Raw genomic sequence first — 57,671 nt, forward strand, 5'->3', positions numbered from 1 at the left:
CTGGTCAGGGTTGCGCAGCCCGGTCGGCGGCGGATGGCTCCAGCTGCAAGATAAACTTTAGCTTTGACATCCCGATCACTCCGCCGCTTTCAGCTGCGCAAGGGCTTGCTGGCGCTTGGCGATGACCACCGGATCCTTGGTAAAATCCGTCTTCCGGCCAGGCTTCGTGCCGCGCTTTTGATAGCCATTGCTCTGGCTGCCGTCGCGAATGCCGAACATATGGTCCGTCTGGCCGGTGCGGCGCGGCCCGCCCTTGCTGCGCTGTTGCTCTCGTCCGGCCTGCATCTCGGCCACCACCGCCAGCATGTCATCAAGGCGCTTGTTCTCAACCACCTCGCAGCGGTGCACCGAGCGCAGCGTGTCGAAGGTTCTGTAGGGCAGGGACGTCCCCTCATGGGTGACCTCGAGGCGACCGTCGGGATAGTCGCAGACAATGACCTTCTTGCCGGCGAGCGCCGTGGCGAGGTCGGTCGGATCGAGGATGAACATCACCTTGTCATAGCGCAGCGTCAGCGACTGCGACAGCTTGCGGATCTCCTTGCGGCACATCGCGCCATCGAGGTTCTCATGCGCGGCAAACGGCCGATGCATGTCCTTCGGATTGCGCGGCGCCTTGCCAAAGCGGCGATTGAAGTCGGCCATGAACTCCGGCGCATAGGCATTCGCCGCCGCGATCGTGTCGATGCCGCGCAGCCGCAGTTCCTTGACGAGGCGATCCTGCAGCGTCTGGTTGGCGCGCTCGACGCGTCCCTTGGCCTGCGGGGTGTTGGCGCAGATGATGTCGATGTTGAGTTCATAAAGGGCTCGCCCGAACTGCGTCAGGCCACTGGTTCTGTCCTTCTTGGAAGCATGGGTGGTGCGGAAGACGCCATGCTTGTCGCTATAGAAGGCGATCGGCTTGCCCCATTGCTGCAGGTAGGCCTTCGTCGCGTGCAGATAGTCGAAGGTGTTCTCCGATCCGGCGAAGCGTAAGTGCAACAGCTTGCCGGTGGCATCGTCGATATAGACGAGCAGGGCGCATTTGGGGCCGCGGCCTTCGAACCACCAATGAAGCGAGCCGTCGATCTGAACGAGTTCGCCGAAACAATCGCGCCGGCCGCGCGGCTGGAAGACCCGCTTCTTGCGCTCGCGTCGCGACACCCAGATGCCGACTTCCATCATCCACTGACGCAGCGTCTCCTTGCTGACGGCAATCCGGTGGCGCTCCAGCAGCTTCTCGGCCGCCAACGTTGGTCCAAAATCCCCGTAATGCTCACGCACCAGATCGAGCACCAGGTTGCGGAAATCCTCGCTATGACGCCGGTTGCTCGGACGGCCGCGCTTCTTCGACACGAGACCGTCGGCGCCGTCCAGGTCATAGGCCTGCAACAGCCGGTGGACCTGACTGCGGCTGAGACGAAGCAACGCGGCCGCCTCGACGACGGTCAGGCTGCCACCGCGAATCCGCTGTATGAGTTCAAGACGATGCAATTCCTTCTGCGACATGGTGATCAAACAAGACATGACGACTCCGAACGCTCATGGTCTCAACCACGCTTCACGTCGCCAGTCTTCCTTCCAAACGTTGACGTTTGACCAGCATCCCGAGAGGCGACGACGTCGCATCTCTAACTGGCTCATATGTCGCGTCTCTAAACTGCCGCTACACTGGCATGTCAGATAATCTATCTTATGGAACACACCGCAGGTTTTGTTTCCGTTGCTTTGCTCAATGACAACAAGATGCTTGGACCTGATTCGCATCTTCACGACGCGATAGCGCGCGCAAGACAAATCTTGACATGCTGAACAGAAGGCTATCCTGGGCCGCTTCTCTCGCTGAACGTACTTCGCTGCCAGCTCGTACCTTTCAGATCCGCACGGCACATTGTACCTTCGGGTCGGTAGCAACGATTCCATAGAACGCCTGTGATTACAGGCGTTTCCAGTCACTCACTCACCCAGTTTCGGAGCCGAAACCGCACTCTTTGGAGCTTTGGTATGGTTAACGGGATCTGCTTGATCCTCGTTCGCCACATCTAGCCATCCGAGAGCTTGAACTCCGAAGTGACCTCCAGCGCGCGGTCCTGGCGCGCTTCGACGCCTTCAGGCTGGCGGTGTGTGAGCAAGGTGCGGTCACGCTCGCGGATCAGTTCGGTTATTTGCGGCTCGTAGGCGGCGAAAATTGCCGTCAGCCAACGGTTCACGAGATAAGACGGCCGCGGCATCTGTACGTCGAAGCGCGGCAAAAGAGCGATCGTGCCTTCCGCCCCGAGCCAGTCATCGCCGACCACCCACTGGTTCACCGTGAAAAGCCGCAAAAGGCGCCCGTGAGCGTCGACCCCCACAGCCGCGAGATGGTGGATCGGCCCTTGCGGTCCTTGCGGTCGCAAGAAGCAGTGGAAATGGCCGTGTTCTTCCGCTCCCTCTTCAGCCGGGTGGCAGTGATAGAACCACTGAGCGCCGCTCGTCGGGTCGAACACATCGCCGGTCGGGTAGTGATCCCAGGCCTTGATTTCAGCCGTGTCGCGAAAGGTCTCGCTGAGCACGTTGAGACCGCCCTTGGCGAGCAAGGTTTCGCAGTAGGCGATCTCGCGGCGCGCGAGTTCTAAGGCTTGCTCAGCCATTTTCCCGGTCCGGTAAGGGAATGGGCGGCGGAGGCGGCGGAAGCTTCTTGCTCTCGGCCGGGAGGGGAACCGGCGGCGGAGGCGGCGCGAGCTTGGGTGCCGCTGCCGTGCAGGGTGCCCCGGCGGCACAAGGCGCGATGGGCACTGGCGCGGGCGGCGGCGGTGGTGCCGCGAGCGGAGCGCCAGCGGCGCACGGGGCACCTGCGGCACAGGGCGCCGCCCCTCCCGCCGAACCGGAGGCCGCTGCCGGCTGGGCGCGCGGAACGGGATGACTGTGGTGATCGACGGCCACAGCGGCGGTCGCTGCCGCCAGCGCTGCACCGAAAAGAAGCGTGTTCCTTGTCGTCATTTCTTCTTGAACCCGTCGAGACCGAAAAGCGGACGCATCCAGACGCCGACGAACGAGCCGACAAAGGCAGTCGCAAACCACAGCCAGCCATGCACGCTGCCCGAAGCGATGCCTGAGAACAACGCGCCTATATTGCAGCCGAAGGAAAGCCGTGCGCCATAGCCCATCAACAGACCGCCGACGACGGCCGCGAGCATGGAGCCAAACGGAATTTTTGCCTTCGGCGCGAATTTTCCGGCAAGACTCGCGGCGGCTGCCGAGCCAAGAACGATACCGAAATTCATCACCGATGTAACGTCGGCGAGCACGCTTGCATTGAGCGCCGCTTGCGGCCCCGGCCAGTTCCAGAACTCCCACGTCGCGACCGGTACGCCGACCGCCTGCGCCGCCTTGGCGCCCCACAGGCCGAAGCCGAACGTGACCGACCAGGGATGGCCGGCAAGCAGCAGCGTGGCGACATTGAGCAAAGCCATGAGCAGCCCTGCCCCCACCAGAGGCCATGGACCGTAAAGCAGCCAGGCCCAACCCGCACGCGACGGTTCCGGCTCCCTTTCGATATTGCCATGCGCGCGCCACTCGATCAGCACCGTCGCCAGGGCAATCAGGCCGAGCCCTGCGAGCGTCGCGAGGATGGCAGTGCCGGTCCCGAGTTGCCGGCCGAGATCGACCGTGCCGAAGGATGGAAGGGTCAGCCACCACGGAAGATGCGCCGAGCCGATGAGCGCGCCGACGATGAAGAAGGCAAGCGTGACGAGCATGCGGGCCGAACCGCCGCCGACCGTGAACAATGTGCCCGAACCGCAGCCGCCGCCAAGCTGCATGCCCAACCCGAACATGGCAGCCCCGACGAGTACCGAGACTCCGACCGGCGCCAGCGCGCCGACGAGCGGCTGGCCACCGAGACTGCCTGCCGAGATCAGCGGGATCATGGCCAATGCCGCCACGCCGATCATCAGCATCTGGGCGCGGATGCCGCGCCCGCGACGTTCGACCACCATCCGGCGCCACCCGCCCGTGAAACCGAAGGAGCCGTGATAAAGGGCGACCCCCAACAGGCCGCCGACGACGAAGAGGGCCGCCTGCCGCAGATCGATCAGCTGCGCGATGACGAGAAAGCCTATCAGCAGTGCGCCGCCGGCTACGAGCGCCGGCCCACGATCGACAATCGCCGGCGGCAAATATCGCGAACGATCAAAGGAAATGTCGGTCATTTCGAATTCCTGCCGCTTGTGCGGCATTGGTCAAATCGCGAATGTCCGCAGCTTGCGGACATTCGCCTGTTCTTCCGCTACCGCGGATCGGTCCCGTTCCGCTGGCGTCAGGTGCCCGACTTGTTCTCGACCGGGCGCGCCGGGTCGGCCGTCCATTCGGCCATCGAGCCGTCATACATAGTGGTGTTCTTGTTGCCTAGCACCTCGGACAGGGCGAACCATGTTACGGATGCCCAGTGCCCCGTGTTGCAGAAGGCGATGTTTTCCTCTTCCGCAGCCAGACCGGCGGCCTCGGTCAGGGCCTTCACAGTTTCGGGTCGGGCGAAAAGCGCGTGGTCCTGACTGTAGAGCTTGGAGTGCTCGATATTGATCGATCCAGGAATAGTGCCGTTGGCGCGCACGACCGGGCTCTTGGACTTGCCCTCGTGCTGCTCGGCCGGCCGGCCATCGATGAGCTTGACGCCGGCCTTAAGCGCGGCAGCGACTTCCTCGGTCGTCGCCAGCAGTTTTTCCTGCGGCTCGGCGTGGAACGTCGCCGGTTCGGGCTTTACTGCCTCGGCGGAACGGGCCCCGCCGGCGGCGTCGTACTGCCGCCACCCGCCGTCGAGGATCGAGACTTCCTCATGGCCGAGATATTTGAACGTCCAATAGACGCGGGTCGCGCCACCAAACTCGGTCGAATCCGTACCCCAGGGCACGATGACGACGTGATCGTCATCGTCGATGCCGAGATCGCCGATCAACTTGGTGATCTGCTCCAGCGGCGGCAGCATGCCGGGGACGCCACCCACCTCGGTACGCCAACCGGCGCTCGCATAGGGGGCGACCACCGCGCCCTGTATATAGGGCTTGTCGCCAAGTTCTGTCTCGGCGACCTTGTCGCGGATGTCGAGGATGACGACGTCCTTATCGCCGGCATGCGCCTTGACCCATTCGGCATCTACGAGTGGACTGATGTCGGCAGCCAGCGCTGAAGAGGCGAGGAAGGACAGCGTGAAGGCTAATGATGCGATGCGCATTTTGTGAGGCTCCCGAATTCATATGTGAACCTCATCTACCCCGCGATGTACATCGAGTCAGGACATGGTTTGGCTGGAGATCCGCCGAACCTTGGAAAATCTTTCTGTACGTTACCAGCGATGCGGTAAGCCGCGTCGAGGACGCCCCGCCCGGGAGCGTCCGCTGCTCCTGCGCAGCTGCATTGTCTCCGGTCGTTTCCTCAGAACTTGTGGCTCAAGCGCAGCGAACCGGCATGACTGTTGTAGGTGTCCGAGAATGAGCCGTTATATTCCACGCGGAGACCAAAGCCGCTATCCGTTGCAAGATCGATGCCCGCGGTTACCCGCCCGACCACGTCTGCCAGCGGCACCTCGCTGTCGAACATGCCGATCCCGGCCGGAGCACCGGCCAGCCGGGCCGAGGTATCCCAGCTGTCGACCGTGCTGAAGCTCACTCCTGCGCCTGCAAACGCCCGCATCACCGTCGTTTCGTTCACCTCGACCCGCGTGCCGACCTCGATAGCCGGGGTTGCGTGGAAGCTCCATTGGCCGGAGTCGTCAACCAGGAGATCGAGCGCGCCGGTTCCCGACTCGAGATAACCGCTGGCATGCGAGTAGATCAGATCGAGATCGACCAGAGGCCGCACATAATAGGGCTCCTGCGCGAAGGTATAGGCGGCGCGTACCCGGGTGCTGAGGTTGTAGATCTCCGGATCGCCCTCGGCCTGGCCGGCGAAGCCCGGAATGCGGATCGTGCGCGTGTTGTCGTACCAACCATAGCTGCCGGCGACGGCGCCCGACAGCAGCCATGGGCCGATCTCATGCTTCAGCGAGGCGCCGGCATAGATGATGTCCCCGTCGGCGTTGACCCGGCCGTCGTCGCCGCGAATGGAACTGCGGTCATAGCCGCCGGCGAAGCCGACGAACCAGTCCGGCGATACCTCCACCTGGGCCCCCGCCCGAAGAGCGTAGGTCGTCGTATCGAAGCCCGACACGCCGCCGCCGGCCTTCTGGTCCAGTGTTTGTGCGCCGGCCTGGCTCCACATGCAACTCGTCTCGACCAGAGCCGAGGTGCCATCGGCAAACATCGGGCAGCTCAATAGCAGGTCGAGACGCTGCTGCGTCATGGCGATGCTGCCGGCCGCGGCCGCGCCCGAAATGCCGGGCGACATGTCGGAGAGAGCAGCCGCGTAGTCGCCGGAATCGTGGTCGGCCAGAGATCCGAGCGTGCCGAAAAGCGTGCCGAAGGAACCGCCGCCGGCGTCCCAAACCTCCTGCAGATGACCGGCGACATTGTTCTGGTCTTCGTTCAGCACGGCACCGGGATCGGTGAAGTGAGCCGAGTCCGCTGAAACCGACAGCTCATTTCCCGCACGGCTGATGGAATAATCGAAGATCGACGACTCGGCGCTCAACGAATGGTCCAGGGCGCCTTCGACAGTGAGGAACGGCAGGCTGATGTCTGGCAGGACGCTGATGGCGTTCACCGTCAACTTGCCGGCGAGCGTGGCGTCGCCGTCGATGATCAGCCGGTCCATACGGAAGCCGGCGAAGTCGGCGGTGATCCCCAGCAGCCCACCTGCGTCCTGCGTGAGGTCGCCTGTGATCCGGGTGCCGTCGATACCGCCGGAACGACCGATCGTGAGGCTGCCATGATTCATTACGTCAGCCTCGTAGATCTCCGCATCCGCCAGCAGGCCGCCTGCCTTGTTGACGACGGAGACCGCCGTGTCGCCGCCCAAGCGGGCCACCCTCGACATTTTGGCCGCGACGGGCAAGGCTCCTTTCACGCTGCCGCTGATGGTACCGGCGTTGTTCACCATCAGGGTGCTGTCTCCGGGCGAGTTTACGCCGGCGGTATATTGAACGGCGACGCCCGAAGCGGCCGAGACGCTGCCTCCGGAGTTGACGGTCAACACGTTGTTTTTACCGGCCGAAACCCAGATGCCGGCACCGGTGTCGCCGGAACCGCCGGTGACAGTACCACTGACGGTCACATCGACCGTGCCGTTGTTGTCCGTTCCTGCATCGCTCTGCGCGAATATGCCGATCGAGTCCTTGCCGGACGCCTGAATAGTCCTGCCGGCAGCGAGGCTGACCGTAACATTGCCGCTCTTGCCGTTCGACGAGAGATTTCCGTTGGAACCGATAAAGGCACTCGTCGCATTGCCGCCGAAGCCGCCGCCGCCCCCGATCGACTGCGCCAGCACGCCGAAGGCGTAGTCGCCGCGCGTGAAGATGCTGCCGTCGGCCGTGACGGCGACGTTGCCACCGTCACCGTAGCTGCCGGGGCTTTTGCCGGTGAAAGAGAGCGGTGCACCAGAGGCGGCGCCGCCAACACCGCCGCCGCCGCCGATCGACTGGGCGACGAGGCCATGGGCGGCTATGCCCCGCGTCGTGATCGAGCTCTGGCTCGTCAGGTCGACCGTGACTGCGCCGCCGTCTATTGTTCCACCGCCCGAGCCGCCCACCACCAGCGAGGCAATGCTGTCGGCCTCGCCAGCGCCCCCGATGCCGCCGCCGCCGCCGATCGACTGGGCGACGAGGCCGAATGCCCGTGCTCCCGAAGTGTTGAGGGTCGTGCCGACGCTGAGATCGACTTCGCCGCCGCTGCCGCCGACACCGCCGCTGCCGCCGACAACGAGATCGATCGTGTGGCTGTGCTCTTTTTCGGCGGCGGTGCTGCTTCCGGCGCCGCCGACGCCGCCGCCGCCGCCGATCGACTGCGCTACGATGCCGTGCGCGTCATCGCCGCTCGTCGAAAGGTTGATCCACCCCTTCGCAGTGACCGTACCGCCGCTGCCGCCGGCACCGCCGCTGCCGCCGAAGCCGCCGCCGACCGTAATCCTGCCTGCCGCCTGGTCGGAACCATCGCCGCCCTGCCCGCCGCCGCCGCCGATCGACTGCAGCAGCACGCCATAGGCGCTGTATCCCGCGGTGCTGATGCTGTTGCCATGATTGTCGTCGAAGGTGACGTCGACCGCACCGCCATTGCCGCCCGCACCGCCACTGCCGCCGACACCGACGGTGATGTTGGCCGTTGCCTGGCTTCCGGACGCGGTGGAGGTGCCGCCCGCACCGCCGCCCCCGCCGATCGACTGGGCGACGATGCCGTCGGCCCAGTCGCCCAGCGTGGCGATGCGACCGGCATGCGTCAGCGTGACCGCGTTGCCGTTTGCGGCCGTACCGCCAGTGCCGCCGTCGTCGATGGTCGCGCCGACACTGACGCCGAAGCAGTAGCCGGATTCACCATCGCCGTCGACGCTGGGGCAATCGCTCTCTCCCTCGTCGTCGAGCGGCTCGGAACCGTCGGAAGTGGCCTGCCCCACCGAGCCGCCCAGCCCGCCGCCACCGCCGATCGACTGCGCCAATACCCCGTCGGCATCGGCGCCAAAAGTAGTGATCTTACCTGCGGTGGTGACGTCGACCGTGCCGGCGGAGCCGCCGCTGCCGCCGGTGCGACCCAGCGAAACGTCGACAGATGCGGAGAAAGCGCCGCTGCCCTCTTCCGATTCTTCGGCTTCCTCGCCGCCGGGCAGACTGGCGCTGGCCGACAGCCCGACGCTGGCGCCCTGCGAAGTCCCGCCGCCACCGCCGATCGACTGGACGAGCACGCCGCGCGAACCGGACCCGCTGGTCTGCAGGCTGGTGCCGCTGTCGAGGGTCACAGTCGCGTTCCCGGCGCCGGCGCCGCCGCTGCCTGATCCGCCGATCCCGACTTTTGCCGTCAGGTTGAAGCCGCTGCCGATCTCCTTGCTGTTGACACTGCCGACGCCGCCATTGCCGCCGCCGCCGCCGATCGACTGCGCCACGATCGCATTGGCATAGTCGCCGACCGTCGCCACCGAGGCGCTGTCATCGAGATCGACCGTGACGGTACCGCCATTGCCGCCGCCGCTGCCCGAGCCTCCGACCGAGACGCCGATGTCGGCGCTGACCGTGTCCACCGTGCCGGCCGTCGCGGCCATTGACGACGCGCTGCCGCCATTGCCGCCGCCGCCGCCGATCGACTGCGCCACGAGGCCATGCGAAGAGGCGCCTTTCGTGGAGACCGCGGTGCTGCCGTCGAGCGTCAGTGACACCGCGGCGGCGTCATGGGACGACCCACCGCTGCCTCCAACCGCCGTGGAGACGCTCATCGCCAGGGAGACATCCTCACCGGTCGGCACCGCCACGGTGAGTGCGTCGGCAATCGAAGAGCCGCCACTGCCGCCGCCGCCGCTGATCGACTGCGCGAGCACGCCGATGGCATCGGTCACGTCGCCGTCGTCCTGTCCGGTCCAGATGGAACTGTCGGTCAGATGCACTGTAACCTTGTCGCTGTACCCGCCGTTGCCACCGGTACCGCCGACGGCGACCGACGCGGTGAAGCCGAGACCTGCGGAATAGGAGCTCGCGGTGCCGCCGGTGCCGCCGCCGCCGCCGATCGATTGCGCCACGATGCCCGCGGCGTGCGAGCCGCCGGTCATCAGGCTGAGGCCCTGGAAGCCGACATCCACGGTATTTGCATAGCCGCCACCGCCACCGCCGCCGCCGATCTGGAAGCTGCCGAACCCGGCATCGCCGCCCGTGGCGTTGCCGCCATTGCCGCCGCCGCCGCCGATCGACTGCGCGAGAATGCCGACCGCTCCGGAACCCCCGGTCGCGATCGTGACGGGCTGCGGCGCTCCGGAACCCGCGGAGCAATCGCTGCTGGGATTCGCATTGGTGACGCAGACCCATCCGCCGCTACCGCCACCCGAGGCACTGCCGCCGACGCCCAGCCCCGGAACCGCAACCGACATATCGATCACATCGCCACCATTGCCGCCGCCGCCGCCGATCGACTGCGCCATGATCGCATGCGCCATTTCTCCCTGCGTGTTGACCGAACCGCCGGACAGCAATATGTTGGCATGAGTACCGTAGCCGCCGGCGCCGCCCGAGCCTCCGACGCCCGCGATGCCTTCAGCACCGCCACCTGAACCGCCGCCGCCGCCGATGGATTGCGCCATGATACCGATCGCCGCGTCGCCGGCGGTGCTGATGGCACCCGAGCTCCGGACCTCGGCAGTACCGCCGTAGTTGGCGGCGCCGCCGGTACCTCCGATAGACAGCACCCCGCCCGCCGTGCCGGCAGCGCCGCCGCCGCCGCTGATCGACTGCGCGATGATGCCGTGCGCGGAATAGCCGGTCGTGGTGATGATTCCGGTATGCTGGACGCTGGCCGTCTCGGCCTTCCCGCCGTCGCCGCCATCGCCACCCAGCTCGAGCGTCAGCCCGTCGGCGATGCCGCCTGTGCCGCCGCTGCCGCCGATCGACTGTACCAGGATGCCATAGGAATGGTCGCCCGAGGTGTCGATCGTCCCGCCAGCATTGTTGATGGTGGCCGTATTGCCATCGCCGCCATTGCCGCCATTGCCGGCACCGCCGCCGAGCACGTCGGTGAAATCGCCGCCCGTGCCGCCGCCGCCGCCGATCGAATGCAGGGTGACCGCAGCCGAAAAGTCCCCTGTCGTCGTGATCTTGGAGCCAGCAGTGACATACGCACCGACACCGCCGGCATTGCCACCGTAGCCGCCGCCGCCGCTCGTTCCGACAAGGGCCGTGTCGTCGCCGCCATTGCCTCCCTGACCGCCGATGCTTCCCCCCAGCAGGCCGTAGGCCTCGAGGCCGTCGGTCTCGATGGAACCGCCATAGACGTTGATCTGAATCTCGCCGACGTCGCCGCCTTTACCGCCGGAGCTGTCCTTCTCGCCGCTGGCGCCGTCGCCGCCTCTACCGCCCTGGGCCAGCCCGACGACGCCGGCGACATAATCGCCTTTTGTCGAAACCGTGACACCCGATTGGACGCTCAGGGTCGAGTTGAACGCAGAGCCGTTCCCGCCACGACCTCCGGTCGTTGACTTGGTGCCGGCGCCGCCATCACCACCCTGGCTGATGGCAACGATGCCGCCGGACAGTTCGTTCGGACCGGAGCCGGTGGCGACCACGGTGATGTCGGAATAGGTGTCGATGCTGAACTGGTCGCCGTCCGCGCCGGCGCCGCCATTGTCGGATGAATCCTGAGAGGCCGTGCCATAGGAGCCTTGGCTGAACGCATAGATGCCACGCACGCTGTCGGCACTGTTCGAGTAGATGTTGATCGCACCGACCGAGGCATTTCCGCCGGTTGATCCGTTGCTGATGCGGATGGCGTCACCTGCCCCACCCGCGCCATTGTCGTGCCCCCCCGCCTGGCCGATGGATTGGGCGGCGAGACCCCAGACATAGTCCAGCCCGTTCAGCGGGTTGGTCGCGCTGCCGAGATTCACCTGCCCGGTGTTGGTGATGCTGATGCTTCCGCCGCTGCCGCCGACTCCCCCGAACTGGTCGCCTGCCGCGCCGCTGTTCTGGTTGCCGCCGGTGCCACCCTTGCTCACGGCATGGAGGCCGGCCATGCCCCTGGCCGTATTGGAGCTGAGCGACTCTACGCTCAGCGCGCCGTAGTTGGTGATCGTCAGCGCGCCTCCGGACCCGCCTGCCCCACCATTGGACTTGTAATTGTCGTTATCCCCGTCCCCCGAGCCGCCGAAGCTCGTCGCGGAAATCAGGCTGCCGATCGAGCCTGGATCCGTCGAGGTGGTCAGAGTTATGGGCCCGTAATTGGTGATCGTCACGGTGCCCCCTGCGCCGGCGCTTCCCTCGTCGACGCCAGCGCCACCCATTGTGTATGTCATGATGACACCGCCGACCGAATCCCAGGGCATGGTGTAAGGGAGACTGGCGCCGGCCGTGTACGAGGCCTGGGTGTCGATCGTTATGTTCGCTCCGGGATCACCGTTCTTCTCATCCTTGTCATCCACACCACTGTCGCCCCAACAGGCCGACCATGTGTATCCATAGTCGACCTGGCCGATCGTCTGGGTTGCACTTCCATTGCAACCCGCATACGCCTCGCCGGCCAGGGCCGCCCCGCCGAGACCGACGGCCAGCACGAACAAAAAGTGCGAGGTGTTCCGCTCGGACGGAAGCGCAGCTTGGAGGCCGGACCCGAATGCTGCGAGCGAAGATTTCGGCCGGGCTTTCCTGCTTCTGGTGGCGTGCTTCATCCGATGTATCCCCCCGAAAAACGGCGCCCGTACAGCGAGACACGGCGGCAAGCCTTGCACCGCCATGTTCAACGTGCGAGTGTGCGACGCACTGAATATGCGACTCTTTATAAGTATTAATGATGCGCCCTCAGCGCATGGACACGCCCTATTCGATGAACCGGTCGATCTACTCGGTGAAGAAACCAATCCTGCCCCGGGGATGACGGCAATTAGGGAATTACAGCTTCGATGGTTGTCATTGCCGAGCCCGATCCTCGTCGCGAGCTGAGTGGAGGCCACATCGCGGATCCGAGCTCCGGGCGGAGCCGGACGACGCGAAAAACCGACAGGTCGGGCACCGTTCTGGTGGGTGCGCTCGGTTCGTTCTGGCGGGCGCAGACGGCCGGCTGGCTCTTCGGCGCGCTGTTTGCCGTCGTCAGCCGTATTCTCGCATTCGAGGACGTGGCGTTCGCGTTTGCATTGACCGCCGTTCTCGAGCCCCTCGGCTTCGCGCTCACCACCCTTGCTTACCGGGTATTTCGCCACCGGATCGGCGGCGTCACGCTGACGGTCGTCGCGGTCGCCCTGGCGCTCTCGATTGCCGGTGGCCTGCTGCAGATGCTGATCGCCAACGGAATAAAGGACATCCTGCAGCCGAACATCGATCCGGACTACGGCGCCAACGGCTCGGTGATCCCGGCGATCTACTATACCCTGATCTTTCTGGGATGGTCTCTTGCCTATCTCTGGATCAAGGCGGATGCCGACGCGAGAAAGCAACGGATCCGGCGCCACCGGGCCCGCGAGGAGGCGCTGCGGGCCGAGCTTCACCAGTTGCGCCTGCAACTCGATTCGCACTTCCTGTTCAACGTGCTGAACACCGTGGCGATGGAGATTCCCGAGGAGCCGGACACGGCGCTCGAGATGATCCACCGGATCACGGCCTATCTGCGCTATTTGCTCGAGAACCAGACGCGTCGCATCTGTCCGCTCTCGGACGAGATCGAAGCAATGCTCGCCTACATCCGTATCCAGGAGCTGCGGTTCGAAGGCCGCCTCGATTTGATGGTCGAGGTGGACCCCGCGGCCCGGTCGATCGCCGTGCCGCATCTCATTCTGCAGCCGCTGGTGGAGAATGCCGTGAAGCACGGACTGCGCTCGTCGGCCAGCCGTTTCGCGGTCGGCATCACCGTGGAGCGTCGAGACGCCGACCTCGTCATCGAGATCAGCAATCCCGGCAGGCTGGAAGCGGGCGAACGTGACCGCCCGGCCATCGGTCTCGCCAACATTCGCCGCCGGCTGGAACTGCACTATCCGCTCGGTCACGCATTGACACTGATCCAGGCCGGCGACAACGTGATCGCGCGACTGATGCTGAGGGGGAATGCATGCTTCGCGTGATGGTTGTCGACGACGAGCCGCCGGCCCGGCGAGGGCTGAAACGTCTGATCCAAGCGCATCCGGATGTCGAAGTCATCGGCGAAGCCGGTTCGCTGGACCAGGCGCAGCAACTGACGCATTCCCTGCGGCCAGATGCGATCTTCCTCGACATCGATCTTGGCGACGACAACGGATTCGGCCTGATCAAGCGGCTCGATCAGGTGCCGGCGATCGTCTTCGTGACCGGACACGGCACCTACGCGCCGCAGGCGTTCGACGTCGCAGCGCTGGATTTCCTGCTGAAGCCCGTGGAGCGGCAACGCCTTGCATTGACCCTGGACCGGCTGCGGCGCTATCGGCGCGCGCACGACCTTGACGGTAAGATCGAGGACACGGCAACAGCGCCGGTAGCCATGCCCGACAGGGCCACGCCCGACAGGAGACGCCTGCACATCAGGATGGCGGGCCAAACGGTCGTCCTGCCGACCGACGGGATCGCCATGCTCGCCGCCGAAGCGGACTTCACGCGCATCGTGATGGCGGATGGGCGGGACTATCTGGTGTGCCGGCTGCTCGGCCAATGCGCCGCAGACCTTCCGACGCCGCCATTCTTCCGCGTCAGCCGCTCCCTGATGATAAATCTGGATCGGGTGGTACGCGTGAGAACGCACGACAAAGGGCGCTCGCTCCTGTCGCTCGGGCGGTCCCTTGCGCCCATCATGCTCGGTCGAGTCGCCACCACGCGCTTGCGGCGTGCGCTCGACGGAGTTCAGCGAGTGAAAACTGTATCTGACGGGAATGACGCTCCCGCTTGACCGATCAGACCGGCGCCGTCGGAGACTGCTGCCGGCCTTCAATAAATCACTGCATTGAGTGTGACGTATACAGGCGAGCCCGCCTCCAGCCGTGTGCTGCCGCGCGCAATCAGCCAGCCGTCCGCACGCTCCAGACGCGCCACGATCCGCCGCGTCGGAGAAGCGGTCGCGCTTGCAGGCGACGGCAAGGAAAATGCTATCGACTTCGATTTTCCGTCGCTTTTGATGCGCGTTTGGGTGGCGCGACGCCGCGTCTCGTCCTGAATGGCAGGGTCGTCGAGATAAATCTCGAGATGACCTTCCGGGATGACCGCGCTACCCTCGAAGGTGACTGCACCGCGGATATCCGTCGATTGCGCGGCGACCGGCCCGGCGACGGCGGCGACGGCGGCAGCTCCGACGGTCAAGAGTACCGTGCGGCGGTCGGTAGGGCGCTTCATCACACACTCTCCCTGGAGCCCCGCGAAACGCGGCGCTGCGGATGGGGCGCCTGAGGCGCCCCGTCCGTGCGTCAGATGATAATGAAGTCGGAGGCCGAAAGCCTCAGATTTGTGCTCAGCTGCGCAAACTGAATGGCTGCAACGTCTCCGCCGCCATCGGCGTCATAGGACAAGGCGCCGCTGTCCGTGTCGTATATGATGCGGTCGTCTGCGTCATGGGCGACACCTCCCGCGCTTCCGTAAAATGCGCCCAGGGCGAGAGTGCCTTCGCCACCCACGCTTTCGAAAACGAGGTTGTCCAGCAGGATCGTGTCGTCGATGACATCGAAGTCCTTGATCCAGTCGACATTGCCGTTCCCAAGCGCCGTCGAGAAGCGGAATGTATCCTCACCCGCGCCGCCGGTGAGCATGTCTGCCGCCAGTCCCCCATCCAGCAGATCGCTGCCTGCGCCGCCGATCAGGGTGTCCGATCCCGCGACGCCCGGCTGGGCCGGAGCCGGAGGGAACTCGACCGACACATTGAGCTCGTATGACGAGCCTGCCGGCACGGCTTCTGCCCAGCCGTCGCCCGGCGCCGTGGGCGACCAGCTGCCTTCCAGTATGTAATAGGTTCCGGTCTCCTGAGCCACGAATACCAGGCTCGAATCCCGGTTGCTGGCAGAGCCCGGATCGCCGCCGCCGTCATCGTTCTGAGCGACGATGTTGCCGGCGCTGTCGAGCAGCCTGACCCAACTGTCATGGACGTTCGGATCGGCGATTCCGTCGATGTCGATCGTAATCACCGTACCGGCCGCCAGATCGATCTTGTAGTATCCGCCCTGGCCGTTGCCGGTGGCGTTGACGGTCGTATGAAGGACGGTGGTCGAGTCGAAGATATCGGGGTCGCTGGTCAGGGAGAAGTTGTCGGAGATGTCGAACGCGGCCGCGATCGAATTGTTCGTCGCGTCCGGTCCGAGTGTCGCGTAGCCGGTTCCCATGCCCGGGCGTGGCGGCGCGTCGCCCTGATAGGCAAAATCGCCGAGCAGGGTGTCGTCGCCGCGGCCGCCGTCGATCGTGTCGTTGCCGCCCTGGCCGGTCAACACGTTGGCCGCACTATTGCCGGTCAGCCGGTCATTGAATCCCGACCCTGCGAGATTCTCGATGGAAACATATGTGTCTCCGCCGGACCTGCCTCCAGTGAGACTGAGCCTGACGCCGCTCGCCGCATCGGCGTAGTCTGCCGTGTCGCTGCCGGCGCCGCCGTCCAATCTGTCGGCGCCGCCGCCGCCGGTCAGCGTGTCGTCGCCAGCACCGCCGGCGAGATCGTTGGCCTGCGCATTGCCGATGAGATGATCGTCAAAGGACGAGCCGACGGCATTTTCGAACCCGACCAGCATATCGTGCCGGATAACCGCGCCTCGCCCAACGATCTGCACCGGCCCATCACCGTCGCCGCCGCTGGCAGTGCCATTGGCAAGATCGATGGTGACGCCGTCAGGGCTACCCGCATAGACGACCGTGTCGATACCGGAACCACCATCCAGATAGTCCTGACCGGCGCCGCCGATGATCGTATCATTGCCGGCCTCGCCATACAGGATGTCGCCATCGTTGCCGCCATCCAGGGTGTCGTTGCCGCCGCCGCCATTGAAGTAATCTCCGCCGCCCTGGCCCCAGAAGTGATTTGCGGCGGATGTGCCGATGAAGCGGTCGATGCGGTCATCGGAACCGATCAGGTTTTCGATGCTGTAGAAAGTGTCGCCCGAGGCGGTGCCGCCGCTGGCGACGTTCGTGGCAAGATTGACGAGCAGCTGAAACGGACTTTCCCTGCTGAAATCGACGGTATCGATCCCCGCGCCGCCCCTGAATATATCGACTCCGTCCTGGCCGCTTAGCGTATCGTCGCCGGCGCCGCCGTCGAGAATGTCATTGCCCTGGCCGCCGAGGATCGTGTCGCTGCCGGCCCCGCCGTAGAGCGTATCGTTGCCGTCATCGCTCTCGGTCTGGTCTTCGAGGTCTTCGACGTCGATCGTATTGTTGATGTCGCGGCTGGCAAGCGAGTCGCGGCCCCCGATAATCAGGTCGTCACCACCCTGACCAAAGATCGTGTCGTCGCCGGCGCCTCCGTCGAGGGTATCGTTTCCGCTGCCGCCGAAAATGATGCTGGTCATCGTGTTGTCGCCGACGCTGGGCGGGGACGCGCCGCCCCCGCCAGGCTGCGTCGTCGACTCGTCGGCATAGATGATGTTTTCGACGTTGGCGATTTTCCTGATTTTCAGGTTCCTGGACAGGAGGATGACGGTGTCGTTGCCGCCGTTGACCTCCTCACGAACGATGTCGTCAAGCGAATCGACGAAGTAAGTATCGTCGCCGCCATTGCCGGCCATGCGGTCGCCACCGCCACGGCCATCGAGCGTGTTGGCGCCGTCATTGCCGATCAGAATGTCGTCGAAACTGCTGCCGATGCCGTTCTCGATGTAATAATCGGTCCCATCCGCGTTGTGGCCGGCGAAGATCGACACGTTGTTGCTGTGACCGTTGACGCTGGAGAACTGACCGGCGCGCAAGTCGAGGATCGTACCCGCGGTCGAGCCGGAGAAGTCGATCGTGTCGGTTCCGCCCGTGTCGTGGATCGCAAAGCCGATGTCATGCTGCATGCCCGAGGAGGTCAACTGATAGCCGTATTGCGTGCTCCCGAAGCCGTAGACGTTGTCCCCCGTGTTGAGCTCGATGTGCTGATAAGTGCGCACTCCGTTCTCGTCCACGGTCGAGAAAAAGCGGCGGATGACCGCCTCGATGTCGGCCATGAGGGGCGTCGAGGCAGACCAGCGGCTGGTTTCCCCGACATCGATCCCGTCGAAATAGGACATCACGCTGTATTGCTGGCGATCATAAGTCCAGGTCGCATTGTTCAGATAGTTGATCTGCACGCCGCCGGGACCGCTGTAATTGTAAAGTCCGGGATGGTTCAGTCCGAATTCATGGCCGAACTCATGGATGAAGGAATCGAAGACATAGCCGCCGATGTCCGTCTTATTCGGTTCCGTGTCGTGGAAACGCTGCCCGATGCTGACATAGCGGTTGCTCGAATAGGCGCTGCCATCGTCCTCCTCGCCGAGCTCGGGGCTGACGACCTCCATCCAGTCCGTCGTGCTGTCGAACGGTGCGTCGTCGACGATCTCGAATTTTAAAGGGGTGACGGACGCCCACATCTGCAACGCGCCGATCGCGGCGGCTTTGTATTCGGGGTGATCGTTGAGCTCGTAAACGTTGATCCTCAGCGTTCCCGCAGCCAGTTCCGGCGTCAGACTGCGGGGCAATGCCCCGAGGTAGTCGAGAAAGGACTCATAGTCCTCGCTCTTGCCATAAGGGTTATCCGGCGTCTGATCGTTGATCCACCAATTGTCGCTGGTCTGGCTAGGGTTCGGCATCTTAAGCTTCCCTCTCTGACGATTGTGCGCATTTACGGCTTTGCCGTTCTGCAGCTGCCAATTTTCCACCCCGCACGCTTGGCGTGCGCCTGCCCGTCAGCCCCACCTGAAATAATGAGATTGGAAACGTCGACTTGTCACCCCCACAAAGCCGGGGGTGACGTCACCTTAGCCGGCGCGGCGGTCAGTGCGGAGCGGTGGCCGCTGCACTCTGCGATACACGCCGCCAGTCCTGTGTGCGGGCAAGAAGAAGCCGCGATACAAACGCATGAAGAAGTTTTGCCGCCACATTGGTGTAGAAGATCATCATGCCCATCGCGGCCGCGGGCGCTATGTCGCCCGCGTCATCCATGTTCAGGATGGCAACAGAGGCGAGCTTGGTGTCCGTGGCATAGAGGAACACGACTGCCGAGACCGTCGTCATGGCGTTGACGAAGAGATAGATCGCGATCTCCAGCACGGCAGGAAGGCAAACGGGCAGTGTGACCCGGAAGAAGAGCTTGTAGAAAGGTATCTTCAGAGAACCCGCCACTGCCTCGAACTCCGGATCCAACTGCTTCAGCGCAGTGAGCGCCGTCAGATGGGCGACGGTGTAAAAATGCGTGACCGTGCACAGCACCAGAATGGTCATCGTGCCGTAGATGCCGTGAAGCGGGTTTGCGGCATTGTTGAAGAAGAAGATATAGGCAAGACCCAGCACCATGCCCGGCACGGCCATCGGGAGCATTGCGAGCATATGAAAGGTCGCCCGGCCGAGCCCGAAGCCCTTGGTCTTTTCGACCATGTAGGCGCCGGTGAACACGATCAGCGAGCCGATCACAGCCGTCATGAGAGCGAGCCGGATCGAATTGTAATAGGCATCCCAGCCGCCGCCATCCATAAGGTCGAAGGCATAGTTGCGCAGCGACGGGCTGAGGTCGTATGGCCAGAATTTCACGACCGCCGCAACCTGGCACATGCCGATCATCCCGAGGACGAAGACCGCGACCAGGGAGCAGAATGCGAAACAAGCCGCATCGAAACCGCGCCGCGGCTTCGGCTCGTAGGGGACGGCGCGCGCGGAAAGCAAAGCCACCTGCCGGCGCTGCGTCATGCGATCGACGACGAAGGCCAGAAAGGCCGGAACGAGCAGGATGACCGACACGACGGCGCCCATTTCGAAATTCTGCTGACCGATCACCTGCTTGTAGATGTCGACGGCCAGCATGCCATATTGCCCGCCGATCACCTTGGGCAGGCCGAAATCGGTTATGACCAGCGTGAAGACCACGAAAGCCGCGGAGATCAGGCCGTATCGGGCACCGGGCACGGTCACCGTCCAGAAGATCCGCCACTTGCTTGCGCGAAGCGACGTCGCCGCCTCGTAGTGACGGGCATCGGCGACCGAGAGAGCCGTCGATATGATCAGAAAGGCGTGCGGCAACGTGAAAAATACCGAGCCCACGACGATTCCGAGCGGGCCATAGATCGAATGGCCGAACAACAGATCCTTAAAGACGCCCTGATTTCCGAACAGGTACACGAGCGCGATGCCCGGCAAGAGAGACGGAACCAGGATCGGGATCGTGACGATGAGCTTGAACAGCCCCTTCCCCGCCATCCGGCTCCTGTTCAGGGCATAGGCGAGCCCGAAGGCGACGGCGAGCGTGACTGCGGTGCTGATCAGCGCCATCGTCACCGAATTCCTGATCGAACGGACGAGCGAAGGTGTTGAAAAATACTCGGCGAAATTGGAAACTCCGATCGAGCGCGAGGGCCGCAGCATTACCCTGCGGAAATTGTTGCTGTCATATTCCTGCCACTCGGTACCGCGCACCAGCTTCGAACCGGCAAGAAAGTGCGCCTCGTCGCTCGTGCCGCGGATGCGATATCTGACCGGGCTGCGGAAGCTGAAATCCGGGAAGAGCTTCGCAGCCTGCAGCCGACCATCGGCGCTGGCCTTGAGCTCGCTTTCCGGGAAGGCGGCGACGGCGGCATTGAGCGCCGCAGCGGTAACGGCATCGCTCCACCCCTGCCCGCTTTGGTCGCTCACTTGGAACTCGAACTGGCGGAGATCGAACGTGTAGGTGGAGAACGATTTCGACAGAATCACGAAGAGCGGTAGTGCAAGAGCGACGACCAGATAGATGCCGACGACGAGCATGACTGCGCGTTTGAGTCTGTCATCGCCGGAAATCTGCTGGCGAACGGCTCGGCCGGGCGGAAGGAAATCGACAGCAAGCGTCATTCGCGTCAGGCCTTTGCAAAAAGGAGCAGGCGTTCCTGCGGGATTTCGACCTGGATGGCGCTGCCGATCTCGATGCTCAGGCGGCGAACCGCGTTTGTCGAGAAATCCGCGACGAGCGCCTTCTCTTTCAGGCGCGGGGCTGAGAGCCGTGTGCGCCAGAACATGCCGAGAAACTCCATATCCTCCACATGGGCGTCGATGAGATTGTCCGCATTGCCGACGGCATCGAGCCCGGTCGCCCGATGGGCGGCGGCTCCGTGCGGGATGATATCGGCTGGACGGACAGCGGCTACGACCGCCGAACCCGGCGGTAACCGATGCTCGGCACAGGCAAATCGCGTGTGACCGATTTCGACTTGCGCGCCCTTTCCGACCGTTGCGGGGAACTGGTTGGTCTCACCGATGAAGTCGGCGACGAAGAGTGTCCTCGGGTGGCGATAGATCTCGGTCGGCGTACCGACCTGTTCGATGCCGCCATGATTCATGACGACGATCCGGTCTGCCATGGAGAGCGCCTCTTCCTGATCGTGCGTAACCATAATCGTGGTGACGCCGAGCTTGCGCTGCAGCTCCTTGATCTCGTGTCTCAGATGCACGCGCACCTTGGCGTCGAGCGCCGACAGGGGCTCGTCGAGAAGCAGCAACCCCGGCGAGATCGCCATGGCGCGGGCAAGTGCCACGCGCTGCTGCTGTCCGCCGGATAGCTGGGCCGGATACTTCCGGCCCTGGCTGCCCAAGCCGACGAGTTCCAGAAGCTCAGCGACGCGTGAGGCGATTTCGTGCCGCGGGCGGCCGATATTTTCGAGCCCGAAGGCGATGTTCTTCTCGATGGTCAGATTCGGGAAGAGCGCATAGGACTGGAAGACGATGCCATAGTCCCGCTGCGCCGGCGGCAGCCTGGAAATATCCTGCCCGCCTTGCCGAATGGTGCCCCGCGACTGGATGTCGAGGCCGGCGATGGCCCTCAGAAGCGTGGTCTTTCCGCAGCCGGAAGGTCCGAGAAAACAGATGAATTCGCCCTCCTTCACCTGAAGGTCGATGTCGCGCAGCGCGACGAAATCGCCATAGGCCTTCCAGAGGCCGCCGATTTCGAGGAATGGCCGTCTTTCGATCTGACGGGTAGCGGAGGCGGGCATGGCCGGCTCCGCGGGGGCTGTTGCATGTTTCATCCGCAAGCTCCTGGGCAATAGGCATTCGATAAGGCTTGACGGGAACGCCCGCGGCTAAGCGCCGAACGTTCCCGTGAGATGCATGCGGATCAGGACTTGGGCTCGGATTTCGCGTCGTAGCGCTTCTGCCATTCCTTCAGAATGCGAGCGCGATTGTTTGCGGCCCACTCGAAGTCGTTCTCGATCATCTTGTCGGCGACGTTGGCGGGAAGATTTTCGATCGGCTTGGCGACGCCGGGATAAGCCACGACGGCATAGCCGACATTGTACATCTCGTTGGCTTCCTTGCTGACCGACCAGTCGACCAGCGTTTTCGCCGCCTCGAGGTTGGCCGTCCCGGCGATGATCGCCGTGGCCTCGGCTTCCCAGCCCGAACCTTCAGAAGGAAAGATGATGTCGATGGGCGCGCCCGACGTCTTGGCCTTGGCACCCGGGAATTCGAAGGAAACGCCGATGACGGTTTCGCCTGATGCCGCCATCTTGCAAGGCTTGGAGCCCGAATGGGTATAGGCGGCGATGTTCTCGTGCAGGGCGTCCATGAAAGACCAGGCTCCCTCTTCGCCGAACGTCTGAAGCCAGGCGGAGACGTCGAGGAAGCCTGTGCCGGAGGAATTGGGATTGGGCATCACGATATGGCCCTTGTATTCCGGCTTCGTGAGATCCTTCCAGCTGGTTGGCGGCGTCAGGCCGAGCTTCTCCGCCTCCACCGTATTGTAACAAAGAGCCGCCACATAGGCGTCCATACCCACCCAGCTCGGCGGCTTGTCACCATCCACGAAACGGGGGTCGAGCGCCTCTACGTTCTTCGGAGAATAGGGTTCGAGCATGCCCTCGGACTTCAGCAGCAGCAGCGATGTCGCAGCCACACCCCAGACCACGTCGGCCTGCGGATTGTCTTTCTCCGCCAGAAGCTTGGCCGTCATCACGCCGGTGGAGTCGCGGACCCAGTTGATCTTGATGTCGGGGTGGGCCTTTTCGAATGTCTCCTTGTAACGGTCGAGGTCGACCGCTTCGATGGACGTGTAGACGGTGAGCTCCGTCTCGGCATAGGCGGAAGATGTGAGGATGAGGGCAGTCGCTGCGCCCAGGAATATCTTTGAAAACGGCATGCTAATTCCCCTTTTTGTTGGCATTCGAATCGGCAAGCTCTTGTGGCGGTATCGGCGACTTGCGCGCCTGGAAATCCGCCCTGCCTGGGAAATCTGCGGGGGATAGATCGATAAGTAAAATCTATTTATTTTATATAAGTATTGTCTCAGCTTATACAGCTTCGCGTGTGCTCTCGAAATGGAAGGAGCGGCCATCGGGCCGCTCCTTCCTCTGCTACCGGGGGGCAGATTTCCTTACGGCCAGGGCAGCGAGAAGGTCTTGACGTTGGTGAAGCTTTTCATCGCCTCGATCACGCCTTCCTTGTAGCCGTTTCCGGAGTCCTTGATGCCGCCGAAGGGCGACATTTCAATCCGATAGCCGGGCACTTCCCAGATGTTGACCGTTCCGACCTTCAGACCGGCTATGTATTTCTGCATCCTGCGGTAATCATTGGTGCAGACGCCGGAGGAGAGGCCGAAGGCCGTGGAATTCGACAGGGCGATCGTCGCCTCGTCGTCGTCGGGAACCCGCACGATCGGTATGATCGGACCGAAGGTCTCCTCCAGCACGAGGTCCGACTGGTGCGGCACCCGATCGACGACGATCGGCGGCAGGAGCGCGCCGCTTCTCCCGGGATGGTAGAGAATGTCGGCTCCCCCCTCCGCCGCACGCATCACCCTCTCTTCGAAAAGTGCCGCCGCCTTTTCGTGAATGACGGTCCCGAGATCGGTAGAGCGGTCCATCGGATCCCCGAAACGCAAGCGCTTCGCCCGTTCGAGAACCATCGGCACGAAACGGTCCGCGACGCTCTCCTGGCAGAGAATGCGTTTGACCGCCGTGCAGCGCTGGCCGGAATTCTTCGTGGCTCCGGCGACCGCAAGCTCGGCCGCCCTGGCGAGGTCGTCGTCGGACAGGTCGTTGAGGATGATCAACGGGTCGTTGCCGCCGAGTTCGAGTACCTGGCGCTTGTAGTGCGCGTTGGCGGCGATCAATTTCCCGACAGGAACGCTGCCCGTGAAGGTGACGAGATCGACATGCGGATTGGTGATCATTTCCATGCCGATATCGGCGGGCCAGCCGGTGACGACGGAAAGCATTTCCGGCGGCAGACCGGCCTCGTAAAGAATGTCGGCGAGCAGCAGCGCCGTCATCGGCGTGAGCTCGGTCGGCTTCACCACCACGCAGTTATTGGTCGCAATCGCCGGCGCGACCTTGTGCGCCACCATGTTCAACGGGTGATTGAACGGGGTGATCGCCGAAATTGCGGTCAGGGGTTCGCGCATCGTAAAAATCTTGCGCGCCTTCCCGTGGGGCGTGAGGTCGCAGGAGAAGATCTCGCCGTCGTCGCGGATGCACATCTGGCCGGCAAGCGTAAAGACGTCGAAGGCGCGCCCGACTTCATAGAGCGAGTCAGCCTTCGAGATGCCGAGTTCCAGCGTGATGACGTCGGAAATCTCCTCCTTGCGGGCGGCCAGCGCCTCGGCGGTCGCCAGCAGGATTTTCTGCCGCTCGTAGCGCGTGAGCTTTGGCTGATAGGCGGCCGCGATCGCAAAGGCTTCTCTTGCGTGTTCGGCGCGGCCGGCGGGTACGGTGCCGACGACGGTGTCGTTCCAGGGATAGCGGACTTCTATGCGGTCGTCCGTGTCGATAAGGCGCCCGGCTATGCGCATCGGTTCGTGGCGCACTGCGATTGTGGCCTCCGCCTTCGTCATAGCGCGCCCTCCGCACCGGCCTCGGCCGCCGCCGTGACCGCGTAGAAAAACGCATCGAAGTTGCGAAGACGCGGCGCGTTCGGGAGTTCGGACAACCCGCGGTTGACGATGAAGGGAACCTCCTGCTCGGTCAGCCCTCCATGGGAGCGCAACGGTTCGTCGAGGGCGGCCAGATCGTGCCGGTGCTCGCTGGTGCCGAGCGTCTTGTTTTCGGATGAAACGAGGACGATGTCGCCGATGCGGTCTTCCGGCAGCTCGAAGCGCCGGCACGCCTCCGAGCGGTCAAGCACGACGTCGATGCCTTGGATCCCTTTCAGCCTTGCCATGATCTCGCCGCGGTCGCATCCGTCCGGAAGATAGGCGGTGGCAAAGGACCCGAGCGCGCCGTGATGCACGACATAGGGGTCGGTGATCGGCAGGATGACGCGGGCCGCATCCTTGCCGAGCCATTCGTCGAGCAGGTCCTGAACATAGATGACGTCGGGTGAGCCGTCCGCCTTGTGCTTCGGCTTCATGCCGTGATCGGCAGTGACGACGATGGCTGCTCCGAGCCCGTCCAGTTCGGCGAGATACCGGTCGAACATTTCGTAGAAGGAATTGGCTTCGGGAACGCCGGGGGCATATTTATGCTGAACATAGTCGGTCGTCGTCAGATACATGATGTCGGGGCGAAACTCCCTGAGCAGCTTGACGCCCGCAGCGAAGACGAATTCCGAAAGTGCTGCCGAATAGACCTCGGGAACGGGCCGGCCCAGCCAGGCGGAAGCATTGTCGATTCCGTGCTCCGCGCGGGTCGCCTTGTCCGATTTTTCGGACGAGAAGCAGACGGCGCGCTCTTCGTCGAAACGGAGCCCTTTTCCGAGCAGCGCCCGCAGCTTGTCCTTCGCCGTGACGACCGCGACCCGGGCACCTGCATCATAGAAGGCCTGGAAAATGGTGGGCGCGCGCAGGAACTTCGGATCGTTCATCATCACCTCTTCGCCCGTCGACGGCTCATAGAGGTAGTTCCCGCAAATCCCGTGGACCGCCGGCGGGCTGCCGGTTGCGATCGAGAGATTGTTGGGATTGGTAAAACTCGGGATGACGCTGTGCGCCAACCGCACGGCTCCCCGTTCCTTGATGCGCTTCAGCGCGGGCATCAGCCCGGCTTCGATCGCTGCATCGAGATAGGCGGGCTCGCATCCGTCGAGGCAGATCGCAATTGCGGGCACGCGGGGCCATGGGTAGCGGCGGCCATTCACCGTCACCGAAATCTTGGACATCTGGTTCATCTGTTGTGCTCCTGGAGGGGGATCGGTCAGGCGGCGAGGCGGGCGCGCTCGGCGAGCGCAAGCGCCGGTGGGGTGGCGGTGTCGACGCCCATTTGCGCAAGGCTCTCGGCGGCGGCGGCAACCACCTTTTCCATCACCTGCGCGTCCATCTGGCCGATGCAGCCGATCCGGAAGCTGTCGACGACGGTGAGCTTGCCGGGATAGATGATGAAGCCCCTCGCCTTCATCAATTCGTAGAAGCGCTCGAAATTGAAGTTCGGATGGGCGGGGCTGAAGAAGGTCACGATAATCGGCGAGAGCCACTCGTCGCCTAGCAGTGTCTCGAAGCCGAGCTGGCGCATGCCGGCGACCATGACGTCGCGGTTGTTCGCGTAGCGCGCGCCGCGTCCGGCAACGCCGCCTTCCTTGCGATGCAGCCGCAGCGCCTCGAGAAAGGCGGCGACCACATGGGTCGGCGGAGTAAAGCGCCATTGTCCCGTCTTGTTCATGTAGGCCCATTGCGCATGGACGTCGAGACTCAAGGAATGGCTGCGATCCTTCGCAGCCTCCAGTTCCGACTTGCGCGCGATGACGAACCCGAAACCCGGAACGCCTTCGATGCATTTGTTGGCGGAGGAAACGATCGCCTCGTAGCGGAAGTCATCGACACCGGCGGGCACAGCGCCGAAGGCGCTCATGCTGTCGACCAGCAGCTTGCGGCCGCGACTGTAGACTGCCTCGGAAATTTCCTTGAGGGGATTGAGAATGCCCGAGCTCGTCTCGCAATGGACGGCCACGACATGGGTGATTGCCGGATCTGCGTCGAGAGCGGCCGCCACCTCGCTGCCGCGCGGGGGCATATAGTCGCCCTTGTCGATCGAGACGTGCGTGCGGCCGAGATATTTGAGCGTCTGGCCGATGCGCTGACCGTAGGCCCCGTTCATCAGCACCAGAACCTTGCCCTCGCGGGGAATGAAGCTGCCGAGCATGGCTTCCACCGAGAAGGAGCCGCTCCCCTGCATGGGGACGCAGTCGTATTCGCCGCTTTCGTCTCCCGCAATAGCAAGCAGTTCGCGACGCAACTCGGCCGTCATGCCCCGGAAGTCGCCGTCCCAGGACCCCCAGTCGCGCAGCATGGCCTCCTTTACGGAAAAGGCGGTGGTCAACGGCCCAGGCGTCAGCAGGTACGGCTCGCCCAATCTCGGCGCTTCGAGAACTTCATTCGTCTTTGCATCTGCGGGCATCTGGTTTCTCTCCTTTGAGAACTGCCGGGACATGGGCGAGGATGGCGATCCCATATGTATCTGTAAAATCGATATTTCATATCCATTCATAGATTTGGCTTATCATCCTTTCACAAGCGCAAGACGGCTCTCGAGCAGATCCCCTCGCTGTTTCAGGATTGGATAGGCGAGTGTGGCGAGAAGGGAGTTCACCTCCTTGAGCGCCCGTGCGACTTCGAGGTGCATGTTGCTGGACTCGACGCTTTCCGGGCGCCCTGCCCGCAATCGCGCCAGATGCCGTTCGTGACTTTCCCGTACGAGCGCGCGTACCCGCTCCTTCTCCCGGACGAGCTTTCGCGCCATCGCCGGGTCATCCGACACCAGCAGGTTGAAAGCGAGACGCATGTTGTCGCGCACGCTGGCGTGAAGCACCTTGAGCTCGGTCCAGCCCTCGTCGGAGAACTTGTTGCCGTTTTCCAGCTTGTCGCGGGCGATTTCGACCAGGGTCTTGGACACGATGTCGCCGGCATGTTCGAGATTGATGGCGATGTCGATGAGTTCGACACCCCGCCGCGACTGACGCTCATCGAGCACGCCGCGATGGATTGCTGCGAGATAGAGCTTGATGTCGCGGTGGGCGCGATTGACATATCCGTCGAGCCGGCGGATTTCCTCGATCTTCGCCGGGCTCGGATGCTCCAGGAGCTCCATCACCGGACAGAGCATCCGCTCGACCACCTCGCCCATGAACAGCACCTCGCGCGTCGCGGCGGCGAGGGCCGTGTCGGGGCTGTCGAGCAGAGTCCGGTCCAGCGCGCTGATTCTTCGCGCAAGCGTGTCGCCGTCTTCGGAGCTCTTGAGATCCGATTTGATGAGAGAAGTAACGGCGCCGGCGGCAAGCTGCGAAAGCGGCAGGCAAAGGATCGCGAGGCAGGCGTTGAAGGCCAGATGAAAATGGACGAGCTGCTCCGCCGGGGTTGCGCCAAGATGTCGAAGTTCTGCCGACAAGGGGCCGATCGCCGGCAAGGCGATCAAGGCGCCGGAGGCCCGGAAAAGGAGATTGCCGGCCGCGACGCGCCGCGCCTCGGCTGAAAACCCGCGCGTCAGCCACATGGCGATCAACCCGCTGCCGAGATTGGCGCCGAGAATCAGCGGCAGGCCTGCCTCGACGGGCAGAAGCCCCTGCGCGGCGAAACCCAGGATGAGGATCAGGACCGCGACGCTCGAATGCACGATCCAGGTGAAGAGCATCGCCGCCGCGAAGGCCGTCACATGGTCCTCCGCGAGATAGCCGACGATGGCGGGCAACACGTCGCTCTGTTTCAACGGCAAGGTCGCCTCGCCGATCAGCTTCAGCGACGTGAGGACGAAGCCGATGCCGAGCAGCATGCGGCCGAGCTCGCGGGGCTTGTCGCTTCTGCCCTTCAGGTAAAGCAGTCCGCCGGCCGCAAGCAGGAGCGGCGACAGCCAGCCCAGGTCGAAGGAAAGAACGCGAACCACCAGCGCCGAGCCGAAATCCGCTCCCAACAGAACGGCAAGGCTGGTGTTCAGCGTAAGATAGCCGCTTGCCGAAAGACCGGAGGCGAGCATCGCCACCGCGGTGGAGCTCTGCAGCAGGACCGCAAGGACCGTGCCGCTCGCGGCGGCGTAGATGCGGCGCTTCCCTCCCCTCGCCAGCACACGCTTCAACGACGTGCCATAGGCGTTCTCGACGCCGCTGCGGACGAGATGCACCGCGTAGAGCAGCAGCACGGTCGCGCCGGCCAGATGCAGCGAGAGAGTAACGAGAGCCATCTTCAATCTCTCCGGAATATCGATCCGACGACCGTCACTTTTCCCTTTACATAAATCAATCGTTCGTTTCTATCGTTTGATTAGGTCAGCTTATGATTGGGAGAGGCCATGCGGTACGTCCAGCTTCGCGCGTTCCACAATGTTGCAGTTTGTGGAGGCTTCTCCCGTGCAGCAGAGGCGCTGTTCCTCACGCAGCCGGCCGTGTCGGATCAGGTCCGCAAGCTGGAAGAGGAATATGACGTGCTCCTCTTCAACCGGAACAAGAAGCAGGTGACGCTGACCCAGGCCGGTCACCAGCTGTTGGAGATCACCCGACGCATGTTCGACACCGAGCAGCAGGCGCTCGATCTGCTATCGGAATCGCGCGCATTGCGGGCCGGCACGCTTCGCATCGTCGCCGATGCCGCCCACCATCTTCTTCACATCCTTGCTGCCTTTCGTCAGAAATATCCGTCGGTTCAGATCTCGCTGAGGGCCGGCAACACGGAAACGGTCATCACCAGCCTCTATTCCTACGAGGCCGACATCGGCGTGCTCGGCGAGGTTCCCGAGAGCCGGGAGTTCGACATCGTCAAGCTGAACTCGACGCCGATCATCGCTTTCGCGTCGAGCGAACATCCTATCGCCCGGCGAAGCACAGTCAGTCTCGAGGAACTCTCGGGCCAGCCGCTGGTGATGCGGGAACGCGGTTCGAAGACGCGGCAGAAGCTCGAGGATTTCGCGGCCGCCGCAGGCGTCACCCTGAAGCCGGCCATCGAAGCGGAGGGCCGGGAGGCCGTGCGGGAGATCGTCGCGGCCGGTGCCGGGGTGGGCTTCGTCTCAGCCGCGGAATTCGGCCGGGACGGACGTCTCGCGCCGATCGAGATCGTCGGCGCCGAAATGCTGATGGACGAGGCATTGATCTGCCTGAAGGAGCGCAGCGGCGGAAAGCTCGTGCGCGCCTTCTTCGAAATTGCCCGCTCGCTGGCGGAGAGGTGAATGGAGCTGCCCGCTTCAGGCGGCGGCTCGCGGCTCCCCGGCATCCGCCCGCACGCGTTCTGACTTCGGATCGTAGGGGCACTTCAGGTGAGCGGTCGCCGGGTGACGCTCACCGGCAAGGTCGATCTGGAAACTCCCGCTTGCGATGAACTCGCGGTCGACCCCTTCTCCATGCTCTATGAGGCCGAGCGCAACCGAACGCCCGAGCGTGTGGCCATAGGCGGCTGAGCGGACTTCGCCGACAGGTTTGCCGTCACGCAGGATGAGTTCCCCGCCCCAAAGCATCGGCTCGGGATCATCCAAGGTGAATTGCACGATGCGTCTGACGGGGGCGCCGACCTGCTTTGCCCGGATCAAAGCCTCGCGGCCGATGAATCCGCCCGGCTTGCCGAACGATACGGCGAAGGCGAGCCCCGCTTCGTGAGGATTGATGTCAGGCGTCAATTCGCGGCTCCAGGCGCGAAAGCCTTTCTCGATGCGGAGCGCCTCGAGAGCGTAATAGCCGCAATCGACGAGCCCGAGATCGCGCCCCGCCTGGTGCAATGCCTCGTAAACGCCCACGGCAAATTCACTGGGCACGATCAGTTCCCAGCCGAGTTCGCCGACATAGGTCATTCGGTTGGCGTAGGCCGTCGCATAGCCGATGTCGATCTCGCGGATGGTCGCAAAGGGAAAGCCTGCATTCGAGAGATCGGCGGACGTGATCCGCCCGAGTATGTCGCGTGCGTTCGGTCCCATCAGGGCCAGCACCGCGTAACCCGAGGTCACGTCGGTGAGGGTGACGTGGGCGTCCGGTGAGGTGTTCCTGCGGATCCAGTCGGCGTCGTGCACCGCCTGCGCGGATCCGGTGACGATGAGGAACCGGTCAACGGCGAGCCGCATCACCGTCAGGTCGCTTTCGTAGCCGCCCCGTTCGTTGAGCATGCCCGTATAGACCGACCGGCCGACCTCGACATCGACGTCCGCGGCGCAGATGCGGTTGAGCGCCTTCGCTGCGTCGGGCCCCTGCACGAGAAATTTGGCAAATGAAGTTTGATCAAATATCCCAGCAGCTTGTCGCGCCGCGTTCATCTCTCGCTTTACCGCCTCATGCCAGTTCTGCCGACCGAAGGCATAGTCCGTTTCCGGTATTTGGCCTGCTTCGGCAAACCAGTTCGCGCGCTCCCAGCCCATCTTCGAGCCGAAGCATGCACCCTTGGAGGCAAGCCGGTCGTAGAGCGGCGAGCGCCGGAAGGGTCGCGCTGTGAGCAGCTCGCGGTTCGGCCATGGCATGGCATAGTGCAGTCCGAGCGTTTCCTTCACCCGGTCGTGCAGCCAGCGCGGATTGTTGTTGAAGCTCGCGAAGCGGCGAATGTCGACCGGCGAGAGATCCATTGTCGGCGCACCGTTGACGATCCACTCGGCAAGAGCCCGCCCGGCGCCGCCGGCGCTGGCGATGCCCATGGAATTGAACCCGGCGCCTACATAGAAATTCCGCAGTTCCGGTGCCTCTCCGAGAATGAAATTATTGTCCGGCGTGAAGCTCTCCGGCCCATTGTAGAATTTTCTGACCTCGGCCGTTTCGAGCTGCGGCACGCGCACCAGCGCGTTCTGCATCAGGATCTCGAACTGGTCCCAGTCATCTGCAAGCAAGGCGAATTCGAAATCATCCGGAATGCCGTTCATGCCCCAGGGCTTGGCTTCCGGTTCGAAGCCGCCCATGACGAGACCGCCGACTTCCTCCTTGAAATAGATGTAGCCGTCCGGGTCGCGCAGCACCGGCAGGTCGGGATGCACCCCTTCGATCTTTCCTGTGACGATATACATGTGCTCGGCCGAGTGCAGAGGGACCGTCACGCCGCACATCAGCCCGACCTTGCGCGCCCACTGGCCGGCGCAATTGACGACGATTTCGGCGGCGATATTCCCCCCGTCGGTCTCGACGCCACGGACCGTCCCGTCCTTATCCGTGATGCCAGTCACGCGCACGCGCTCGATAATGCGGGCGCCGCGGTTGCGCGCCCCTTTCGCCAGCGACTGGGTGAGGTCCGTCGGATTGGCCTTGCCGTCTCCGGGAAGCCAGACGGCTCCTACGAGATCGTCCATCGCCATCACCGGCCAGAGATCGGCGGCTTCCCGCGGTGAGATCACCTCGACGGCAACCCCTTGCGCCCGCGCCGATGCTGCGGTCCGCTTCAGCACGGTCATGCGATCGGTCGTGCGCGCCACGGCGAGCGAGCCGCAATTCTTCCAGCCCGTCGCAAGGCCCGTCTCCGCCTCCAGCTCGCTGTAGAGCTGCGTCGAATATCGGATGAGGCCGGTCATGTTGGCATGGCTGCGCAACTGCCCGACAAGGCCGGCCGCGTGCCAGGTGGTTCCTCCGCTGAGCTGCCCCTGCTCCAGCAGGACCACGTCGGTCCAGCCGAGCTTTGTGAGATGATAGGCGACCGAGCAGCCTATGATGCCGCCGCCGATGATGACGACCCGCGCCTGTGTTGGAAATTCCTGCGCCATGAACCGACCTCCCAATGGACTGGAGTCAGCATAGGCAGGGATTCACAAAAAGCAACAATAGATGCAACAAAATGCAACATCATGCGGTGGCGACGATGACGCGCGGGCCTTTTCGCTCGAGTGCTTCGGAGATCGTAGGGGGCGGCGGCCTATCCACGATCACACCGGTCGCCTGATGAAACCCGGGTATTCGAAGGGGTGTCAGCCGCCCGAATTTCGAACTGTCGAGGACGAAGTAGGCCTTGCCCGCCATGGCGATCATCCGCGAGCGCTGCTCGGCGCCGTTGCGGGTGAAGTCGGTAACCTCGCCGTCAGGAGAAAGCCCTCCCCCGCCGAGAAAGGCGATGTCCACTCGGAAGCGTCCTATTGCCTCCAGCGCGTCGAGGCCCACTGCCGCCTCCTCGGCAGGATCGATCTCGCCACCCAGCATATGCACCCGGACTTGCGGCTGGCGGCACATGTGCAGCGCGATGGCGAGGCCGGTGGTGCAGATGGTCAGATCACGCGGACCGCTCAATGCGTGCGCGACGGCCAGCGTCGTCGTGCCGGAGTCGAGAAAGACGACCATGCCGTCCTTCACCAGTTCGGCCGCCCTCCGGCCAATCGCTGCCTTCGCGGCGGCGTTTTCCCCGCTTCGCAGGACCAGCGCCGGCTCGGTCGCTTCGAACAGCGTGGCGCCCCCATGCACGACATCGAGTTGGCCGCGATCGGCGAGCAACTTCATGTCCCGGCGGATCGTTTCGCGCGAGACGTCGAAATAGGCGGCAAGCTCGGCAATGCTCACCGAACCTTCGGAAACGACGCGCCTCAATATTTCTTCGTGGCGGCGCGGCGCGAGCGCTCGGGTGTTCGGCAACTTGGACATGTGAACAATGTTGCAATATTTGCGGCCCCCCGCAAGAGACGTCACGAACGCGAAGCGTCGGGTGCAACTACAATGCAGGTGTCGGCTGAGGGAGAAGTGACACCGTAAGCCAATTGCGATGTCCCACTTGAACCCTCGAACATGGTTGGCGATGACCAAAATGGGGCCGACTGCGGACTCTCCGGTCCTGGAAAATGCCCAGCCGATAGCTGCCGTTCGGCAAGCGACCTTCATTGTCGCCGTTCGAAGTGCCGCCACCCGGCCCGATGGCGGACAGTCCGCTCCCGAGTAGCCAGCGAAAGCCGCCCTTTCCAATTACGATCCGGCGCGCTGACTTCGGCCCTGATGCTTTATCCCTTTACGTATCCTCGTCCTTCAACGATCTTTCCGTCCCGAACGCGCATGATGTTTACCCCTCGAACCCGGTCCGCCGGGCTATCGGCCCAACGAAGCCGCCATCGGATGATCCCCCGATCCTCGCTGGCCCAAATCTCCTCGGCTTCGAAGACGAGGTTCGCAGAGGATGCAATCCCCTTCCAGAAGTCGAGGCAAGCTTCACGCCCTACGTAGCGTGCGCCATCCGGTGCGGGCGCCGTGTTCTCAAGGACGCAGCCCTCACCAATCAGATCATCGAGGTCTTCCGGGCGGTGCTTCTCAAACGCGTTATGGAAGCGTTTCACGATTTCGCGGGTAGTTTCGCTATCGGTGGTCATCTTTTTACCTCTTGAGATCAGGGCCTAGAAAGGCTTTTCGGACTTGTTGGTGCGATAAAGGCTTACGGCTACCTCCCGGGGTTTTCCGCGCGGACCTCCCCTCGCGACCTTGCGCCAGGCGTCTAGCGTGGCCTGATCGCGCCAGCACTCGAAGAGATTGACGCGCTCCGGATCGACCGCGTCCGCGCTTATCGAGAAGTCGACACAGCCGTCATAGGCTCTCGCGCGTTCGACCATACTCTTGAAGGCTTCCACGGAGCCGTCCCGCTTCTCAGCGTCGGTCCAGGTATAGCCGGCTATGATAATCATGAGCTTTGCTCCCTGAAACGTGGATGGGTTGCTGCTGTCACTCAGGAAGCGGCGCCGACTGGCCGGGAATTTTTGAAAAACCCAGCGCCTCGACGATCAAGCCGTCCCGGACGTGCATCAGGTTGATGCCCCGGAGCGAACCCCCGGAGCCGAAGTTAAAACGCCAGCGGATGATCGCCCGGTCGCCCATTGCGATCGTGTCTTCGACGTCGAAGTGAGCAGTCCTGTCGGCGGCCAGAACCTCCCAAAACGCGAGGCAGGCGTCATAGCCTTCGTATCGCGTTCCATTGGGTGCGGGCTGAATGGACTCCATCACGCAGTCCGGGGCGATCAGGTCTTTGAGGATAGCGGGCTTGTGATCGCGGAACGCCTGGTTGAACCTGCGCATGATGTCGGCTGTCTCGATCGTTTGCATAATCTCCTCCTAGTCAGACAGGTCTGTCTAGTTGCAGTATACAGACCTGTCTGTTAGAGTCAACCGCATGAAGAAAGCCATGTCGCCGACCGATTCCAAGGCAAGCGCCGCACGCCGCCGCTTGCTCGATACCGCCACTGGTCTTTTCTATACCGAGGGCATTCGTGCAGTCGGCATCGACCGCATCATCGCGGAGGCGGGCGTGGCCAAGGCGACGTTCTACAATTACTTCCCATCGAAGGATGACCTCGTCCTCGCCTATATCGAGGAGCAGGACCGGCTTGGGCGGGCGGCAGTCGCAGCGCTGCCGAAGCAGCCTCCCCGGGACAGGATCGCCGCTATCATGGGGCGCATCAGCGAGGCCGTGGTCGCGGGAGGTTGGCGTGGATGCCCGTTTCTCAACGCGGCGGCCGAATATCCAGCCCCTAAAAGTCCCGTGCGGCAAGCCATTGAAGCGCGGCGCGCCTGGTATTACGGTGTCCTACGGGACCTCCTTCAGGCCGACGGCGATCCGACCCCTTCCGTTACTGCCTCGTTGCTTGTCGCCGTATCAGACGGCTTGCTCGAAGCCGCATACCTTGACGATCCGGCGGCCGTTCCCGCCCTTGTAGGCGAAGCGCTGGATAGGTTGCTGGTCCGACTTTGAGGAAGTCGGATGGGCTCAAATCTGCCGAAATTCGTGAACTGTGCGCCGGGGACTTTTGCCGCCAATCAGGGGCAGCTCTCCGACTCGCCTGCCCAATAGCGGCCAGTCCGATCCAGTAACCGCAATGGGTCCTCTTGGTGTCGCAGATGCTCCCGGCACTGCGACACCCGATCCTGTGAACTATAAGAGGCGGACCGACATGCCCCCGTCAACGATCATGGGACTACCAGTCATGAACTGGGACCGATCCGAGAGAAGAAAGAGTGCGGCTTGAGCGATCTCCAAAGCCGAAGCCATTCTCTTTATGGGGTGCAGGTCAGAGACGAACTTTAAAGCTTCAGGATTACCTTCGCCACCTGCCGGGGTGACTGTCCCTCCGGGCAGCAGCGCGTTGACACGGATGCCCTCTCTGGCATGCTCAGCGGCAAGCGATTGGACAAGCCCATTCAACCCTGCCTTGGACGCGGCATAGGCTGCCATACCTGGTAGGCCGCCGTTGCTGAACCCGACGAAAGAGGACGTAAAGACAATAGAGCCGCCGCCTTGCTCCTTCAGAACCGGAACCTGCGCCTTGGCCGCCCAGAAGGCGCTGGTTAGGTTTGTCGAGATTACTCTGTTCCAGTTGTCAATGGACATGTCAGGTACCGCCACCATGTCACCCACCACGCCTGCGTTGTTGAAGGCCCCATGCAGGCTGCCGAAACGCTCCAGGGCCAACTCGGTCAGCACACCTGCATAGGCTTCATCCAGTACATCACCTGCACGGTACACGACGCTGCCGCCGCCTCTGGTGATGTCCTCAGCAACCGATTGAAGTTCATCAGATCGTCGCGCGGCGAGAACGACATTTGCCCCCTCGGATGCAAACAATCTGGCGGCGGCTGCTCCGATACCACTGCTGGCTCCGGTCACGATCAAAGTCTTGTTAGCCAGTTCCATTTTCATCTCCTGTTTATGATGCAGGAGATGGCTATTGCGCCCTCAGGCCGGTCGCCACCCGTTTCCTGTCTCAGCAGAAGTCCGCTTCGGGCCGAACACGGACGCATTTGCCCGGCAACTGGCCTTGATGGGCACAAGATTGTCCCCGTCCGCGGTGCCCGTCATTGCTGTTAAGCGGATGACCTCCCCTTGGTGTCACGGCGGCCGCAATCTCGAGCCCGCTTTTGGTGCATCAGACGGCCCTGCATTTCGCCCTCTACATGAACCGACACCATGCACGCGATCAATTTGCGATTTGTGATTTTTTGTGGATCCCTGAGATGGACGAGCGCGGCGAAACTGGCGTCAGGCGGCCTGAACCACCGTCACGGCAATCATATGGAAGACGTCGGCCGCACTGCAGCCGCGCGAAAGGTCGTTGGCGGGCCGTGAAAGCCCTTGTAGGATCGGGCCTATTGCCGTCGCGCCGCCGATCCGCTGGGCGATCTTGTAGCCGATATTGGCAGCGTCGAGGTTCGGAAACACGAAGACGTTGGCCTCCCCGCGCAGCGCCGAATGCGGCGCCTTGGTCAGACAGACGGCCTCGACGAAGGCGCTGTCGAACTGCAATTCGCCGTCAATGATAAGATCGGGATCGGCGCGCCGCGCCATGCCGGTCGCCTCGACGACCTTCGAAACGCGCTCGTGAGCGGCGCTGCCGCCTGTCGAGAAGGAGAGCATCGCGACTTTTGCCCGTTCTCCGGCAAGCCTCTCAAAGGACTTGGCCGACATGCGCGCGATGTCGGCGAGACCGGCTGCGTCCGGGTCCACGACCAGTCCGCAATCGGCAAAGACGAAGGCCCCCTTCCTGGCGTGATGGGGCTCGCAAAGCATCATGAGGAAGAAACTGGAGACGAGCCCGACGCCGGGCGCCCTGCCGATCACCTGCAATGCGGCACGAACGGTGTCTGCGGTGGTTGCGACCGCGCCGCCGACAGTCCCATCGGCCATTCCTTCGCGCACCATCATCGCGGCGAAGGTCAGCGGTGACAGAACGGCGGCCCGAGCCGCGGTCTCGTCGACGCCTTTGCTCCTTCTGTGCTCCAGATAGGCGGTCGCGAAATCATCGGTAAGCGGAGAGCACGCCGGGTCCTCGATCCGGAATTCCTGCGGGATTGCGTCCAGGGCTGCGAGCCTCTGCGCAACCACCTCGCGGTTTCCGACCAGCGTAATCTCCGCCACGCCTTCCCGCCTCGCCTGCACGGCGCCGGCGACGATCCGCGGGTCCTCGCCTTCCGGAAGGACGATGTGCCGCGGCGCTTTCCTGGCGGCGTCGATGATGCGATCGAGAGGTTTCATCAGCTGTGTCCCAGATAGTACATGCCGCCGAGTATGAAGACGGCGATGAACAGCGTTTCGGCCACGACGAGGGCAACGGCATCTCCGCCGACTTCGAGGACGCGGCGCAGCGACGTCTTCATGCCGACGGCCACGATGCCCGCCAGCAGCGCCCATCTGGATATGGCCATCCCGACCTCGCTTGCGAGCACCGGCACCAGCCCGGCGGAATTGAACCCCGCGAGAACGAGGAACGCCAGGACGAAGCCCGGCACGAGCGGCGCGCGCTTTCCGATGGACGCGCCCTCCTGCGGAACGCCGCGCAGGGCGAGGGAAAAGATCAGGACCACCGGCGCCAGCATCGTCACCCGGATGAGCTTGACGAGCGTCGCGGTCTCGCCCGCCTCCGGAGAGACCGAAAAGCCGGCTCCCACCACCTGGGCGACATCATGGATCGTGCCGCCGAAAAAGATGCCGGTGGCTTGGCCGTCAAGCCCGAGATACTCGGCGACGATCGGATAGCCGATCATCGCAAGCGTGCTGAGCACGGTCACCGACAGCACGGTGAAGATCAGATTGCGCTCGGAGAATTCGTTGCGGGGCAGCACGGCGGCGATGGCCATGGCGGCCGAAGCGCCGCAAATGGCAACCGCGCCACTGGTGAGAAGGGCGAGACGCCAGCCCCGGCCAAGCAGGCGGGCGGCCAGGAGGCCGAACAGGATGGTTGCCACGATCGCCGAGACGAGCAGCAGAATGGTGCCGGCGCCGAGGCCGATCAGAAGATCGACGCTGATGCGCATGCCGAGCAGCGCCACACCGATCCTCAAGATCAGCTTTGCCGAAAGCTCGATGCCCGCGACGCAACGTCCTTCTTCCGCCAGGAAGTGGAAGGCGATCCCCAGCAGCAGCGCCATCAGCATCGCCGGCGCCCCGTAATGCTCCGACAGGAACTGGGCAGCCATGGCGACGGCGGCCGTCACCAGGAGACCCGGTCCATAGGTCGACAGGACGGCTGACAGGGATTGCTTCCGTCGCTCGGTTTTGGGGATCGCGTCCATCTTTTCTTTCCGTTGAGTGAGCTCGGCGGCGACCACCGCCGAGCGAGTCGCGAGAGCTTCTTACATAGGTCGCTGGGTGCGCATGTCGGCGCGATCGATGCCGGCCACCGCTACCGGCTTCTTCATCGCATCGCGGCGGAAGGGCTCACCGAGTTCCTGGTTGAGGATAACCTCGACGAAGGTGGTGATCCCCCTGGCCTGGTCCTCGATCGCCTTCGCAAGGGCCTCGGTGAGTGCGGCCGGCGTGTCGACCGTCACGCCCTTCAGGCCGCAGCCATCTGCAACCTTGGCGTAGCTCAGGTTCGGATTGAGCTCGGTGCCGACGAAGTTGTTGTCGTACCAGAGCGTGGTATTCCGCTTTTCCGCTCCCCACTGGTAGTTGCGGAAGATCACCATGGTGATGGCCGGCCAGCCCTCGCGACCGATCGACGTCATCTCGTTCATCGAGATGCCGAAGGCGCCGTCCCCGGCAAAGCCGACCACCGGCACGTGCGGGCAGCCGATCTTGGCGCCGACGATCGACGGGAAACCGTAGCCGCAGGGGCCGAACATGCCCGGTGCCAGATATTTCCTGCCCTGTTCGAAGCTCGGATAAGCGTTGCCGATCGCGCAGTTGTTGCCGATGTCGGTGGAGATGATCGCCTCCTTCGGAAGCACGGCCTGGATCGCCCGCCAGACCTGGCGAGGCGACATGCGATCGGGCTCGCGCTGGCGTGCGCCGACGTTCCACTCCGTGCCCGGATCGTCATCCTCATGGTCCATCGACGAGAGCTGCTGCAGCCAGGCCGAGCGCGTCTGGTGGATCAGCGCCTTCCGTTCTTCGCGGCTTGCGTCGCCGGCGGCCGGCGCAAGCTGCTGAAGAATCTGCCGCGCTACCTGCTTCGCGTCGCCGCAGATGCCGACCGTCACCTTCTTGGTCAGGCCGATCCGGTCGGCATTGATGTCCACCTGGATGATCGCCGCATCCTTCGGCCAGTAGTCGATGCCATAGCCAGGCAGCGTCGAGAAGGGATTGAGCCGCGTACCCAATGCGAGCACGACGTCGGCCTTGCTGATCAATTCCATCGCCGCCTTCGAGCCGTTATAGCCCAAGGGTCCGACCGACAGACGGTGGCTGCCGGGAAAGGCGTCGTTGTGCTGATAGCCGCAGCACACCGGCGCATCCAGCTTCTCCGCAAGTGCCATGGATTCCTGGATGGCGTTGCCGATGACGACGCCGGCGCCGTTGAGAATGACCGGGAACTTCGCTTCCGAAAGCAGCCGCGCGGCCTGGGCGATGGCCGCGGGGCCGCCCGCCGGCCGCTCGAAGCGGACGATGCGCGGCAGATCCACGTCGATAACCTGCGTCCAGAAGTCCCGCGGGATGTTGATCTGCGCCGGTGCACAACCGCGCCATGCCTTTTCGATGACCCGGTTAAGGACCTCGGGAATGCGGCTCGGATCGCGCACTTCCTCCTGATAGCAGACCATCTCCTCGAACATAGCCATCTGGTCGACTTCCTGGAAGCCGCCCTGGCCGATGGTCTTGTTGGCGGCCTGCGGCGTGACCATGAGCAGTGGCGTATGGTTCCAGTAGGCCGTCTTCATGGCCGTGATGAAACCGGTCACGCCGGGGCCGTTCTGGCCGATCGCCATCGACATCGTGCCGGTCGCACGGCTGAAGCCGTCGGCCATCATGCCGGCATTGGTCTCGTGGGCACAGTCCCAGAACCGGATGCCCGCCTTCGGAAACAGGTCCGATACGGGCATCATCGCCGAGCCGATGATCCCGAACGCATGCTCGATGCCATGCATCTGCAGGACTTTTACAAACGCCTCTTCGGTCGTCATTTTCATGTCATGTTCCTTTCGCGTTGAGGGTAAGGCCGACCGGGCGGCTAAAGAATTTCATCCTTGAGGTAGTACCAGCGATACATGCCCCACTGGCCGAGGCGTCTGAACGGCGTGAGCAGGCCATGACTCGGCAGCGGCGACGTGAAGATCGGCAGATCGAGGGCGCCGCCCTTGCCCGCCACCATCTGGGCCATGCGGCGGCCGGCCTGTGCGGAATACATGACCCCGTTGCCGCCATAGCCCATGGCGTAGAACAGCGGCTGCTTCGGGTCGGGGCGGAAGATGCGCGGCATCATGTCGTGGCTGACATCGACCCAGCCCCACCAGGAGTAGTCGGTCGTGATCCCCTTCAGGATCGGGAACTTTCGGTAGAGCCCTTCGAGCAGCCGATCGAGATGTTTGGGGTTGACCGCGTCGCGGCCGGTGATGGCGCTGCGGCTGCCGATCTGCACGCGACCGTCCGGCAACATCCGGTAGTAGTGGCGCAGCGTGCGCGTATCGGTGAGCGGGATCCGGGTCTTGAAGTTCAGTTCGGCGTGTTCTTCCTCGGTCAGCGGGCGTGTGACGATCGAGTTCGAGAGGATCGGCATCAGCCTGTGCCGCGTCAGCGTATGCAGGTCCGGCGAGGTATAGCCTGCCGTCGCAATGCAGACGGCGCGCGCACGAACGGTGCCGCCCGGCGTCGTCAGATGATAGGCTCCGTTTTTCCAGTCGCAGCCGAGAACGGGGCTTGCCGTGTGGACCCGCGCACCGAGCTTGCGCGCCAGACTGAGGTAGCCGAAGGCGAGCTTGGCCGCGTGGATGCCAATGCCGTCCGGTTCGTACATCGCCCCCCTCGCCTCCTCGTCGCGTACGAAGTCGCGGTGGACCTCATCGCGGCCGACCATGCGCGAGCGGTAGCCGAAAACCTCGTTGAGAAGCCGCGACTCGGCTTCGAGCGCCGGCAACACCTTGTCGCGGTGGGCGATATAAAGATGGCCGCCGTCCTGAGGGTCGCAGTCGATCTCGGGCGAGCGGATCAGGTCCCGGAAGAGATCGAAAGCTTCGCTGATTTCGCCATGCAGCCTTTTGGCGACATCGACGCCCCAGCGCTCGATCCATTGCGAACGCTTGAGCCGGCCGGCGGAGATCTGCGCCTGACCGCCGTTGCGGGTGCTGCAGCCCCAGGCGACGCCATTGGCTTCCAGCACCGTCGCCTTGATGCCATGCTCCTGGGCCAGATGGATCGCGCAGGAGAGCCCGGTGTATCCGGAGCCGACGACAGCGACGTCGACGTCCATATCGCGTGTGACGGGTCCGTCGTCGGCAGGCGGAGTGCCGGCCGTGCCGATCCAATAGGTCGGCGCATAGTCCTTGCCGTCGCCCGGATTAGGCGCGCGGATCGGATCATAGGTCGGATCGAAGGGCTTCCGCGATGCGATCGGTCTGGCCAGTTGATGTTCCATGTCGTGATCCTGCCCTGAGGCTCTCAGTATCTCGGCTGCGGTTCGATGAGCGGCCGGCTCTTTCGGAATGCCTGCTTGCGGACGATCTTTCCGTCGCGAAGCGTGAAGAGATCGCAGCCTTCCGCGACGATGCGCGAGCCGTCCTCATTGGTGCCTGAGAACGTCCACTCGGAGACGGCGCGATCAGCGTGGACGAAGTGGCTGTGATGATCCCAATGGGCATCCCGCATTGCCGTCCATACACCTGAGAAGGCATCGGCAATCGCCGCAGCGCCGACGATGCGCTTGCCGCAGGCCTCCGGCCCGGCAACGGCGTTGAAGACGCAATCGGCGGCGAAAAAGGCCATGACGTCGTCGATGTCGTGCCTGTTGAAGGCGTCGAAAAGCTTTGCGAGATCTTCGGCAGTCATGTCGAAATTCCTTTGTTCATGCCTGGGCATAGCTTCGCCGGGCGGGCGGCCCTAAGCCCGTTGAAATGGGTTGGAAAAGGTTGTCCGGGGCGCCGCCGACTACGTCCGATCGGCTGCCGTCACACTTTGCCCTTCCAGGGAATGAGCGCCTTTTCGAGGTAGCGGATCATCAGATCGAAGGCGAAAGCGAAGACGCCGATGACGACGATGCCCATGATGACCGTATCGCTGGCGAGATATTCGGCGGCATTCAGCACCATGAAGCCGAGGCCACGATGGGCGGCCACCATTTCGGCGGCGACGAGCGTAGTCCAGCCGACGCCGATTCCGATACGCATGCCGGTGAATATCTCCGGCAGGGCAGCCTTCAGGATCACATGCCTGATCACCTGGGCTCGCGTCGCGCCCATCGCATAGGCCGCATGGATCTGTTCAGTCGAGACCGAGCGGACACCGGCTCTGGCGGCGATCGCCATCGGCGCAAAGATCGCCAGATAGATCAGGAACACTTTCGGGAATTCGCCGATGCCGAGCCAGATGATGATCAGCGGCAGATAGGCGAGCGGCGGCAGCGGCCGGTAGAATTCGATGATCGGGTCGAAGAGACCGCGCACCACCCGGTTGACGCCCATGAGGATGCCGACGGGAACGGCCGTGACGAGTGCCAGCAGGAAAGCTCCGAGCACGCGGCCGAGACTTGACAGCGTATGCTGCGCCAAAGTGGAGTTCGAGACGCCTTCCGTAAGCGCAATCACGAACTTGTCCCAGACGGCGAGCGGCGACGGCAGGAACAGCGGCTTGATCCAGCCCATTTCGGTCACGAGCAGCCAGAGCGCGATGAAGGCAAGGGCCGTGAGCAGGCTGATGTGGCCGCTCATGCCGTCGCCCGGCGCACCGTAGATCCTGCCCGGACGAACCGGCTTGCTCTTTGCGACACCCTCAAGCATGGAGGATCTCCGGGTTCCCGGACTGGCGCTCGTCGCCATAGATGATGCCGAGGATTTCTTCACGCATGTCGATGAAGTCGCGGCTGGATTTGATTGCGCGTGCATTGCCGTTCTCCAGGAAGCGTTTGTTGAAATCGAGCTCGTAGGTATGGGTGATGCGGCCCGGACGGGGCGACATCACGATCAGCCTGGAGCCGAGGAACAGCGCCTCCTCGACGCTGTGGGTGATGAAGAAGAACATCTTGTTGGTGAGTTGCCACACTTCGAGCAGCAATTCCTGAATGGTCTCGCGCGTCAGCGCGTCGAGGGCAGCCATCGGCTCGTCCATGAGCAGCATCGCCGGATCGCAGGTGAGCGCGCGGGCGATGCCGACACGCTGCTGCATGCCGCCGGAGAGGTGATAAATCATGTGCCGGTGGAAATCTTGCAGCCCGACAAGCGCGAGATTTCTGGTCGCCAGGTCCCGCCGGGTCGCCTTGTCGACACCCCTGAGCTTCAATCCGAACTCGGTATTGTCGATGACGTTAAGCCAGGGGAGCAGCGCGTGCTTCTGGAAGACGACGCCACGGTCGGCACCGGGGCCGGTGATGCGGCGGTCGCCCAGCATGATTTCCCCGGCGCTCGGCGCCATGAACCCCGCCATCAGGTTGAGAAGCGTGGTCTTGCCACATCCGGACGCACCGAGGGCGACGACGAAATCGCCGCTTTTGATTTCGAGATCCACGCCCTTGAGCGCGATGACCGCCTGGTCCGAATAGAGACCGGGATAGGTCAGACTGACATTGCTGACGTTAAGCGTTTCCATGTCGCAGGCCTTCCTGGAAAGTGCTGTGTCGAGGGTATCAGCGGCGCTCCTGACCGCGCACGGCGCGCGGGCGGGAGCGCGCGTCGTCTGCTACTTGGAGGCTTCTTTCGCATATGAGCTGTTGACGAAGGGCGCGTAGTCGTCGAGCGCGGTGTCGATCTGTTTCTGATCGACCAGAAACTTGGCGCTCGCCTCCAGCGCCCGGACAGCGCCGCCGCCAAGCCACTGATCGGAGACCTGTTCGTCGACGGTCGGGAAGGACAGGAGGTTCAAAGCCTGGACGATACCCTCGGCGTCGCCGCCGATCAGCTTGACCATACCCTGGACCTGCGGTGAGTCGGCCTTCCAGCCGCTGCCGTTCGCCTTGTAATCGGCATAGGCGTCCGCGAGCACCTTGGTGAAGGCGGCCATGAATTTGGGGTTTTGCTCGGCCCATTCCTTGTCGGCTACGAGGCCGTCGAAGGTCGGCACGCTCGCCGCGCCGATCGCCTCGGAATCGGAGATGACCTTGCCGCTCTTCAGGAGTTCCGACAGCGCCGGTGGCCATACATAGGCGGCATCGATATCGCCGCGCTGCCAGGCTGCGACGATCTGCGGCGGCTTCATGTTGAGGATGTTCACTTCCCGCGGATCGGTTTTCCAGACCTGCTCGAGGCCGACCAGCAGATGGAAGTGCGAAGTCGAGACGAAGGGAACGCCGACATTTTTCCCCTTCAGGTCTTCCGGCTTTTCGATGCCGGAACCTTCTCGGGCGACGAGCGCTTCCGACTTGCCGATATTGTCCAGGATCCAGAAAAGTTCGAGCCCGACGCCGCGGGTCGCCGCGGCTGTCGTGCCGGTCGAACCGATGACGCCGATCGGCACGTTTCCGGAAGCGAGGGCGGTCGAAATGTCACCGCCGGAACTGAACTGGCGCCAATCGATCGTATAGCCGGCTTCCTTCGCTGCGGCATCGAAACGACCGTCGGCGATCGCCGAGATGAACGGGCCGACGATCTGCTGGTAGCCCACGACGACGCTGGTTTCCGCCTGGGCGGCGAAGGAGGTGAGGACACCGGCGGCGATGGCCACGGCTCCGGATAAGTGCTTGAAACTTCTAAGGTGGATCATGTCGTTACCCTCTTGGTTATGTCGCCCCGCTTTTTGCGGGGTCGCGCCGTACATTGAATGACGGTCTTTGCTTGCCGAATAGAAATATGCCCACGTCCCGGATTGCCTTATATCCAGATAGGAAGTTAGATGAGTCCAGTTGGATGAGGTGAACAATGGCGGGCTCGACGGTCTCGGAAACGATCTTCTTCCTCGACCGGGCAAGCCAAACGGGCCTGCAGGCGCAGATCCGTGAAACGATCGTTTCGGCCGTATTGTCGGGCCGCCTGGCGCCGGGCGCCCAATTGCCCTCCAGCCGCAAGCTTGCGGCCTATCTGAATATTTCGCGGATCACCGTAACGCTCGCCTATCAGGAGCTCGCTTCCCAAGGCTATGTGGAGGCGGCGAACCGGAGCGGCTACCGTGTCGCCGGCAAACCCCCGACGACAGCAATCGCGATGCAGGCCGCCCATGCTGCGGCCGATGCGATCGACTGGTCGGACAAGTTGCGCTCGACCTTCATCGTGGCCAAGCAGATGCGTAAGCCCCTCGACTGGCGAGCCTATCCCTACCCGTTCCTTTACGGTCAGATGGACCCGTCACTGTTCGATCTCACGGCCTGGCGCGACTGCGCGCGACGGGCGCTGGCGCGCGAGGATTTCGAGCTGATGGCGGGCGACTTCGCGGCGGCGGACGACATCCAGCTCGTCAACTATATCTGTTCGCGCACCTTGCCGGGCCGCGGCATCCGTGCGAACCCCGACGAGATCCTGGTGACGGTGGGCGCGCAGAACGCCCTCTGGATCGTCATCCAGCTCCTGTTGCGTCAGGGCGCCCATGCGGTCTGCGAGAACCCCTGCCATCCCGACATGAGTGCATCGCTTCGCTTGAGCGGCGCCGGGATCACCTTCGTCGATGTGGACAGGGACGGCCTGCCGCCCGCCGCGCTTCCGCAAGAGGTCGATGCCGTGTTCGTCACGCCCAGCCATCATTCGCCGACCGGCGCGACGATGCCGATCGAGCGGCGGGCGGCCTTGCTCGAGGCGGCCGCCTCCAAGGACTTCATAATCGTCGAGGACGATTACGAGTTCGAGATGAGCTTTCTGGCGCCCCCTTCCCCTGCCCTCAAGGCCTTCGACCGCAGCGGGCGGGTCTTCTACATCGGCAGTTTCTCCAAATCGCTGTTTCCCGGCCTGCGTCTCGGCTATCTGGTGGCACCGGCTGCCGTGATCAGGGAGGCGCGGGCACTACGGGCGCTGATGTTGCGGCATCCGCCGGGACACCTCCAGAGAACCGCCGCCTATTTCCTGGCGCTCGGCCACTATGATGCCGTGCTGCACCGGATGCGCGAGGAGTATCATCGCCGCCACATCATCATGGACGCCGCCCTCCGGGATGCCGGATTGAAGATTGCAGGATCTGCGGCTTTCGGCGGCACGTCCTTCTGGATCGAGGGGCCGGAAGGTCTCGATGCGGACCTGCTGATGAACGCTTTGCGCAAGGACGGCGTGCTGATCGAATCCGGATCCCCCTTCTTCCCGCAGGACGACGCACCGTGCCGCTTCTTCCGCATGGGCTACTCGTCGATTGCACGCAACCGCATAGCCGACGGCGTGGCCCTGACCGCGGCGCGGATCGCGGAGCGGGGGTAGGATGAATCTTGCAGCTTCCGGTGGCAGTGGGGGCAGTCGCGATCTGCGGATGGACATTGACCGTGTCAACGTTGGCAGACGTGGGCAGTTGCCATTGGTTGAGGGTGAAAAGGGGCCGGAGGCGGACCTTCTGCTTCTAGGGCGGTTATGAGAGAAGCAGACATCCGAGGCGCGGTGTCGAGGTCTGAGACTCGCCCGAAGCCGTTGTTAAAGCTTCATGAGGCCGACGCGACACCGACGTTACACGCCTGCTGTCACGCCGGCATCCCACCGATATAGCGCATCGGGCATCTTCTCCTGACAGTCGGTTCCGTCCGTCTCACGAATCCTGACGAACCCGTTTCGCTCGTAGAAGGCGATCGCATCAACATTCGCCTGGAAAACCCAGAGCTGAAGATGGTCGAAATGGTCCTGCGCCTTCGCAATCAGCTTCCGGCCGATCCCACGGCCCGTATAGCCATGCAGGAGGTAAAGGTGTTCCACCCAACCTTGCTTGAAGGCGCAGAAGCCGACGACCAACCGCTGTTCGTCAGCCACCCACACCTCGCAGTCTCGGAACACGATGTTGCGGAAGTAGGCCTTGTCTTCCTCAAAGGTGTGCAGATCTGGCAAGTAGGGGAGAAAGGCTTGGCGCGACCTCCGGAATACAGATGCCACAGCCTCTGGTTCAGTAGATATAGCCCGACAAATCTTGATGCTGCACGGATCTGAACTCATCGCTTATGAATTTGCCTTCGGTCTGGATGGGCGATCGACCCTGTGGGAATCGCGCTATTGATGTTCAAGTCAGTGTCGACGATTTAGGAGCATTCATCGACTGCCTTGACCCCTACTCTCAGCATGGACAAACAAGGCATCGACATGATCTCCGGTCGCGCCCATGAACCCATGGGCGGTGTCATCTGCGTCAACCGCAACTGTGAAACCTGCGGTTGGCAGGTACGACTTCTCGACGAGCGCGCCGATCTCGTCGAAGTCTTCCGCCGAGAGAAACTGGTGCGTCGCCCGAACCGACGTGCACCAGATCTCGAAGTTGCGCGCAAAGTCTTCGCATTTCGCCGCTCTCAAGGTGAACATGCGGTCTCCTTGAAGAGGTGCAGCGCCGCATATTGCAGGAGCATAATGGTCTTGCCGTCGCGGATCCGGCCGTCGGCGACCATCCTCAGCGCCTCTTCGATTGTCGGCTCCAGACGTTCGATGTCTTCGCCTTCGTCCGGGTCGCCACCGCCCTCCGACACTTGATCAGCGGCCGAATAGGCTCCGACAAAGAAGTGAAGCCGTTCCGTCACCGATCCAGGGCTCATGAACGCTTCGAACACCTGACTGACATCGGTGACGCGGTATCCGGTCTCCTCCTCCACCTCCGCCTTGATCCGCTCTTCCGGTGTTGCCTTGTCCAGAAGGCCAGCGGGTGTCTCGATCAGAAGATCGTCATACCCGTTGACGAAGGCAGGGTAGCGGAACTGCCGGGTGAGCAAGACCTTTCGGCGCTGCAAATCGTAAAGCAGGATCGTCACGCCATTGCCGCGATCGTAGGTCTCCCTGCTCTGTCTCTGCCACTCTCCGTCCGTCCGACGGAAGCTGAAGGTCGTCTTCTTCAGGACATACCAGTCGTCCGACAGGGTGGTCACCTGCTCGATCCGAATCCGATCTGCAACCGACATACACGTTCTCCATCACGTTATGCACGATATTGCATGATATTTGTGTTCGTGCAATATGCGGCGCATAGGCGACGGACGCATCATGGCGGCGCGTTAGGCGAGCTTCCACGTTCGGGAAATTCCTGCAGTCACTCCCGAGCCTGCATTGCAGAGCCGCCACGGGCTGGAGCTAGGGATTCAATTGCAGCGGTTATTGCCAGGTTTGCATTATCTTAAAAGGAAGCTCCTTCATGCTGACCACTGAGCGCAAGGCGCTGCTCCTCGACGCCCTCGGCAAGGAAGGCCGGATCGTCGCGAAAGAGTTCAGCCGGAAGCTGGGCCTATCCGAGGACACGATCCGGCGAGACCTTCGGGAGCTTGCTGGCGAAGGACTACTTCAACGCGTGCATGGCGGCGCTCTCCCCGCCTCCAAGGCACTCAAAGACCTTCCCACGCGCCGAAATGTGTCAGTCAACGACAAGGCCGAGATCGCCAAGGTCGCCGCCGGCATGGTCAAGGAAGGACAGATCGTCTTCCTGGATGGAGGCACGACGACAATCAGGCTCGCGCGCGTCCTCCCAAAGGCCTTGAAGGCGACGGTCGTGACCCATAGCCCCGACGTCGCAACCGCTCTTCTTGATCATCCGGGGGTGGATGTGGAGCTTATCGGCGGTCACATCTACAAGCATTCGAACGTCTCCGTAGGCGCCGTCGCCATCGAAGCTATCTCGCAGATCCGCGTGGATCTCTACTTCATGGGCGTGACCGGTATCCATGTAGAGCACGGCCTGACGACGGGAGACCGCGAGGAGGCGGCGGTGAAGCGGGCGATCTGCCGGCAGGCTGCTGAGACGGTCGTGCTTGGCTCGAGGGAAAAGCTCGGTGCCGTCTCCGCGTACGGCGTCGTTGGCTTCGACGACGTCGACGGGCTTATTGTGAGCAGGAAGTGTCCCGAGGATCTGCTCACCCCTCTTCGCGATCTCGGCATGCAGATCATATCGTCGTAAATGGCGGACAGTGGCGGAAATGAAGGCTCATTCCTGTCGCAAGATTCGTCGCTTCATGGCCAAAACACCAGCTTCCAAGCTAAGCCGGGAACCCGTCACGCCACCTCAAGATGCGAGGATTCCATTCCCTGCGTGACAAGCGGCGCGGGAGACTTCGCATGCGGGTGGGAAGCGTTAAGTCGCCGAGCCACGATATCGTGGTTGAGCCACAGGACGGGACCGGAGGGTTCGGAAGATTCGCCGAAAATCAGCTGCCCGATTGCCTTCACGACGAGACCGCTCAGGAGATCGCTGATCATCAACTTGCTATCCCGATGCATCCGGGTGATCTCGTTGGACGTGCCGATGGTCAAATCGGCCTGTGCCTGGCTGTTTGCCATGGGCCATGCCGAAAACTCATAGAACGGGCGCATGACCTCGCTGGCCTGCATGTCGGTGATCTTCCCGAACACATCCTTCATGGTTAAGCCGTCTGCCAGAAGCTGCTCGCAGGCCTGCCACTGTTCGTCTGCCCATTGGCCACCGTTTTCTTTCTTCAACGCAAGCAGCAGCGGTATCAGGGGCAGTTCGATACCCGTGAACACATCGGACGAATTGGTCCGGATTTCGGGACAGTTATAGACAGTTGCCTTGATCCCTTTCGCCCAGGCTTCCTCTGCAATGCCTTCGAGCCGCATCTTGGCATAACCCTGGGTGTAGTTGGTGTAGGTCTGCCAACGATAGCTTCCGTCAATGAGGATCGCCGATCCGTGGTAACCATAGGCCGTATATCGTATTTGACCGCCCGAAGCTTCCACGCGCTCGCGGATCGCCGCGCTGAAATCAATGAGATGGCGAAAGGTGTTTGCGGAGACGTCGTCAAAATTCTGCAGGATGAGTTTTCCCATATCACTGTCGAGCAGGGTCTGCGACGACATGTGGCGGGTTCCGGTTCCCTTGTAGATTCGATTGGCGACGACCAAGAGTACCTTCGCCTTCGGGATGCCTCCGGCCATTGTGTGGGCGAAGAAAACATTGCGCCCAGCGGCGATCATTCCGTCGAGAACGGTCATGACCTTTGCAAGCGACTCCGTAAAACGCGCAGTGGCGATGTCGCGGCATTGCCTCACATAGTCCCAGTCGAGCTTGTCGTGTTCCCAGCTCTCAAGCGTCATCTTTGCCAGGAGATCGGTGGGAGTTGGGCCGTCTGCGGGCGCATCGAGATCGAAACCCGCCATAAGAGGTATGTTGATGATCCTGCCGCCCAGCCGGGCCTCCGCTGAAGACAGTTCCTCGGCGTCAAGCGGCCGTAGCGCGTTGTTCTCGTCGCGCCGCCCGACGGTAATCCCCACAATCTCCATGCCGGCCCGCCGGGCTTCCTCGAGCAAACCGGTGGCGTATCCGCGGCCGAACAGTTCGCCGAAGAGTACGAAAACATCGCCTTTACGGAAGACCGTGTTCTCGGAAAGACGATTCAGTGCAACCGGATTTTCCATGCTGTCAGCTCTTTGATTCGTGTGTCGTCGAGCAATGGCTCATACGAGCGTCGCAAAGACATGACCGCACTGGCACCGAATGGGAACTCATTTTCGGTGACGGTTCATTTCAAAACGTGAAGTCGGTCTCTGCTGTTCCTGCAATGCGGCGAAATGCCGAGGCCGTTGGAGATCGGCGCGCCGATACCGAAACAAGTGCGGCTTTCGGCGGCACGTCCGTCTGGATCGAGGGGCCGGAAGGTCTCGATGGAGCTTCGGGTGGCATCGGTGCGGCAGCGGCACTAGCAAGCGGAGTGCCGTTGACAGCGCTGTTTGCTGGCGGTTCGAAGTTTGTGAGTACCTTCTTTCCGTAAGGCAATGCCCTAGCTGAGCACACCCCAGGTAGACTGTCTTCACACCGGATTGAAGGCAGTGATAAAAAAACCCATGGGCATCAAGAACTATCTAATCGAAGGCGGCTCGGGTACTGGAAAGACGTCTGTCGCTACCGAACTGGAGCGGCGGGGCTACCATGTCGTCCATGGTGACCGCGTTTTGGCCTATGTCGGCGACCCCGAGACAGGCCAGGCGCTCGCAGGACCACCCGAAGGCGCAGACCGCATCGCTTGGGGATACGCGCACTGGATCTGGTCTGTCGAGAAGGTCCGCGCTATTGCTGCCGACACCACCCATCCTGCCACGTTCTTTTGTGGCGGCTCGCGCAATTTCCACAAATTCCTGGACCTGTTCGATAAGGTTTTCGTGCTCGACATCGACGTTGAGACGTTGAACCGACGACTGGATGGGCGGCCGAATGAGCCGGGCTTCGAGCCGGCCGAGCGGGCCCTGGTACTCCGCTATCATCGTACCCGGGAGTATCTTCCTGCCGGCATCAATATCGACACGGCGAATACCGTCCCAAGTGTCGTCGACGCTATCCTCGCCAAACTCACCTGAAGCCCGGCAGGCTTGTGATAGGGAGGGAAGCAACTGATCGTTGCGAGAAAGCCGCTAGCTGCCGTACGGCTCACTGGCGGCGGTGCCGGCTTCACCGGCCTTTCTGGCCGGAGCCGGCGTCAACCAGACGCCGTTCGCATTCCGCGGTAAGGGCTGAGGATTGACAGGTTTAATCAGGCGCGACCTCAAGGCGCTGTTTCAGAAGCCAGTCCCAGAGCTCGGGATCGTTCAAGGCGGCCCGCTCGACGCTCGAGTGGTCCACGCCCTCCAAGACACTCAGACGAGCATTACGCTTCAGACCCACAAGCCGCTCATAAAGCACGACTGAATCCGACAAAGGGATGACTTCATCGTTCGTGCCGTGGAACACCCAGAAGGCTGCCTTTTCATTTGTTCTGCTAAGGTAGTGGCGATTGCCGCCGCCGGCGATCGGAACGACAGCGGCGAATGTTTCGGGAAACTGTTCTGCCATGGCCCAGGCCGCGAAAGCGCCGCGACTGAACCCCACGACATAGACACGCGCGCGATCGACGCGATACTTCGACATCACCTCGTCAAGTGCCGCCTCGACTTTCTCGATCGGATAAAGCAGCTCTTCACTCGGATTCTGAGGTGAAAACACCAGGAAGGGGAATTTCTTTCCCTCCTCGATCAATTTCGGAATGCCACTCGATCTGACTTTCTCGATATCGGTCCCGCCCTGATCGCCGCCGTGTAGCCACACGACAAGCGGATACGCGTTGCTGGACGACGCATAGTCGTCCGGCGTGTAAATCAAATAGTTGAGATCATTCTTTATGCTGGTGCTCGATCTCGCTGCCAACTGCTCTGCATGCGCCACGCCTGCACTGCACATTCCGATTACGGCCGTGAAAACCAGTGCCATGATGTTCCGCGTCATTCGACCACCTGCTTCATAATGTTGCGCCTGTAGGCATCAAATGGAACCGAAAAACCAGAACTCAAGCCTCCCTACCCCGGGGATGGAACCGTCGCCTCGGGGAAGGATTGTCGCGGAAAGCCGCGGCAATCCCGGAAGCGCGACCTGACGGCCCGGTTGTCGAGTGAAGAATTACCTCCGGCGTGGCGAGCAATCACTGGGTCAGGCCGTTCTCTCCTTCTCGTAGAAGGGCAGACAGGTCGAGCCGAGCGAGCGGGTCCTGCCGCTACGTTTCCTCGATCGCATCCACCCGGTCCGGATAGAATGCCATGTGCTCCTTGATCTCGCGGACCGCTTGATGCGGATTCTCGTAGGTCCAGACGGCATTCTTCGAGCGCTCGCCACCGGCCGCGATACTGTAATAGGACGCATCGCCCTTGTAGGGGCAATAGGTCCCATGATCGGTGCGCGCAAGCAGCGACATGTCGACGTCGCTGCGGGGGATGTATTGCACGGGCGGATAGGACGCCTCGCGCAATGTGAGCGCGTCGCGCGTATCGGCCACGATGCGGCCATCGAGCCTGACTACAACACGCCGGGGATTGCGTTCGACAGTGATCGGATGGTCGGGGCCTGGAATTCTGATCGGCTTGTCTGACATGAGCGTTCGCCTTCAGGTGGTTGCACCGCCTCTTAGATAGGGTCACGCCTCCCGCTCCCCAAGGGCCGCACCGCCTCGACGGGCTGGGATGGCTTCCGGTCCGGCCAAACAAAATCATGAACCATCGGATATCTGAAAGAGTTGGAGCGGATGCGGGCGGAAACGGGCATGCGCCTTTCCTTGATCCCGCTCGATGCTTAGCCAGATTGGAGATGCCGGCAGATGATTGCGAGAACAGGTGGGTGCCTTTGCGGCGCGCTGAGATATGAGGTGCGCGGAGAACCTTTGCGGGTGGGACTTTGCCATTGTGCGGACTGCCGCAAGGAAAGCGGCTCTTCTTTCGTGACCTTCGCCGTCTGGCCCACCCGGGCTTTCAAGAGCTCTGGCGAAGTCAAGATATTCGCCGGCCGTGGCTTTTGCCCCGACTGCGGATCGCGGCTCTTCAACCCGGGAGAAGAGGAAACCGAAATTCGCGTCGGTTCGCTGGACGATGCCCCGGCCGCTCTCAATCCCCAATACGAGATCTGGGTCGTCCGGCGCGAGGGGTGGTTGCCTCCCCTTCCGGTCCCGCAATATCCGGGGGATCGAAGCCGAAGCTAATATTTTCTCGTGCGCTGAATTTTATTGTTGTGCGTTCTTTTTAAAATTGACGCGCGATAAGTTTTATGGTGTTTACTCCCTGCCAAGGTCAGGGACGGGAGGGCCCGCCTGCCTGGTTGCAAACGTTGAAGGCCCGCCGTTTCCAAGGGAGGAAACCATGAACATGCCCCGCATTCTCAAAACTCTCGTCGCCGGCACCGCGCTCACCTTGCTGGCATCCGGCGCCTTCGCCGACGGCATCGGCGCATCGCTCCTGACCCAGCAGCACCCGTTCTACATTGAGCTCGCCGAGGCGATGAAAGCCGAAGCCAAGGAAAAGAATGTCGCGCTCGAAGTGGCGATCGCCAATCAGGACCTCAACAAGCAGCTCGCCGACGTCGAGGACTTCATCGTCAAGGGCGTTGATGTGATCGTCATCTCACCTGTCGACAGCCAGGGCGTACGCGCGGCGATCGCAAAGGCGGAAAAGGCCGGCATCAAGGTGATCACCGTCGACGTTCCGGCCAATGGGGCGACGGTGACGTCGCATATCGGCACCGACAATTTCACCGGCGGCGTGAAGGCGGGCGAGTTGATGGCCGAAGTTCTCGGAAACAAGGGCAAGGTCGCCATTATCGACTATCCGACGGTTCAGTCGGTGGTCAATCGCGTCAACGGCTTCAAGGAAGCGATCGCCAAGCATCCGGAAATGGAGATCGTCGCGACCCAGACCGGCATCACCCGCGCAGAAGCCCTCGCCGCCGCACAGAACATGCTGCAGGCCAATCCCGACATTACCGGCATTTTCGGCTTCGGCGACGATGCGGCCCTTGCCGCGGCCGTTGCCGTCAAGGCTGCCGGACTGGAATCGCAGGTCAAGGTCATCGGTTTCGACGGCATGAAGGAAGCACGCGATGCCGTCGACGGCAATCCGGTAATGGTCGGCGTGATCCAGCAATTCCCGGACCAGATGGGCAAACAGGCGATCGACACCGCCGTAAAGGTTGTCGCCGGAGAGACGGTACCGGCCGAGCAGCCGATCGTACCGGGCGTCTATACCGGGAAATAGGTCCCTCCCAGGACGGCTGCCGCCTGCGGGCGGCGGCATACCACGGGCGTATCCGGCATGCCGCCGGATACGCTCCGGTCCGGCTGAAGGAGGCCCGCCATGCATGGTTCCGCTGCGGATACCATTCTCAAGATCACCGATGTCACCAAGTCCTTCGGGCAGGTCGCCGCTCTCAAGGGGATGCGGCTCGAAGTCCGGCGCGGCCGGGTGCATACGCTGCTCGGCGAAAACGGCGCCGGCAAATCGACCTTGATGAAGATTCTCGCCGGCGTGCACGGAGCGACGTCGGGAGAGATCGTTCTCGACGGACAGCCCTACCGGCCCGCCAACCCGCAGGAGGCCGCCTCGCTCGGGCTGGCGATCGTCTTCCAGGAATTGAGCCTCTGCAACAATCTGACGGTCGCTGAGAACATCCTCGCCACGCGCGAGCCGCGCCGTTTCGGCTTCATCAACGACAAGGCGCTCGTCGCAAAGGCGCAACGGATCGTAACCGACCTCGGACTTCCCATCGACGTAACGGAGAAGGTCGGCAATCTCTCGATCGCCCAGCGACAACTCGTCGAGATCGCCAAGGGCCTGAGCCATGATGCCAAGGTCGTCATTCTGGACGAGCCGACTTCCTCGCTCAGCGACAGCGAGGCCGAGATCCTCTTCGAGATCATCGGCCGGCTGAAGCAGCGCAACGCCGCGGTCATCTATATTTCGCACCGCATGGAAGAGATCATGCGGCTCAGCGACGACATCACCGTCATCAGAGACGGCGAATATGTCTCGACGCATGCGCGCGACGAAGTCACCATCGAGACGCTGATCGCATTGATGGTCGGGCGCCGCATGGACGAAATCTACCCGCCGCCGATGCACCAAGTGGCGGCGGACGGCGCCCCGGTCCTTGCAGTCGACCGGTTGACGCGCGAAGGCGAGTTTCACGACGTGTCCTTCCACGTGCGCGCCGGTGAGATCCTCGGCTTCTTCGGGCTTGTCGGTTCGGGCCGCTCGGAAGTGATGAACGCGCTCTTCGGCATGAAGAACGCCGAAGGCACGGTTCGCCTCGATGGCGAGGCCGTGCGGTTCCGTTCCCCGGACGAGGCCATCGCCCGCGGCATCGGTTTCGTGACGGAGAACCGGAAGGAAGAGGGCCTTGTCCTCGGCCACAGCGTCGAGTGGAACATATCCATGGCGGCTCTCGCGAACTTCGCCGGGGGTTTGGGCTTCATCCGCAACGGCGCGGAACGGGCGGCGGCATCCGAACAGGTCGGGAAGCTCTCCATCAAGACGAACTCGCTGGAAACGCCGGCGGGGGCGCTCAGCGGCGGCAACCAGCAGAAGATAGTGCTCGCCAAATGGCTGCTCACGCGGCCCAAGGTGCTGATCCTCGACGAGCCGACCCGCGGCGTCGACGTCGGCGCGAAATTCGAGATCTACAAGATCATCCGCCAGCTGGCGGCCGAGGGAACGGCAATTCTGCTGATCTCCTCCGACCTGCCCGAAGTCCTGGGAATGAGCGACCGCGTGGTCGTCATGCATGAAGGCGCGCCCGGCGCCACGCTCGAAGGTTCCGCCCTCACTCCAGAGACGATCATGGCTCACGCGACAGGGTTTCAATCATGACACAGAACACAGCAGCCAAAGCCGCCCTTGTTCGGGCTCTCAAGCAATATGGCGGCATCTTCCTTTCGCTGGTGATGCTCTGCATCGTCTTTTCCTTCTTCAACCCGCGGTTCATGACGGTTGTAAACTTCATGAACATCCTGCAGCAGGTCGCCGTTGTCGCGATCGCGGCCTTCGGGATGACGTGGGTGATCCTGCTCGGCGAGATCGATCTTTCCGTCGGCTCGATCATCGCGGTGGCAGGAATGGTCGGGGCGCAATGCTTTGCCTTCGGGATGGGTTTCGTGCCGGCGATTGCGCTGACGCTCGTTGCCGGCGCCCTGATGGGAATGTTGAACGGGGTGCTGACGGCCAAGCTGCTCTTGCCGTCCTTCATCGTCACCGTCGCGACCATGGGTATCTATCGCGGCATGGTGAGCCTGCCCACCAACGGCGCGCCGGCCATGATCGAGAACGTAACCTGGACCGCAATCGGCACCGAGAGTTTCCTGGGGCTGCCGATCATCATCTGGGTCGTCGCCGTCCTCTTCGTCATCAATCAGATCGTGCTCAGCAAGACGAGCTTCGGCCGGCGCGCCTATCTGACCGGCGGCAACCGCGAGGCGGCCGTCTACTCCGGCATCAAGGTCGACCGGCTGAAGATCCTGATCTTCATGATCTCCGGCGTGATGGCGGCCATCAGCGGCATTCTGCTTTCCTCCCGCCTGTTCTCCGCACAGACCAATGCGGGCATGAGCTACGAGCTTGACGCCATCGCGGCGGCCGTTCTCGGCGGCACCAGCCTTGCCGGCGGCGTCGGAACCATGGTCGGCACGCTGATCGGCGCGCTCATCATCGGCGTGATGAACAACGGCATGAACATGCTCTCCGTCCCCTACTTCTATCAGCTGATCGTCAAGGGCCTGGTGATCCTCGTCGCCGTCTGGCTCGACGTCCGCGCCAAGCAGGCAAAGCGCTGAACCCCGACACGAGTGACATCCACATGCACAAGATACTGACGATCGGCGAGATTCTCGTCGAAATCATCGCGACCGAGAAAGGTGACGGGTTCCGCCAGGCGACGCCGCTCATCGGCCCCTTCCCTTCAGGTGCACCGGCCATATTCATCGACCAGGCCGGGAAGCTCGGTCAGCCATGCGCGATCATCTCCCGCGTCGGAGGGGATGATTTC

46 protein-coding genes (1 of these 46 running past the window's edge) are annotated in these 57,671 nt (G+C 62.8%); 12 read left to right on the plus strand and 34 right to left on the minus strand.

The annotated features are described in order from the left end of the window. Positions 1-75: 75 nt before the first annotated feature. The 5 genes from ACTJKL_RS21825 to ACTJKL_RS21845 all read right to left on the minus strand — a co-directional run bounded on the left by ACTJKL_RS21825 (position 76) and on the right by ACTJKL_RS21845 (position 12,234). The gene (locus ACTJKL_RS21825; protein ID WP_440852859.1) at positions 76-1,503 is read right to left on the minus strand and encodes an ISNCY family transposase; all 1,428 of its coding nucleotides are present in this window, start codon (positions 1,501-1,503) and stop codon (positions 76-78) included. 515 nt (positions 1,504-2,018) lie between these two features. Further along, entirely contained in the window at positions 2,019-2,606 is a 588-nt protein-coding gene (locus tag ACTJKL_RS21830; protein ID WP_198516635.1) for a DUF6969 family protein, read from the minus strand. A gap of 345 nt (positions 2,607-2,951) precedes the next feature. Then, a complete protein-coding gene (locus ACTJKL_RS21835) occupies positions 2,952-4,166 on the minus strand; it encodes a YeeE/YedE family protein (protein ID WP_440853768.1) in 1,215 nt (404 codons plus the stop codon). 107 nt (positions 4,167-4,273) lie between these two features. Beyond that, complete coding sequence (locus ACTJKL_RS21840) at positions 4,274-5,185, minus strand: sulfurtransferase (protein WP_100670302.1); 912 nt, start codon at positions 5,183-5,185, stop codon at positions 4,274-4,276. A 200-nt stretch (positions 5,186-5,385) separates the two neighbouring features. After that, the gene (locus ACTJKL_RS21845) at positions 5,386-12,234 is read right to left on the minus strand and encodes an autotransporter outer membrane beta-barrel domain-containing protein (RefSeq protein WP_440853769.1); all 6,849 of its coding nucleotides are present in this window, start codon (positions 12,232-12,234) and stop codon (positions 5,386-5,388) included. 231 nt (positions 12,235-12,465) lie between these two features. On the opposite strand from ACTJKL_RS21845, the gene ACTJKL_RS21850 reads away from it, so the two are divergent. Together ACTJKL_RS21850 and ACTJKL_RS21855 are read left to right on the plus strand one after the other, a co-directional pair. Next, a complete protein-coding gene (locus ACTJKL_RS21850) occupies positions 12,466-13,617 on the plus strand; it encodes a sensor histidine kinase (protein WP_100670301.1) in 1,152 nt (383 codons plus the stop codon). Continuing rightward, positions 13,605-14,411: a LytR/AlgR family response regulator transcription factor gene (locus tag ACTJKL_RS21855; RefSeq protein ID WP_100670300.1), complete on the plus strand. Its 807-nt coding sequence runs from the start codon at positions 13,605-13,607 to the stop codon at positions 14,409-14,411. The genes ACTJKL_RS21850 and ACTJKL_RS21855 overlap by 13 nt, the downstream gene beginning before the upstream one ends. Positions 14,412-14,449: 38 nt before the next feature. Here ACTJKL_RS21855 and ACTJKL_RS21860 read toward each other — a convergent pair whose 3' ends face one another. The 9 genes from ACTJKL_RS21860 to ACTJKL_RS21900 form a co-directional block, all read right to left on the minus strand. Then, complete coding sequence (locus tag ACTJKL_RS21860; RefSeq protein WP_100670299.1) at positions 14,450-14,851, minus strand: hypothetical protein; 402 nt, start codon at positions 14,849-14,851, stop codon at positions 14,450-14,452. A gap of 71 nt (positions 14,852-14,922) precedes the next feature. Beyond that, entirely contained in the window at positions 14,923-18,261 is a 3,339-nt protein-coding gene (locus ACTJKL_RS21865) for a M10 family metallopeptidase C-terminal domain-containing protein (protein WP_440853770.1), read from the minus strand. A 184-nt stretch (positions 18,262-18,445) separates the two neighbouring features. Continuing rightward, the gene (locus ACTJKL_RS21870; protein ID WP_440853771.1) at positions 18,446-20,488 is read right to left on the minus strand and encodes a putative 2-aminoethylphosphonate ABC transporter permease subunit; all 2,043 of its coding nucleotides are present in this window, start codon (positions 20,486-20,488) and stop codon (positions 18,446-18,448) included. Positions 20,489-20,493: 5 nt separating this feature from the next. Beyond that, positions 20,494-21,657, minus strand: a complete 1,164-nt coding sequence (locus tag ACTJKL_RS21875; protein ID WP_440853772.1) for a putative 2-aminoethylphosphonate ABC transporter ATP-binding protein — start codon at positions 21,655-21,657, stop codon at positions 20,494-20,496. An 89-nt stretch (positions 21,658-21,746) separates the two neighbouring features. Then, positions 21,747-22,766, minus strand: coding sequence for a putative 2-aminoethylphosphonate ABC transporter substrate-binding protein (locus ACTJKL_RS21880; RefSeq protein ID WP_100670295.1), 1,020 nt, complete (start codon positions 22,764-22,766; stop codon positions 21,747-21,749). Positions 22,767-23,000: 234 nt separating this feature from the next. Next, positions 23,001-24,458: a phosphonoacetaldehyde dehydrogenase gene (gene phnY, locus ACTJKL_RS21885; RefSeq protein WP_440853773.1), complete on the minus strand. Its 1,458-nt coding sequence runs from the start codon at positions 24,456-24,458 to the stop codon at positions 23,001-23,003. After that, complete coding sequence (phnA, locus tag ACTJKL_RS21890; RefSeq protein ID WP_440853774.1) at positions 24,455-25,729, minus strand: phosphonoacetate hydrolase; 1,275 nt, start codon at positions 25,727-25,729, stop codon at positions 24,455-24,457. Before phnA ends, phnY begins: the two co-directional genes overlap by 4 nt. A gap of 26 nt (positions 25,730-25,755) precedes the next feature. Next, positions 25,756-26,952: a 2-aminoethylphosphonate--pyruvate transaminase gene (locus ACTJKL_RS21895; protein WP_440853775.1), complete on the minus strand. Its 1,197-nt coding sequence runs from the start codon at positions 26,950-26,952 to the stop codon at positions 25,756-25,758. Positions 26,953-27,054: 102 nt separating this feature from the next. Further along, on the minus strand, positions 27,055-28,725 hold the full coding sequence (locus ACTJKL_RS21900) for a Na/Pi cotransporter family protein (RefSeq protein ID WP_440853776.1): 1,671 nt from the start codon (positions 28,723-28,725) through the stop codon (positions 27,055-27,057). A 108-nt stretch (positions 28,726-28,833) separates the two neighbouring features. On the opposite strand from ACTJKL_RS21900, the gene ACTJKL_RS21905 reads away from it, so the two are divergent. Next, positions 28,834-29,703, plus strand: coding sequence for a LysR family transcriptional regulator (locus ACTJKL_RS21905; RefSeq protein ID WP_018098764.1), 870 nt, complete (start codon positions 28,834-28,836; stop codon positions 29,701-29,703). Positions 29,704-29,718: 15 nt separating this feature from the next. Here the strand turns inward: ACTJKL_RS21905 and ACTJKL_RS21910 are convergent, their stop codons facing one another. From ACTJKL_RS21910 to ACTJKL_RS21930, 5 genes are all read right to left on the minus strand, one after another. Next, positions 29,719-32,196, minus strand: a complete 2,478-nt coding sequence (locus tag ACTJKL_RS21910) for a GcvT family protein (protein ID WP_440853777.1) — start codon at positions 32,194-32,196, stop codon at positions 29,719-29,721. A 79-nt stretch (positions 32,197-32,275) separates the two neighbouring features. Beyond that, positions 32,276-33,061 (minus strand): DeoR/GlpR family DNA-binding transcription regulator, encoded by a 786-nt coding sequence (locus ACTJKL_RS21915; protein ID WP_018098766.1) that lies wholly within the window; start codon positions 33,059-33,061, stop codon positions 32,276-32,278. A gap of 350 nt (positions 33,062-33,411) precedes the next feature. Further along, complete coding sequence (locus ACTJKL_RS21920; protein ID WP_440853778.1) at positions 33,412-33,774, minus strand: nuclear transport factor 2 family protein; 363 nt, start codon at positions 33,772-33,774, stop codon at positions 33,412-33,414. Positions 33,775-33,798: 24 nt separating this feature from the next. Continuing rightward, positions 33,799-34,083: a putative quinol monooxygenase gene (locus ACTJKL_RS21925; RefSeq protein WP_440853779.1), complete on the minus strand. Its 285-nt coding sequence runs from the start codon at positions 34,081-34,083 to the stop codon at positions 33,799-33,801. Between the two features lie 37 nt (positions 34,084-34,120). Beyond that, positions 34,121-34,498, minus strand: coding sequence for a nuclear transport factor 2 family protein (locus tag ACTJKL_RS21930; protein ID WP_440853780.1), 378 nt, complete (start codon positions 34,496-34,498; stop codon positions 34,121-34,123). 67 nt (positions 34,499-34,565) lie between these two features. Here ACTJKL_RS21930 and ACTJKL_RS21935 point away from each other — a divergent pair, with 67 nt between their 5' ends. After that, positions 34,566-35,144 (plus strand): TetR/AcrR family transcriptional regulator, encoded by a 579-nt coding sequence (locus ACTJKL_RS21935; RefSeq protein ID WP_440853781.1) that lies wholly within the window; start codon positions 34,566-34,568, stop codon positions 35,142-35,144. A 180-nt stretch (positions 35,145-35,324) separates the two neighbouring features. On the opposite strand, the gene ACTJKL_RS21940 is transcribed toward ACTJKL_RS21935, so the two are convergent. The 9 genes from ACTJKL_RS21940 to tauA all read right to left on the minus strand — a co-directional run bounded on the left by ACTJKL_RS21940 (position 35,325) and on the right by tauA (position 45,008). Then, positions 35,325-36,083, minus strand: coding sequence for an SDR family oxidoreductase (locus ACTJKL_RS21940; protein ID WP_102762615.1), 759 nt, complete (start codon positions 36,081-36,083; stop codon positions 35,325-35,327). A 345-nt stretch (positions 36,084-36,428) separates the two neighbouring features. Continuing rightward, complete coding sequence (gene pta, locus ACTJKL_RS21945; RefSeq protein ID WP_102762614.1) at positions 36,429-37,421, minus strand: phosphate acetyltransferase; 993 nt, start codon at positions 37,419-37,421, stop codon at positions 36,429-36,431. Further along, positions 37,421-38,458, minus strand: a complete 1,038-nt coding sequence (locus ACTJKL_RS21950; protein ID WP_440853782.1) for a YeiH family protein — start codon at positions 38,456-38,458, stop codon at positions 37,421-37,423. Before ACTJKL_RS21950 ends, pta begins: the two co-directional genes overlap by 1 nt. Positions 38,459-38,518: 60 nt before the next feature. Then, a complete protein-coding gene (gene xsc, locus ACTJKL_RS21955; RefSeq protein ID WP_102762612.1) occupies positions 38,519-40,294 on the minus strand; it encodes a sulfoacetaldehyde acetyltransferase in 1,776 nt (591 codons plus the stop codon). A gap of 41 nt (positions 40,295-40,335) precedes the next feature. After that, on the minus strand, positions 40,336-41,736 hold the full coding sequence (locus tag ACTJKL_RS21960; RefSeq protein ID WP_440853783.1) for an NAD(P)/FAD-dependent oxidoreductase: 1,401 nt from the start codon (positions 41,734-41,736) through the stop codon (positions 40,336-40,338). A gap of 23 nt (positions 41,737-41,759) precedes the next feature. Then, complete coding sequence (locus ACTJKL_RS21965) at positions 41,760-42,146, minus strand: nuclear transport factor 2 family protein (RefSeq protein WP_440853784.1); 387 nt, start codon at positions 42,144-42,146, stop codon at positions 41,760-41,762. Between the two features lie 119 nt (positions 42,147-42,265). Further along, a complete protein-coding gene (locus ACTJKL_RS21970; RefSeq protein WP_100670280.1) occupies positions 42,266-43,093 on the minus strand; it encodes an ABC transporter permease subunit in 828 nt (275 codons plus the stop codon). Next, positions 43,086-43,898, minus strand: coding sequence for a taurine ABC transporter ATP-binding protein (locus ACTJKL_RS21975; protein ID WP_102762609.1), 813 nt, complete (start codon positions 43,896-43,898; stop codon positions 43,086-43,088). The genes ACTJKL_RS21970 and ACTJKL_RS21975 overlap by 8 nt, the downstream gene beginning before the upstream one ends. A gap of 90 nt (positions 43,899-43,988) precedes the next feature. Beyond that, positions 43,989-45,008 (minus strand): taurine ABC transporter substrate-binding protein, encoded by a 1,020-nt coding sequence (gene tauA / locus ACTJKL_RS21980; protein WP_100670279.1) that lies wholly within the window; start codon positions 45,006-45,008, stop codon positions 43,989-43,991. A 155-nt stretch (positions 45,009-45,163) separates the two neighbouring features. Between tauA and pdxR the strand changes: the two genes are divergently transcribed. Next, positions 45,164-46,639, plus strand: a complete 1,476-nt coding sequence (gene pdxR, locus ACTJKL_RS21985; protein WP_440853785.1) for a MocR-like pyridoxine biosynthesis transcription factor PdxR — start codon at positions 45,164-45,166, stop codon at positions 46,637-46,639. A gap of 240 nt (positions 46,640-46,879) precedes the next feature. Here pdxR and ACTJKL_RS21990 read toward each other — a convergent pair whose 3' ends face one another. The 3 genes from ACTJKL_RS21990 to ACTJKL_RS22000 all read right to left on the minus strand — a co-directional run bounded on the left by ACTJKL_RS21990 (position 46,880) and on the right by ACTJKL_RS22000 (position 48,303). Next, a complete protein-coding gene (locus tag ACTJKL_RS21990) occupies positions 46,880-47,356 on the minus strand; it encodes a GNAT family N-acetyltransferase (protein WP_440853786.1) in 477 nt (158 codons plus the stop codon). 93 nt (positions 47,357-47,449) lie between these two features. Next, positions 47,450-47,716 (minus strand): GNAT family protein, encoded by a 267-nt coding sequence (locus ACTJKL_RS21995; RefSeq protein WP_440853787.1) that lies wholly within the window; start codon positions 47,714-47,716, stop codon positions 47,450-47,452. Continuing rightward, positions 47,704-48,303 carry an NUDIX domain-containing protein gene (locus ACTJKL_RS22000; RefSeq protein WP_440853788.1) on the minus strand — a complete coding sequence of 200 codons (600 nt, stop codon included), beginning with the start codon at positions 48,301-48,303 and terminating at the stop codon, positions 47,704-47,706. Before ACTJKL_RS22000 ends, ACTJKL_RS21995 begins: the two co-directional genes overlap by 13 nt. Positions 48,304-48,533: 230 nt before the next feature. Here ACTJKL_RS22000 and ACTJKL_RS22005 point away from each other — a divergent pair, with 230 nt between their 5' ends. Then, complete coding sequence (locus ACTJKL_RS22005; protein WP_440853789.1) at positions 48,534-49,289, plus strand: DeoR/GlpR family DNA-binding transcription regulator; 756 nt, start codon at positions 48,534-48,536, stop codon at positions 49,287-49,289. A 95-nt stretch (positions 49,290-49,384) separates the two neighbouring features. Here ACTJKL_RS22005 and ACTJKL_RS22010 read toward each other — a convergent pair whose 3' ends face one another. Continuing rightward, a complete protein-coding gene (locus ACTJKL_RS22010; RefSeq protein ID WP_440853790.1) occupies positions 49,385-50,764 on the minus strand; it encodes an enoyl ACP reductase FabMG family protein in 1,380 nt (459 codons plus the stop codon). A gap of 426 nt (positions 50,765-51,190) precedes the next feature. Here ACTJKL_RS22010 and ACTJKL_RS22015 point away from each other — a divergent pair, with 426 nt between their 5' ends. Continuing rightward, positions 51,191-51,700 (plus strand): DEAD/DEAH box helicase family protein, encoded by a 510-nt coding sequence (locus ACTJKL_RS22015; protein WP_440853791.1) that lies wholly within the window; start codon positions 51,191-51,193, stop codon positions 51,698-51,700. Between the two features lie 169 nt (positions 51,701-51,869). Here ACTJKL_RS22015 and ACTJKL_RS22020 read toward each other — a convergent pair whose 3' ends face one another. Together ACTJKL_RS22020 and ACTJKL_RS22025 are read right to left on the minus strand one after the other, a co-directional pair. Beyond that, positions 51,870-52,586 carry a carboxylesterase family protein gene (locus ACTJKL_RS22020; RefSeq protein ID WP_440853829.1) on the minus strand — a complete coding sequence of 239 codons (717 nt, stop codon included), beginning with the start codon at positions 52,584-52,586 and terminating at the stop codon, positions 51,870-51,872. 280 nt (positions 52,587-52,866) lie between these two features. Continuing rightward, positions 52,867-53,241: a DUF427 domain-containing protein gene (locus ACTJKL_RS22025; RefSeq protein ID WP_102764284.1), complete on the minus strand. Its 375-nt coding sequence runs from the start codon at positions 53,239-53,241 to the stop codon at positions 52,867-52,869. Positions 53,242-53,463: 222 nt separating this feature from the next. Here ACTJKL_RS22025 and ACTJKL_RS22030 point away from each other — a divergent pair, with 222 nt between their 5' ends. The 5 genes from ACTJKL_RS22030 to ACTJKL_RS22050 form a co-directional block, all read left to right on the plus strand. Further along, on the plus strand, positions 53,464-53,841 hold the full coding sequence (locus ACTJKL_RS22030; protein WP_100670271.1) for a GFA family protein: 378 nt from the start codon (positions 53,464-53,466) through the stop codon (positions 53,839-53,841). 157 nt (positions 53,842-53,998) lie between these two features. Then, positions 53,999-54,889, plus strand: coding sequence for a substrate-binding domain-containing protein (locus ACTJKL_RS22035; protein WP_010975799.1), 891 nt, complete (start codon positions 53,999-54,001; stop codon positions 54,887-54,889). 99 nt (positions 54,890-54,988) lie between these two features. Further along, on the plus strand, positions 54,989-56,500 hold the full coding sequence (locus ACTJKL_RS22040) for a sugar ABC transporter ATP-binding protein (RefSeq protein ID WP_440853792.1): 1,512 nt from the start codon (positions 54,989-54,991) through the stop codon (positions 56,498-56,500). Continuing rightward, positions 56,497-57,459: an ABC transporter permease gene (locus ACTJKL_RS22045; protein WP_440853793.1), complete on the plus strand. Its 963-nt coding sequence runs from the start codon at positions 56,497-56,499 to the stop codon at positions 57,457-57,459. Before ACTJKL_RS22040 ends, ACTJKL_RS22045 begins: the two co-directional genes overlap by 4 nt. 23 nt (positions 57,460-57,482) lie before the next feature. After that, positions 57,483-57,671, plus strand: the 5' portion of a protein-coding gene (locus tag ACTJKL_RS22050) for a tagatose kinase (protein ID WP_324763693.1). The gene runs 753 nt beyond the window's last position; the window shows 189 of its 942 coding nt (coding positions 1-189); it begins with the start codon at positions 57,483-57,485; the stop codon falls past the right edge of the window.

This window comes from Sinorhizobium sp. 22678, from assembly GCF_052044265.1.
Taxonomy (GTDB): domain Bacteria; phylum Pseudomonadota; class Alphaproteobacteria; order Rhizobiales; family Rhizobiaceae; genus Sinorhizobium; species Sinorhizobium meliloti_A.

What these genes read in the sequence shown, in the direction of transcription:
- ACTJKL_RS21895 (WP_440853775.1), bottom strand. Translation starts at nt 26,952, where the DNA reads ATGCCCGCAGATGCAAAGACGAATGAAGTTCTCGAAGCGCCGAGATTG.
- ACTJKL_RS22015 (WP_440853791.1), top strand. Translation starts at nt 51,191, where the DNA reads ATGGGCATCAAGAACTATCTAATCGAAGGCGGCTCGGGTACTGGAAAG.
- ACTJKL_RS21825 (WP_440852859.1), bottom strand. Translation starts at nt 1,503, where the DNA reads ATGTCTTGTTTGATCACCATGTCGCAGAAGGAATTGCATCGTCTTGAA.
- ACTJKL_RS22010 (WP_440853790.1), bottom strand. Translation starts at nt 50,764, where the DNA reads ATGGAAAATCCGGTTGCACTGAATCGTCTTTCCGAGAACACGGTCTTC.
- ACTJKL_RS21860 (WP_100670299.1), bottom strand. Translation starts at nt 14,851, where the DNA reads ATGAAGCGCCCTACCGACCGCCGCACGGTACTCTTGACCGTCGGAGCT.
- phnA (WP_440853774.1), bottom strand. Translation starts at nt 25,729, where the DNA reads ATGAACCAGATGTCCAAGATTTCGGTGACGGTGAATGGCCGCCGCTAC.
- ACTJKL_RS21935 (WP_440853781.1), top strand. Translation starts at nt 34,566, where the DNA reads ATGAAGAAAGCCATGTCGCCGACCGATTCCAAGGCAAGCGCCGCACGC.
- ACTJKL_RS22020 (WP_440853829.1), bottom strand. Translation starts at nt 52,586, where the DNA reads ATGGCACTGGTTTTCACGGCCGTAATCGGAATGTGCAGTGCAGGCGTG.
- pta (WP_102762614.1), bottom strand. Translation starts at nt 37,421, where the DNA reads ATGAAACCTCTCGATCGCATCATCGACGCCGCCAGGAAAGCGCCGCGG.
- ACTJKL_RS21960 (WP_440853783.1), bottom strand. Translation starts at nt 41,736, where the DNA reads ATGGAACATCAACTGGCCAGACCGATCGCATCGCGGAAGCCCTTCGAT.
- ACTJKL_RS21915 (WP_018098766.1), bottom strand. Translation starts at nt 33,061, where the DNA reads ATGTCCAAGTTGCCGAACACCCGAGCGCTCGCGCCGCGCCGCCACGAA.
- ACTJKL_RS21970 (WP_100670280.1), bottom strand. Translation starts at nt 43,093, where the DNA reads ATGCTTGAGGGTGTCGCAAAGAGCAAGCCGGTTCGTCCGGGCAGGATC.
- ACTJKL_RS21875 (WP_440853772.1), bottom strand. Translation starts at nt 21,657, where the DNA reads ATGAAACATGCAACAGCCCCCGCGGAGCCGGCCATGCCCGCCTCCGCT.
- ACTJKL_RS21870 (WP_440853771.1), bottom strand. Translation starts at nt 20,488, where the DNA reads ATGACGCTTGCTGTCGATTTCCTTCCGCCCGGCCGAGCCGTTCGCCAG.
- ACTJKL_RS22000 (WP_440853788.1), bottom strand. Translation starts at nt 48,303, where the DNA reads ATGTCGGTTGCAGATCGGATTCGGATCGAGCAGGTGACCACCCTGTCG.
- ACTJKL_RS22045 (WP_440853793.1), top strand. Translation starts at nt 56,497, where the DNA reads ATGACACAGAACACAGCAGCCAAAGCCGCCCTTGTTCGGGCTCTCAAG.
- ACTJKL_RS21840 (WP_100670302.1), bottom strand. Translation starts at nt 5,185, where the DNA reads ATGCGCATCGCATCATTAGCCTTCACGCTGTCCTTCCTCGCCTCTTCA.
- ACTJKL_RS21910 (WP_440853777.1), bottom strand. Translation starts at nt 32,196, where the DNA reads ATGGCGCAGGAATTTCCAACACAGGCGCGGGTCGTCATCATCGGCGGC.
- ACTJKL_RS21880 (WP_100670295.1), bottom strand. Translation starts at nt 22,766, where the DNA reads ATGCCGTTTTCAAAGATATTCCTGGGCGCAGCGACTGCCCTCATCCTC.
- ACTJKL_RS21865 (WP_440853770.1), bottom strand. Translation starts at nt 18,261, where the DNA reads ATGCCGAACCCTAGCCAGACCAGCGACAATTGGTGGATCAACGATCAG.
- ACTJKL_RS21845 (WP_440853769.1), bottom strand. Translation starts at nt 12,234, where the DNA reads ATGAAGCACGCCACCAGAAGCAGGAAAGCCCGGCCGAAATCTTCGCTC.
- ACTJKL_RS21975 (WP_102762609.1), bottom strand. Translation starts at nt 43,898, where the DNA reads ATGGAAACGCTTAACGTCAGCAATGTCAGTCTGACCTATCCCGGTCTC.
- ACTJKL_RS22025 (WP_102764284.1), bottom strand. Translation starts at nt 53,241, where the DNA reads ATGTCAGACAAGCCGATCAGAATTCCAGGCCCCGACCATCCGATCACT.
- ACTJKL_RS21920 (WP_440853778.1), bottom strand. Translation starts at nt 33,774, where the DNA reads ATGACCACCGATAGCGAAACTACCCGCGAAATCGTGAAACGCTTCCAT.
- ACTJKL_RS21905 (WP_018098764.1), top strand. Translation starts at nt 28,834, where the DNA reads ATGCGGTACGTCCAGCTTCGCGCGTTCCACAATGTTGCAGTTTGTGGA.
- ACTJKL_RS21940 (WP_102762615.1), bottom strand. Translation starts at nt 36,083, where the DNA reads ATGGAACTGGCTAACAAGACTTTGATCGTGACCGGAGCCAGCAGTGGT.
- ACTJKL_RS21835 (WP_440853768.1), bottom strand. Translation starts at nt 4,166, where the DNA reads ATGACCGACATTTCCTTTGATCGTTCGCGATATTTGCCGCCGGCGATT.
- ACTJKL_RS22005 (WP_440853789.1), top strand. Translation starts at nt 48,534, where the DNA reads ATGCTGACCACTGAGCGCAAGGCGCTGCTCCTCGACGCCCTCGGCAAG.
- ACTJKL_RS21855 (WP_100670300.1), top strand. Translation starts at nt 13,605, where the DNA reads ATGCTTCGCGTGATGGTTGTCGACGACGAGCCGCCGGCCCGGCGAGGG.
- ACTJKL_RS21925 (WP_440853779.1), bottom strand. Translation starts at nt 34,083, where the DNA reads ATGATTATCATAGCCGGCTATACCTGGACCGACGCTGAGAAGCGGGAC.
- ACTJKL_RS21990 (WP_440853786.1), bottom strand. Translation starts at nt 47,356, where the DNA reads ATGAGTTCAGATCCGTGCAGCATCAAGATTTGTCGGGCTATATCTACT.
- pdxR (WP_440853785.1), top strand. Translation starts at nt 45,164, where the DNA reads ATGGCGGGCTCGACGGTCTCGGAAACGATCTTCTTCCTCGACCGGGCA.
- ACTJKL_RS21830 (WP_198516635.1), bottom strand. Translation starts at nt 2,606, where the DNA reads ATGGCTGAGCAAGCCTTAGAACTCGCGCGCCGCGAGATCGCCTACTGC.
- ACTJKL_RS21850 (WP_100670301.1), top strand. Translation starts at nt 12,466, where the DNA reads ATGGTTGTCATTGCCGAGCCCGATCCTCGTCGCGAGCTGAGTGGAGGC.
- ACTJKL_RS21930 (WP_440853780.1), bottom strand. Translation starts at nt 34,498, where the DNA reads ATGCAAACGATCGAGACAGCCGACATCATGCGCAGGTTCAACCAGGCG.
- ACTJKL_RS21950 (WP_440853782.1), bottom strand. Translation starts at nt 38,458, where the DNA reads ATGGACGCGATCCCCAAAACCGAGCGACGGAAGCAATCCCTGTCAGCC.
- ACTJKL_RS22040 (WP_440853792.1), top strand. Translation starts at nt 54,989, where the DNA reads ATGCATGGTTCCGCTGCGGATACCATTCTCAAGATCACCGATGTCACC.
- ACTJKL_RS22030 (WP_100670271.1), top strand. Translation starts at nt 53,464, where the DNA reads ATGATTGCGAGAACAGGTGGGTGCCTTTGCGGCGCGCTGAGATATGAG.
- phnY (WP_440853773.1), bottom strand. Translation starts at nt 24,458, where the DNA reads ATGACGAAGGCGGAGGCCACAATCGCAGTGCGCCACGAACCGATGCGC.
- xsc (WP_102762612.1), bottom strand. Translation starts at nt 40,294, where the DNA reads ATGAAAATGACGACCGAAGAGGCGTTTGTAAAAGTCCTGCAGATGCAT.
- ACTJKL_RS21965 (WP_440853784.1), bottom strand. Translation starts at nt 42,146, where the DNA reads ATGACTGCCGAAGATCTCGCAAAGCTTTTCGACGCCTTCAACAGGCAC.
- tauA (WP_100670279.1), bottom strand. Translation starts at nt 45,008, where the DNA reads ATGATCCACCTTAGAAGTTTCAAGCACTTATCCGGAGCCGTGGCCATC.
- ACTJKL_RS22035 (WP_010975799.1), top strand. Translation starts at nt 53,999, where the DNA reads ATGAACATGCCCCGCATTCTCAAAACTCTCGTCGCCGGCACCGCGCTC.
- ACTJKL_RS21995 (WP_440853787.1), bottom strand. Translation starts at nt 47,716, where the DNA reads ATGTTCACCTTGAGAGCGGCGAAATGCGAAGACTTTGCGCGCAACTTC.
- ACTJKL_RS21900 (WP_440853776.1), bottom strand. Translation starts at nt 28,725, where the DNA reads ATGGCTCTCGTTACTCTCTCGCTGCATCTGGCCGGCGCGACCGTGCTG.